Raw genomic sequence first — 57671 nt, 5'->3', positions numbered from 1 at the left:
ACTCCTTGAAAGTGAATGTCGAACGGCGGATGCGGTTTGGTCACCTTCACCGTTACTGCATTGATAACAGTATAAGTGTCCAGTACTGAGGATGCAATATATTCAGCCAAAGCTTCAATGAGTTTAAATGACTTTGTTTCGACAATTTTTTTGACAAGGAAATGCACTTCGGCATAATTCACAGTCAAGGTGAGATCATCATTAAGGCCAGCGCCCTGCAGATCAAGCTCCAGCTCCAGATCAATGTAAAATCGCTGACCGAGCTTGCGCTCCTCTTCAAACACTCCATGATAGCCGTAGTATTCCATGCGGTGCAGTGTCATTTTATCCATAGGGGTTACCTGCTTTCTTATCCAAATAATCTATAGTTGATCGTATATTAGCCACGTGCCAGCGTCCCCGCAGCGTAAAGCATGGCATCGCACATCTGCACCGTACGCTTGATTCTGGATACATCGTGTACCCGCACGATCTGGCAGCCTTGGGCAATTCCGAATGCTACAGTGGCCGCAGTGCCTTCTACCACATCATCTGCAGGGAGATCCAGCACAGTCCGAATGAATTTTTTGCGGGAAGTGGCCAACAGTACCGGATATCCAAGCTCGCTCAGCCGGTCCAGATTCATCATGGCCTGAAGATTCTCTGTATAATCCTTAGCAAATCCAATCCCGGGATCAATAATAATGTTCTCCGGCCTCACTCCTGCGGCCAACGCCAGATTTATGCTTTCCGCAAGGTCGGCAGACATATCACGAGCCAGATCCTGATAATTCCGGTCATTGCGGTTATGCATGAGAATGATGGGACAGCCGCTTTCCGCAGCTACTGCCGCCATATTGGGGTCAGCCTTAGCGCCCCAGACATCATTAATGATATGGGCGCCCGCCCGAATGGCCTTGCGGGCCACTTCGGCCTTGTAGGTGTCAATCGACAAAGGCAGTTGGGGAGCCGCACGGTGAATGCTCTCAATGACAGGTAATATGCGGGCCAGTTCTTCTTCCTGACTTACGGGTTGATGGCCAGGCCGTGTCGACTCGCCGCCAATATCAATAATATCGGCGCCCTCCGCCGCCATTTGCAGCGCATGCTCTACCGCCCGATCCGGCTCGTCCCACAAGCCTCCATCGGAAAAGGAATCCGGGGTAACATTCAGGATGCCCATAATCAACGTTCGTTCACCCAGTGTCAGTTCCGCTGCACCTATACGGTAATTCCGCTTATATATCACGGGTCTCATTTCAGTAATCCAGTCCTCTCTCTGTACAACTCCAGCAATAATGCTGTAATTCTCCCGCAGCGCCCGCCACTTACCGTCTGTCGCCCATTTGTACACCACAGCGTTGTAACCGGAATGATCTCCTGTACCGAATTGGTTAAAAAAATCTCATCCGCTTCTGCAATCTGCTCCCACCTATACAAGCCTTCTTCAGTCTGCAGTCCAGCATCGAGCGCCAGTTCTAATACCATTTCCCGGGTAATTCCCGGCAGGATGCCGGTGGCTACGCTCGGTGTGTAGAGCACGTTATTGGTAACGAAAAAAACATTGCTGACGATGCCCTCGGCAATCTCGCCCTGTGCAGTCAGCATCAATCCCTCTGCACCGGTTGCAGCTGAAGCATATCCTGCCAGTTCACGCTTCGCGAGGATATTGTTCATATAATGCAGCGACTTAAAGCGCACCGGGCCCTCCGGCGTATTACGCGGCAGGTTCAATACTTGCAGGCCTTTGCCTTCCAGGTAGAGAGTGTCAGGGAACTTCGGCAGTTCTTTGATGTAGAGCAAATGATTGGGCTGACTGTAGTCGCCCGCAGGCAAACCCAGAATATCTTCACCGGCTGTTACAGTGTAACGAATATAGGCATCCTGTAGTTCATTTTTGCCCATTACACGCTGAATCCAGTCCCGGAGCTCAGCAATATCTCCCTCAAAGGGAATTCCGAGCTGTCTGCAGCCATCCGCCAGTCTGTCGATGTGCCGCTGCAGCAAAAAGGGTTCGCCCCCGTATGTCCGAAAAGTCTCAAAAAGGCCCATGCCATACAAAAATCCGTGATCCAGAGCGGAAATCACGGCATCTTTGGAATCAACGACCCTGTTGTTCAATCCAATATAATTCATACCGGTTCTCCGGCTCTCCGTTTCAGGAAATTGCGTAGTATGGTGTGCCCATGATCGGTAATAATCGATTCAGGATGGAACTGTACACCCTCTATCGGGTATTCTTTGTGGCGCAAGGCCATAATTTCACCTTCCGCTGTTTCCGCCGTAATCTCCAAACAGTCAGGCAAACTATCGCGTTCCACGATCAGTGAATGATAGCGGGTTGCAGTGAATGGAGATTCCAGTCCCTCAAATACCGAGGTTCCGTTGTGGTGGATGGGCGAGGTTTTGCCATGCATCAGGCGCTCCGCCCGAATAACATTGCCGCCAAAAGCCTGCCCGATCGCCTGATGGCCCAGACAGACACCGAAGATCGGAATTATTCCTTTGAAATGCTGCAGTAGCTCAAGGCTAATGCCCGCTTCATTCGGTGTACACGGCCCCGGAGAAATCAGGATATGGTCCGGTGCGAGCACCTCAATCTCCTGAATGGTAATCTCATCATTGCGGGATACCTTCACTTCTTCCCCAAGCTCTCCTAGATACTGCACCAGGTTGTACGTAAAGGAATCATAATTATCGATAACCAAAATCATTATATTGCTCCTCCTTCGGCGCCGCCGGTCGTCCGTGATTCCTGCTGATACTCGCTGCAGAGAACCGCCTTCACTATGGCTTTGGCTTTATTATGGCATTCCCGGTATTCCCGATACGGGTCAGAGTCGATCACAATACCCGCACCTGTCTGGATGTAACCTACTCCGTCCTTAACCGCCAGTGTCCGTATAATAATATTTAATTCCATATTACCGTTATAGTCAATCCAGCCCATCGACCCCGTATATGGACCACGCCGAACGGGCTCCAGCTCCTCGATGATCTCCATCGTGCGCACCTTGGGTGCGCCGGTGATCGTGCCGCCGGGGAACAAGGCGGCCGTGACATCGTAAGCGCCTTTACCGGGCGCGACAGTGCCCTCCACCTGCGAGACGAGATGCATCACATGCGAGTATCGCTCCACGGTCAGCAGCTCCGGCACGCTGACCGTTCCATATGCAGCGACACGGCCGATGTCGCTCCTCTCCAGATCGACAAGCATAATATGCTCGGCGATCTCCTTCTCGCTCCCGCGCAGCTCCGCCTCCATGGCGGCGTCCTCCGCGGGAGTGAGGCCCCGGCGCCGGGTACCGGCTATGGGGCGTGCACTGACCTTGTCCCCGTGCAGCTTGACGAGCAGCTCGGGCGAAGCGCTGGCAAGGGCAAAGCCGGGCGAGCGCAGCAGCCCCATGTACGGGGACGGATTGAGCTTGCGCAGCCATTCATACACATCCTCCGGCGAGGATTTCAGCTGCGCTTCTTGACGCAGCGACAGATTCACCTGGAATACATCCCCTTGCCGGATGTATTCCTGAACCTCCTGAACTGCCTGCTGAAACTGCTCGGGCGAGAAGGCTGAAGTCATGGCCGGCCACTCACCGGAAACATGGGTATGGGCTTCAAGGATGGCAGCCTCGACAGCTTCTTCAGCACTGCATTCTGAAACCCCTGGGGTGGCTGAGATCAGCCGCCATTGCTCCAGCATCTGCTCTGCCCGCCGGAGAGCGTCTTGATACAGATCTTTTAGTTCACCAGGGCCAGACAGGTTCCCAGTAACAACCGGAACATGCACTGTGCAGTACAGCATGTCCTCCTGATGATCATAAATCCACAGCTCCTCCAGCCTCATAAAGAGGTAATCGGGAAAGCCCGGATCGTCCTTAGCCAAGACAGGTAGTTTCTCCAGGGAACGGGCCACATCATAGCTGAGAAATCCAATGCAGCCGCCTATAAAGGGAGGCAGTGCAGAGAGCTGGACGCACGGTGAAGTGAAATCCTTCATCCAGCCCTCCAGCACCTCCAATGGTTGACCACTTATGACAGATTGGAGCCTGGGCTCATTTGTATTAGCCGCATCTGGAGAGAAGCTGCGTACTTCAGCCGAGCTTTCTTTGCCTTGCAGCACAGAAACCGGATTTAAGCCAAGGTATGTATAACGGCCTCCTTTCCCGCTCTCCAGTACCACTGAATACGGGGAGGCCGTCTCCCAGGCTTTCTTCCAGGAGGCGGGCAATCCTCCCTTGTCCTGAGGCGATTGTATAATAAGGGGGAGAAGGCTCCACTCTGCCTGCGCCCATAGCTCCCAGTCCTGCCATGCTGTTATGATTTCCAATGCCATCCCCCTAAAAGTTTTGTGCAGCATACGCTTCTTGTGAATTTACTTCGCAACAAAACTTGCTACGGAAACATCTGCTTAGTTTTGTGCAGCATACGCTTCCTGTGAATTCACTCTGTACACAACCCGCCCTAAGCAATCTTCACGGTTAATCCATTCCCTTATCCTTTGGTTTATTGCCTGTCAGTATACTGTACTTTGGACTGTTTTGAAAAGCCTGATTGATTGATTTTCCGAAAAAAGAGCCTTCACATCCCTATGACAACGGATGGAAGGCTCTATGGACGATATGCAAATCAGCAATTACACTTCGAAATTGTAAAGTGGAGTACTCAGGTAACGTTCGCCGTTACTTGGAATAATCACAACGATCTTTTTGCCTGCTCCCAGCTCTTTGGCTACTTTGAGGGCAGCGAAGACGGCTGCACCGGAAGAAATACCAGACAGAACGCCTTCTTCCTTCGCTACACGGCGCGCGGTTTCGAATGCTTCGTCATTCTCTACATGGATAATCTCATCATAGATCTTCTGATTCAGGATGTCGGGAATGAAGTTCGCGCCGATCCCTTGGATCTTATGCGGGCCTGGCTTACCACCAGCCAGAATTGGTGATGCCGCTGGTTCAACAGCATAGATCTTCACATCTGGGTATTTGTCCTTCAGAATCTCGCCAGCCCCTGTGATTGTTCCACCCGTACCTACTCCGGCAATGAAAGCATCCAGTGGTCCACCGATGGACTCAATGGCTTCAACAATCTCAGGACCGGTAGTTTCGCGGTGAATCTTCACGTTCGCCTTATTCTTAAACTGCTCAGCCAAGAAGAAGTCAGGATTCTCGCTAAGGATTTGTTCAGCCTTCTTAACTGCACCGTTCATACCTTCTGATCCTGGAGTAAGGACAAGCTCCGCACCGTAAGCACGCAGCAGATTGCGCCGTTCAAGGCTCATTGTTTCCGGCATAACAATAACCGCCTTGTAGCCTTTGGCTGCAGCAACAAGTGCCAGGCCAATACCAGTGTTACCACTGGTAGCTTCTACAATGGTACCGCCTGGCTTCAGAAGCCCTTCCTTCTCAGCCTCTTCCACGATGCTGATCGCAATGCGGTCTTTCACGCTGGAGCCCGGGTTTTGATATTCAAGCTTCAGATAGATTTCAGCAGAACCTTCGGGGACCACCCGGTTGAGACGAACGAGCGGTGTGCCTCCGATCAAATCTGTTACACTGTTGACGACTTTAGCCATGAGTAAAGACCTCCTTGGAATGATAAATGAATGGGTGCGTAACTTGAGACAATAGTCTTCAGTATAAATTCCCGGGTGTATGAAAAAACGGCTAGGTCTGCACCAGGACATTCAACACCGCAGCGCCAAGTTATAGTGCTGGACAGCGGAATTGAACCGTCCGCCGTTTGTTATTTCCGACTAAATCAGTAGGTTTTACATTAAGTTCATATTATCAATCTTGCAGGCTGTTGTCAATATATATCGCTGTATCATATTTAGCGCGCAAATCACTTTCCACCTTCTGTAGCGGGGGGGCCTTCTCCAGCGCAAGCTCTTCCCGTACCTGCTGCCGGACTTCAGCTTGATCCTGCTTCCTGGGCACGATAGCTTGCTCCAGGCGAATTACCGCATAAGTTCCCCCTGTCTGCAGCGGACCTGCAATGTCACCCGCCTCCAGGCCAGCAGCAGTCTTCAAGAGATCCTCCGGCCAGAATGGGTCGTCCTCCTCCACCATACCAATGCTTCCTCCACGGAGGCGGCTTTCTTCATCGATGGACAGCTCCCTGGCCAGTTCTGCAAAATTCTCCCCCTGCTCCAGGCGGTCCATTACTTTTTCCGCCTCATCGTAAGTGGATACCTTGATCATGGAGAGCTGCATTTCCTTCTTGGGAGTGAACCGCTCGGCATTTTGCGCTAAATAATCATCAATTTCGCTCTCACTGATGTTAATTCCCGCTGTTGCTATTGCTTGCAGCGTAAGACGATAGACCGCCTCTTCCCGTACTTCTTCACGGGAGAGCCCCAACTCTGACTCCATCTGTTCGTAATATTGCTGTTCGGAGCTGTAACCAGCCATACTGCGCTGCAGTTCCTTCTCGACCTCATGATCGGTTACGGTAATCTTCAAGGCCTTGGCCTCTTTGCTGACTACAATATGATTTAGCAATCCAAGGAGCACTTCATCTCCATGCTTTTTTTTGAGCTCATCTATCCATTGCTGGTCTGTAACCGGCTGATCTCCCGCTCTTGCAATGTCCGAGGACTCCCCCTCTGCGACCTCTCCCTTGAGTATGGCCATAGCCCGCAGACTCCAGAACAATAAACCTCCGAGCATTAATGTTGCGATCGCCAGTAGAATAACGGCATTGCGCAGCACGCGCTCTTGTCTTGTCATCATCCCATAGCCCTACGATTTCGCTTGATTCAGGATAACCTGCAATTCATCCTTATGAAATACATAGGCCTCGTTACAAAAGTGGCATACCACTTCCGCCTGGTCATCTTCTTCGATTAACCGTTCCAGCTCATGCTGGCCCAGACTCACCAACGTTTGCTCCACACGCTCACGGGAGCATTGGCAGACAAAATTTATATCGAGTTCATCCATAATAATTACATCAGGAAGCAACCAGCGAAGCATCTCTTCCGGTTCGAGTCCCTGCTCCAGAACGGCGGTAACAGAAGGCAGTGCACCTACTGCCCGCTCAATTACCGTGATCTCATCATCGGTGAGGCCTGGAAGGAGCTGCACAATAAATCCACCGGCAACTTTCACAGAGTTATCCGTTTCAACAAGCACTCCAAGCCCTACCGCAGCCGGGGTTTGCTCGGATACCGCAAAATAATAGGTGAAATCCTCACCAAGCTCTCCCGAAACAATAGGAACGCTCCCCCGGTAAGGCTCCTTCATCCCCAGGTCCTTACTGATATCAATGAACCCTTCTGTTCCTACTGCTCCCGCTACATCCAGTTTGCCGAGACTGTTGCTAGGCAAATGAACATGCGGATTCTGTACATAACCACGAACTTCTCCAAGAGAATTAGATTCCGCAACAATCTGTCCAAGCGGTCCATTCCCCTTGACCATAATTGCCAGTTTTTCCTCACCCTTGAGCATGGCACCCATCATAGCAGCGGCTGTAACTGTACGGCCCAGTGCAGCTGTTGCTGTGGGATACGTATCATGTCTGCGCCGAAGCTCGTCGACAAGCTCAGTGGTACGGACTGCAAAAGCTCTTACTTTGCCGTTCATCGCCGTTCCCCGAACCAGCCGATCTTTTTTTTCATCCATTGGTTGCATACTCCTCCTGTCATTTACCCCATACGGGTTCTATATCTTTATTTGTTACGGTCATAAATAATTCTTAAGCCTTCCAGCGTCAGCATAGGATTAACTTCATCAATACATTCGGTTTCACCGGCAATCAGTGTCGCCAGGCCTCCAGTAGCAATTACTTTCAGCACCGGGGCATTCATCTCCAGCTTAATGCGTTTCACAATACCTTCAACCTGACCAGCGTAGCCAAAAATAATCCCAGCCTGCATGGCGTGTACGGTATTGCGTCCAATGACTTTCTTCGGCTTCTCAAGTTCAATCCGCGGCAGCTTGGATGCCCGCTGATACAATGCTTCGGTAGAAATGCCCAGTCCCGGTACAATCGCACCGCCAAGATAGTTTGCACCGGCATCAATGCAGTCAAACGTAGTCGCCGTTCCAAAATCAACGACGACTAGCGGACATTTATATTGTTCAATGGCGGCAACCGCATTTACAATCCGGTCAGCACCAACTTCACGTGGGTTCTCATACCGCAGATTAAGCCCGGTCTTAATGCCCGGGCCAACAAGCAGCGGTTCCTTGCCAATGTATTTCACGCACATTTCCACAATCACCTGTACAAGGGGTGGAACAACCGAGGAGATTATGACCCCTTCCACGTCTTTAAAAGATATATTCGACATATGAAACAAATTATGAATCAATACCCCGTATTCATCTGATGTCGATTGCCGAGCAGTGCTGAGCCTGAAATGATGGAGTAGTTCACGTCCCCGGTATACCCCAAGGACGATATTTGTATTACCGATATCTACAGCAAGCATCATGAGAGGTGCTCCTCCTTCTTCGCATTCAGATCCAGACTGATATCCAGACTGGAGAAGGAATAGGTGAGCCTTCCGACAGAAATCACATCAACTCCGGTCTCAGCAATGCGGCGGACTGTCTCTAAGGACACGTTGCCGGAGGCTTCGGTTTTGACATGAGGGGCTTTGGTTTTAACCCGTCTTACGGCTTCAGTCATCAGTTCAGGGAACATATTGTCCAGCATAATAATATCGGCCCCTGCCGCAATCGCTTCTTCAACCTGATCCAGGCTCTCCGTCTCCACTTCAATGGTCATCGTGTGCGGAATATTGGCCCGGGCCCGTCCAACAGCCTGACGAATTCCCCCGGCTCCCTTGATGTGGTTATCTTTAATCATTACGGCATCGTAGAGGCCGAACCGGTGATTAGCGCCACCGCCAATACGAACGGCGTATTTCTCCAGCATCCGGTGACCAGGAGTTGTTTTGCGTGTATCCACCAGCCGGGAAGGCAATCCCTCAAGCTTTTGTACAAAAGAGTGGGTACGGGAAGCCACACCCGATAAACGCTGCATTAAATTAAGTGCTAAACGTTCTCCGGTGAGAATCGAATGTGTACTGCCTTCTACCTCGGCAATGACAGTCCCTTTGGTTATAGCCTGACCTTCTTGTACCATGGCAGTGAACACAAGGGAAGGATCTACCACCTCAAAGACCAGCTCTGCTACAGGAACACCACAGATAATACCATCCTCTTTGGCGTGAATGATCCCCTTGGATTCGTGCCCTGCGGGAATCGTTGTGCGGCTTGTGATATCACCAGAGCCGACATCCTCATGCAGCCAGCCCTTAATCATTTGTACCAGTTCTTCATTGTAACCATTAAACATCATCACTTAATTCCTCCACTATTCCCAGTTCACGAATCTGAAGCAGATGCTTCTGCCACTGGGCATCATCACGCTGCGGATAATCCTCACGGTAATGCGCACCTCGGCTCTCATGACGTGCTAAGGCTGATTCGGTAATCAGCAGACAACAGGTCAGCATATTCGCGAACTCGTATTCTTCACGTTTGGTCAAAGCCGAATGGAAGATAGGCAGTTGACGCTTCAATTCATCTAATCCTTTGAGCAGCATCTCTTCATTCCGCCGCAGACCTGCATATCGCACCATTACCTTTTGTACCTTCAGACGGCGCTCTACAATAGCCTGGGTTGGGGATTCCACCCTTCCTTCATCGCATCCTGCTGCTATAACGCCACGCTCAAGCGGCGGCAGCTGACGGATACGTTCAATAATCCTCCGACCAAAAACAACAGCCTCGGACAGTGAATTACTGGCCAGCCGATTAGCTCCCTGCACTCCGGTTGAGGACACTTCCCCGCAGGCAAACAACCTTGAGATATTGCTCTCTCCATTAAGATCGGTCTTGATGCCCCCCATCATATAATGCGCAGCCGGAGCCACTGGAATCCAATCACTTGTAATATCCAGCCCATAACTCATACAGGTTTCATAAATAGTCGGAAAACGGTGTCTAACCATTTCTGCCGACTCGTGAGTAATATCCAGGTATACAAAAGTAGATTTGGTCAGCTCCATTTCACTGATGATGGCCCGTGCAACGATATCACGAGGCGCAAGCTCCAGCAGCTCATGATAGCGCTCCATGAAACGTTCACCATTGATATTGCGCAGCACGGCACCTTCACCGCGGACTGCCTCGGAGATCAGAAAACGCGGTGCCCCCGGATAACTGAGCGCTGTAGGGTGGAATTGAATAAATTCCATGTCGCGAATATGCGCGCCGGCCCGGTAAGCAATTGCCACACCATCTCCGGTTGCCACCTCAGGGTTCGTGGTATAACGGTACAACTGACCGGCTCCCCCGGAGCACAGTATGGTTGCAGCTGCCTGGAGAAACAAACGTCCGCCCCCAGGGCGTTGGACCAGGGCACCCACACATTCTCCTCCGTCAGTGATAAGATCGATCACAAAATGATCATCCCATACCTCAATATTTTCATGCTCCGCTACCTGCTCCCCCAAAGCGCGCACAATTTCATATCCCGTTGCATCCCCATTGGCATGCAGAATACGCCGGTGGCTGTGCGCACCTTCTTGGGTGAGCGCAATCACGCCGTTCTCTTTATCAAAAAGTGTGCCTAGACGGATTAACTCACGCACACCTTCAGGCCCTTCATTTACAAGAACATCAACAGCCGCTGATGAGTTAAGTCCCGCTCCCGCCATCAGTGTATCCTGACGGTGATAGGCTGGTGAATCATCATCGGCAAATACAGCAGCTATGCCACCCTGGGCATAACGGGTGTTGCTCTCCATCAGCGTTTTTTTGGTTATCATAATGACTTTCCGGTCTTCACTGGCTTTGATCGCTGTGAACAAACCGGCGATGCCTGAACCGATGACGATACAATCCGTTTGGACTGTTGGAAGCTCGCTAAGGTCGAAATCAACCAAATATTGTGGAATCATGACCGCTTTTCACCTGTTTCAACGAAAGAGTAGCGCATGCTACCGGACTTGTAGCATGCGCTCTAGGGATGTTCTGGCTTTGTCGGCGACAGCGGGCGGTACATAAATCTGCGGCTTCATCGTCTCCAGGCATTTGACCAGTTTTTTGAGATTATTTACTTTCATATTAGGGCAAACGAGAAATTTGGTGGCAAAATGAAACTCTTTATCCGGACTGTCTTTACGGAGCTGATAGCCGGTGCCATCTTCTGTTCCAACAATGAACTGCTTGCGGTCGGATTTTTTACAATAATCAATAATGGATGTAGTACTGCCTACATAATCGCCCATGGCCACTACCTCAGGACGGCATTCCGGATGAACTACAAATTCCGCTTCCGGATATTTTGCTCTCATTTCAATTACATCTTTGACGGTGAGCATGTCATGGGTATTACAGTAGCCTTCCCAGATGATCAGCTTCTTGCCGGTCTGATCCTGAACATATTGGCCCAGGTTCTTGTCAGGCACCCAAATAATTTCTTCGGCATCCAGCGATTCAATAACCTTCACCGCATTGGCAGATGTACAGCAAATATCCGTTTCCGCCTTGATTTCCGCTGACGAATTGATATAGGTAACGACTTTGGCATTAGGGTGCTGTGCCTTCAGCTTACGCAAACCATCCACATTCACCATGTCTGCCATCGGACAGCCAGCGCGCTCATCCGGAATAAGGACCGTTTTATTCGGAGCCAGAATTTTGGCACTCTCTCCCATGAAGTGGACACCGCAGAATACAATTACATCAGCATCAGTTTCGGCTGCCTTTTGAGCAAGTAAAAATGAGTCTCCCCGAAAATCTGCCACTTCCTGAATTTCATCACGCTGATAATAATGAGCCAAAATGATTGCGTTCCGTTCTTTCTTAAGCTGTTCGAGGCGCACACGAAGTTCACGATTCTGTTCCTGCTTGCGCTCAAGCGCCAGAGCTTCCACGGTCTGTTCTCCCCCTTATGTCTTCACGGCTTTTAGCCGGCACATACTTAGCAATCTCCCCGAAATTTACGGGTACGCAGCAGCCACCCAGCCCTGCGATTGATTCGTCATATATTATTTAATATTTAATCACTAATGTACACAACGTTCCACCCACTGTCAATGTAACCCGACTGGCAGAAGACGTTCATCTGGGCACTGAAAAGATAAAAAAATCCGGAGAACCTTAGGGTTCTCCGGATCTTATATCACTTACAATCTAGACGAGACTTCCGCCACCGTCTTTATTGCCGTCATCCGAGCCGTTTCCATGCTCTGTATCCGGGTTGTTCGGAATATCCTTGGACAAGTCCCCGATAGTAGTAGAGGTATCCTCAGCTTTACCTTGAATGCGGACACGCACATCACCAATGGAATCAATGACAGGCTCGCCTTCTTCGTGAGTAACGCCAGGTAATTCTACCGGTTTGCCGTCTTCGGTCAGATAACCCTGCTCGATCAATTCCTTGATCTGATCCAGCTCCAGCGTTTCTTTTTCAAGAAGCGTATTGGCAATCAGGTGCATCTCTTTGGAGTACTTGGTCAGCAGCTCTTTACAGCGTTCATAACTGCTGCGGATAAAGTTCTGCATCTCCTGATCGATTTCGTATGCAATGGAGTCACTGTAATTCTGCTCATGCCCGATATCACGGCCCAGGAAAACCTGGCCCTGAGAAGTACCGAACTGCATAGGTCCCAGCTTATCACTCATACCGTATTCCATAATCATGCTGCGCACAATTCGCGTAGCCTGCTGGAAGTCACTGTATGCGCCTGTACCGATCTCGCCAATGAATAGCTCTTCAGCGACACGCCCGCCAAGGAGTCCGGTTACCTTATCAAGCAATTCCTGCTTGGTAACAAGCATCCGGTCTTCTTTCGGAAGCATAATTACATATCCGCCTGCACGGCCACGCGGGATGATGGTCACCTTGTGAACCATATCCGCATGCTCCAGGAAATAACCGACAATCGTATGACCTGCTTCGTGGTAAGCCACAATACGCTTCTCGCGATCACTAATGACACGGCTGCGTTTCTCGGTACCTACGATTACCCGGTCAATAGCTTCATCCACTTCGTTCATGGAAATATCCTTACGGTTACGCCGTGCAGCGAGGAGGGCTGCCTCATTTAGCAGGTTCTCCAAATCCGCTCCAGTGAAACCGGTAGTACGCTTGGCGATAACGTCAAGTCTAACGTCCTTCGTCAATGGCTTATTGCGGGAATGAACCTTGAGTACAGCTTCGCGGCCTTTCACATCCGGACGATCCACTGTAATCTGACGGTCAAAGCGTCCTGGACGAAGCAGGGCCGGGTCAAGGATATCTGCACGGTTGGTAGCCGCAACGATAATTATTCCTTCATTACCGCCAAAGCCATCCATTTCAACGAGCAATTGGTTGAGGGTTTGTTCACGTTCGTCATGTCCGCCGCCAAGTCCTGCGCCACGCTGACGTCCAACCGCATCTATTTCATCGATAAAGATGATACAAGGTGCATTCTTCTTAGCGTTCTCGAACAAATCACGTACTCGGGAAGCGCCGACACCGACGAACATTTCGACGAAGTCGGAACCGGAGATGCTGAAGAAAGGAACCCCGGCTTCACCGGCTACCGCACGGGCCAACAGGGTTTTACCTGTACCTGGAGGGCCCACGAGAAGCACACCCTTAGGAATGCGGGCACCTACTGCGGCAAATTTACGCGGATCTTTGAGGAATTCCACAACTTCGACAAGCTCCTGCTTCTCTTCATCGGCCCCTGCAACATCCTCGAAACTAATTTTCTTCTTCTCTTCATTATATAACCGGGCCTTGCTCTTACCGAAATTCATTACCTTGCCGCCGCCACCCTGTGCCTGATTAAACAGGAAGAAGAACAGGATGAACATGATAACCAGCGGAATGATGGAAGAAAGGAACGTCAGCCAAATGCTGTCACCTTCCATCTTCTTCTGCGATAACTCTATGCCGTTATTATCACTGGCAGCTACGAGTTCATTAATGGCTTGATCTGTAGGAGGAACAAATGTGGAAAAGTTCTTCGATTTAGCACCTGAAGGCTGCTGTTTATATTCGCCGGTTACGGCAAAAGCATTGCCTTCGAACTGAATCGTCATGCTCTTCACATTGTTATTCTTGATCTCCTGTCTTAACTCATCATATCTAGGGAAATCGGCGGATTCATTTCCATTGCTTACAAACTGGACAATGCCCACCACGACTAAAAATAAAATCAAATAAAAACCAGAATTCCGGATGAACCGATTCATCCCCTACCTCCTCTCACAACACTCAAGTTATTGTACCATAGCCTGCCCAGACTCCTCAAATTTGACAGAAGCCAGGGAACGGATCCGTAGATCTAAGGCTGCGATTAGCTCATTTGGAATAAATTTCAGGCTTCAGTACACCGACGTAAGGGAGGTTCCGATACTGCTCGGCATAATCCAGTCCATACCCTACTACGAATTCGTCCGGAATTACAAATCCGGTATACGCGGCTTCCAGACTAACTGTGCGCCCTGCGGGTTTGTCGAACAAGGTGACCACAGTCACTGATGCAGCATTGCGCCCTTGAAGCATTTCAATCAAATAGCTAAGCGTAAGCCCGCTGTCAATAATGTCTTCCACAATCAGAACATCGCGTCCCTCAACGGAAGCGTCCAGATCCTTGATGATTTTGACTACGCCTGAGGATTTGGTGGATGCTCCATAGCTGGATACAGCCATGAAATCCATTTCAACAGGCACTGTAATGACTTTAACCAAATCTGCCATAAAGATAAACGCGCCTTTTAGCACACAGATGACGAGTGGCGTGCGTCCTGCATATTCCGTACTCAGCTGGGCGCCGAGTTCCCTGATTCTTTGTTGAATTTCCTCTTCGCTGATCAAGATTTCCTGAATATCGTTCTGCAACTTGCGAACCTCCTAAGTTATACTATGAAAGACTTACTTTGACCATTACGCCTCTTCGCTCTTCTCCATATCCTCCAGAGACAATAAAAGAACCGAGGCCGTGTGCCGCCCTACTGCGGCATGCATCGAGCGTCTAACGCCCGGAATCCAGACGATATTGCCCAGACCATCACAAACAAGGGGAATCGCAGAGCGTTCGGAAGAAGGTATTTTATCATCAATGTAAATATCTTTTACCTTTTTGCTTCCGTTTAATCCCATAACCCTTATGGTATCTCCAGGCAAACGGGAACGGATGGTGAGTGGCAGGACCAGCTCGCTGCTGTCAAACCACGCCAACATTTCCCCAAAGTCCTCCCCCAGTACAGAAAAATTTTCTCTCTCCAGCACCGACATCGTCAATACTTTTCCTATCTCCTTAATTTCAATACGGGGATGAGGCAAAGACAGCCGATATGTATAGCTTAATTGCTGCTTCGGAGGCTTGGACAAGAACACAATATTATCATATTGCCGCATGCAGGTCAGTCCGCTACCCAAATTCAAACTCCATACCGTGGGATGCTCCTGCAGCGTTCCCCGGCGTACTGCTTCAATCTTGGAAAAATCCAAGCTCGATGAATCCGCCGACAGATAATTTAATATTAGTTTAATCAAACGCCGTTGTAAAGCGGAGGGTACGGCCGCAAATGAGGTCCTCTTCAGAGAGCATTTTCCAGAATCGACCAGAACGAGCTCATCAAAACATTTTCCCGCTGCCGCTTCCATAAATTCATCTTCCGCCTGAACAATTTCAGACAATTGAAGTAGTGACTGCTTCACTCTGGGATTGTACTCTTCAAGCGTTGGAATCAGTTCCAGCCTTACTGCGTTGCGTCTATACTCCGTCTTTAAATTACTGGCATCCTCAGCATAGGAAAACCCCTCCTGCTGGCACAATTCGACAAGAGCTGTTTTGTTAATACGCAGGAAGGGCCGGATCAGTTCCACCTTTTTTTCGGTGCGTTTCCACCGCATCCCCCCAAGGCCTGAAGGACCGCTTCCCCGAAGCATACGCATCAGCACAGTTTCGGCCTGATCGTCTGCATGGTGAGCCAGCGCAACCGAACGGGCTCCATAGCGGTGCGCCGTATCGATGAGAAACTGATAGCGTTTCTGCCGTGCTGCTCCCTCCGGTCCAAGACCGCTCTCCTTGATGAGAGAGGGAATATCAAACTCTGCCATTTCAAAGGGAAGCCCGAGCTCACGAGCCATGGCACGGACAGATTCCGCTTCTTCTGCCGATTCTGCTCGAAAGCCATGATTCACATGCGCACAGATTAAGGTTAGCGGTATCCGGTTCAAGGCGATTTCATACAGAATATGCAAAAGAGCCACAGAGTCCGGCCCTCCGGAAACTGCGACTACAATGGTGTCATGGGGCGACCATAGCTGATGCTCGGCTGCAGACTCCAATACGGATTCCACCAGTTCTTTCATTTGCTCCATACGGCTCCCTTTCTCACCCGGTAACGGGCCGGAACTGGCATGAGATGCCAAGACCTCCCGATATTATGTATAATTTCAAAATCGAAATACGTAGTAAATCGTAAATACCAGCAAAAATAAGGATAGCGCGAATGCACTTTTTAACCAGCCGGGTGTCGCCATTGATTCTTTCCCCGGTTTTCTTGAATTGTAAATATGGGTCCTCCAGGCTTCTGTTGCCGCCTCCGTTCCCGGGAATCCGCCTTTAAGTGCCAGACACAGCCAAGCAGAGAGCTTCTTATCAGGCAAAGTTCTGGCCAGCTTCAGCAGCTCGTCGGCACTTCTAGTCTGCGGCAGCTGGGAGGCGGCTGTCTTCAGCCCTTCTTCATCCAGCAAACGCAGACATAGCACAGCAAAGGCAAACAGATCGTAATTCTCGTCACCCATACGGCTGCCCGCATTCCAGTACCCGCGGTCATGCCATTCGGTAAATTGCTTCACGCTGCGGCCCAGCGGGCTGGCACCGCCGTAATCAATCAGCTCTGCCTCTCCGTAATTGGACACCATTACGTTCTCTGGCTTCAAATCTCCAAACACAAAGCCGCACTCGTGCAGATTCCGTAGCTTCTCCAGCAGCTTGAGGCCAACCAGACCTAGCCAGGAGGCTCCGTTCTTGGCTAAAAAATGGTGCAGCGGCCGGCCCTCCACATAACGCATAACATAAAAAGGTACGCTGTCGGCGTCTTTAAAATCATCTGATTCGAGTAAATAGGAAGACAAGGGAGATTCACGGTGTGCACGATGCTCTTTTCGCTTCCTGCTGGATTGCAGGCTGGTCAGAACATTGATCTCGGATTGCAGCTCAAGGGTATCGTTACCGATCTTGAGGGCATAGTGCTCCCGTCTGCCTTCCCGCTGCACCAGATATACGGTTCCGTTCGCTCCTCTTCCCAGCATCCGCTCAACGACATAACGGTTCCCCCGCCATTTGCCGCTGATTACCGTGCCGGCAGGATAGGGCGGATTAGACGACATACCCACCAATCATCCCTTCTTTTTCATCGTAACCGTCATCTGTCGGACGTTCACGGTGTCCATCCAGTGTATCATAACGGTAATGCTCAAGCACCTTGAATATGGCCGGTCCGGTAGGCGTGGCCCCACGCATCTTAAGCTTGGAGAACAAGGAGCGGACCTCCGACACATTATGTGTCCAGTCCATATCCAGCACGGCATCCTCACTGCTGGAGCGTCCCGGAAAATGGAAAACGGCTAATTCGCTCTTACCCTCCCGCGCCTCCAGGCTAAGCGCCAGATCACGGATCGCATCTTCTACAGCACCCAGCTTAGGCTTCATGCTCGCACTGGCATCGATCAAAAGCGCAATACGCAGTGGTGAGGTTTCGGTCAACTCATCGACAACTGTAACCACCTGCGAACGCTGCAGCGGAGGCAGCTCTTCCAGTGAGCCTTCTCCGAGTATTTTTTTTACCTCTTTATTAACCGCCTGTTGAATCGTCTGAACCACTGTCTTGCGGGTCATCATCTGAATCGTCTGTGCCAGCTGCGGCGTTCCTACGATCCGGCTGATACCGCCGCCGGCCTTGGCAATATCCGCAATCTCTTGGCTGCCAAGCTCCCCGATGGTGCCATAATCGACTACACCGACCACATTAACGGTGATGCCTTCCTGACGCGCATGCGCCGCAGCCATCACCGGACTCTCCCCTACGTTCGAACAACCGTCAGTAATAAGCAGGATTTGCTTCATGACCGATCACTCCCTTCCTTGTATATGTTTCTAGCATATCCAAGGTAGAGAGATTTCAAACGCCGCTTAGCGGGGAAAAATGAATTAAATCATGCGTGAAAATGCGTCACTGCAAGGAAGTTTTGGGCTTCCGGTCGCTGTTGTCTTCTGATTTCTTGTTTGGAAACCGCCCTTTGCGGTTGAAATCAGAAGACAAAGGCGAAGGCGAACGCTAGCGCTTCTCCAGCTCCAAAATTCCTCTCCGATCCGTATCTGAGCCAGCGGTTATACTGCAAAAAACAGTATCAGTTAAATGATAGATTAGCTTACGGTGCGCGGACGCTCCATCCGGCCAATACCGGGCAAATGCAGGCTGGACCATTCCGGATGGAAGTGATCCAAGCGGCTGACTACAATCGTCATATCATCATGGATTTCATTACCTTGATACCGGATAACCTTTTCCAGCAGATCATCGGCCAGCACCTGGGGATCATCACCCTCAAGCTCCTGGATTAAGCGTTTCATCCATATTTCTTTATTAACGGCATATCCGGGCGCATCATAAATACCATCGGTCATCATTATTAAAATATCCCCTGGACGCAGCTGCATACTGACGAGATCAACCTCAATATCCTTGATGATTCCAATCGGCAGATTGCTGGCTGTAACAGGAATGACCTCACTTCCCCGCCGGATGAAGCTGGGGGCTGACGCGATTTTCATAAACGTAGTCTGTGCTGAATACTGGTCAATCAGTGCCATATCCACAGTCGCATAGAATTCGTCCGGAGAACGCAGGAGCAGAATAGAATTAACGGATTTGACCGCGAGTTTCTCGTCCATCCCCGACTGCAGCAGCTTTTCCAGCATCCCGAGCGCGGCGCTGCTCTCCATGCGGGCCCGCTCCCCGTTGCCCATACCATCACTGATGGAGACAGCAAAGGTTCCATTGCCCAGCTCTACAGTGCTAAAGCTGTCTCCCGATAGCATATCACCGCCTTTGGCTGCTCCTGCAACACCTGTATTTACCTCATAGGCTTTGGCCGATCCAAAGGTCACCATCGACAATCCCTCCCGGGGATGAACCGCCGTTTCATTTACGACTGCAATATTTTCCTCCAGAATGTCAGTGAGCAGCGGAGCAATCATCTTCCGGCATTCATCAAAGCCGCGGGTATAGGCATGCACGACTTCGATCTCTACCCGGCCCGGGTCCAGGCTCAGAATCTCAATGCTGTGGATGGACAAGCCGAGCTTCTCCAGTGCTTCACGAATCTGTCCTTCCTGACGGTACATGGCCTGCCCTTCACGTTTGATCTCTTTGGCCAGATCCTCCATCACCTGGGACACGCCTGACAGCTGCTCGGCAACAAATTGGCGGCTATCGTATATTTGTCTTTTCCAGCGCATATCATGCTGGTATAGATCATATTGACCTTTCATCACTTCTAATACCTCAGCAGTTTTGCCGCAGATCCGGCTCCATTCCGGCGGAAGCTGGGCAGCCGTAATGCCGGGGCACTCCTCTACCGTTGTCATCATATCGGTCATATAGCGGTAGGTCTGATAGAACTTGGTATCCCAGCAAAGGGAGCGGCGGATGCAGCCCGAGCAGGCCCCTTCGGTCACGGTATTCATGAAATCCTCCATTTCACGATCCGATTTACCGGCTTCCCCGGCACGGGGAATCTGACCAAAGCTGCTCGATAATTGGCGGAATACCTGGGAGAACTGGGTTACCCGATCGGCTGTAATATCCCTTACCCTTCTCGCATATTCATGTTGGGAACGGCTATGGTCTGGCGTGCCCGGTACATACTTGGCAATGGCAGAAATCATTCCTTTAGGTGTAAGAAGAAACAACACTACCGCTGCGCAGGTCTCCCAGGTAGAGGCCATCACATCACCCGGACCCAGGAAGTAGACGGACAGAATGGTTGAGCCGAGCAGCATCCCGATAGAGACCGCACCTTTGCGCCCGGATTGCATCATGCCTGCCAGCATCCCTGAGAAGGCAAGGAGACTCATCTGATAAATCGCCCCAATATCCGCCAGACTGAGGATCAGTCCGGTAACCAGACCGACGGCTGCACCAAGCGGGGCACCTCCAGCCAAGGCAAACAGCAGAATCAGAAAGCGGGATAGGATATGCTCAAGCGATAATCCGCCTACACTCCAGCCCACAAGGCCGGTCATCACTGAGGCCAGCAGTATAATCAGGCAGAGTACTTCCTCATTACGCAGCGCCCTGCTTTTTTGCTTATACGTAAAGATCGGAAGCGCCTGCAAGAATACCAGAGTAAGCACGAATCCGAGCAGAGCATTCAGTGTTGCCATCATCAGCGAATACCAGGTAATCGAGGGCCCAATGACGATTTGGAACAAACCCACCATAAACGAAGAGACGAAGACCATCAGCGGCGCATAGGAAAGCTCCACTTTTTGAAAGCTCTCCAAGCCTTTATAAATCAAGAGAAAGATAATTAGCTCTGCGGCTACTATTATGGCACCAGGGAATGGAGTAAAGAGGCTTCCAAGGATAATTGCGCCAGCTACAGGCAAGATGGAGTCTTTGCGCATAAATACAATAACGGCAAAGTAAGCTGCAGCAAAAGGGGACAGCTCGTCCAGTATCATCGCGCGGCCGAGCAGAAAACCCATAAGACTCAGAAGCAGCATCCACTTTTTCACTATGAAAAGCTGGATTACCGGCTGCTTCAGACTCCACGCCTTAGCCCGGTCCCCCCAGCTATCCCTCTGATCTTTGTCATTGCTTCCAGTTCTTGTCCACTCCGGCAAATTCACCACATTGCTTTTACCCATTCCTCTACACCACCCGTTTAAGAATTTATGAGTCTCATTATATAGCGGGGGTCTTTGGAAAGTTTGTCAGAAACGGAGGGCAGCCTGTAAGAAATTTCCGACAAAAAAGCCTGTGCCGACATTCTGTGGAGAAGCCTGCGCATCCCTTGCGGGACAGCCGGTTGGCGGAGATTATGGAAAGTCCTTCCACATTTTACATACCTGCGGCTGCAGTCATTCGTCAGCGATTGCTCTGGAGTTATGTGAGAATGGCAAGGATACTGTCGGGAATTTGTTTTCAGCCGACAAAATAGCCCTACCAGGTAGAGCTTGATTTCACAGTGTCTATTCCATTATTTTTAGTAGCGCAAGTCTTCTCATTCCCGGCATACAAAAAAACCGCAAAGGGCAATTATGCCCCCGGCGGTTATTAATGATGTACATGTATGAAACTATACGCGCTTGGCCCCACGGCCTCCACGCTTTCCTTCTGTGTTCTTCTTGATCGAAGATATCCGTTCTTCGCTGTCTTTCAGGAAGCGTGACATTTTATCCTCGAATGAAGGTTTACCGGCTGCAGGCTTGAATGGACGCCCTCCCCGTTCACGATTAAATCCACCGCCGCCTCCACCACTGCCGCCACCGCCGCCGAAACGGTCTCCACCGCTTGGACGTTCAGGTCTTGGAGCTCTGGGGGGACGTACTTCCGATGCCGGCTTATCTACGGCCTGCTTAATGGAAAGTCCGATCTTACCGTCCTTGTCAACGTTAATCACTTTGACGGTCACCACATCAGCAATCTTCAAATGATCATTAACATCTTTGACGTAATTATCGGCGATTTCCGAGATGTGAACGAGACCTGTGACACCTCCTGACAGATCCACAAATGCTCCGAAATGCGTGATGCCTGTCACCTTGCCCTCTAACTTGGTGCCCACTTCAATTGCCATAGAATAAAATGATCCTCCCTTAAAAATATACAGACGAATATAAAGTCCATCCTGTCTGCGGTGATTTGATTATACAGTAAAGAACAAATCAAGGCAACACAGCGAAAGCCCCTTTTGGCCTGCTTTATTTCCCTGATTGCTCTGTACGAATAGGTGTTTCGCCTTTAGGATACATATTGTACCATTTACGCGCCAATTGTCCGACATACTCATCATCATTCAGGCGGGATACTTCATATTTCAGTTGATTAAGGGAAGTGGTTACCGTCTCATTGCTCTCTTGCTTCTTGGCGAGCTGTTCACTCTTTTCTGCAATAGCCGCACTCTGGGCAAAGAAAATAAAACCGGCCCAGCCAAAAAACACAGCAACAACGAGCGTCCATATGAATTTCCTTCTCTTCGTGCCTGCGGCCGAAGCTTTATGGCTATTCCCCTTCTCTTCCGCAGAGAATCTGTTCATGCAGCGTTCCTCCAGTTCAAGTCAGTGTTTCCTTTTGGTGTGTATCCATGCTATGCATCTCGTGACCCAGCCGCTGTGGCGGAGCCGGGAAACATGTGGAGAGATCCACCTTACAGGAAATACCCAAACGGGTTTCGTTAGACGCAGCAGCAGCTTTAGAATAAATAACAGGATACGGCCCAGCAGCTGCAGTATGCCTCTCAAGAGGCGCCACAACAAGCGCAGCGGTACACCTATTAACACTTCTATAACTCTCCATAGCAGTCTGCACGTATACTGAACCAACTGAATTAACATTACCACAAAACGGCGCACCGTAACACTGAAGATTAAAAAATAGATCCATACGCCTAGAAACAGTCCCAAGAAGACATAAAACCTCAATTGTCCCTGATTTCCGGCATAAAGCATGCGAAAGACCAGCAGCGCCGCCCATAACCAATACAAGAGATCGAGAAGCGCATTCAGCCACTTGGGAAAGCTTAATTTCAGCGACAGCACCCGGTAGCTGTCATAGGCCAGTCCCATGGCTGTGCCGGCCAGCATCATATAGAACAGGGTCATCCACTGAACTGTGGGATTCATTTAAACAGCTTGCCGAGTAATCCTTTATTTTTGCCTTGCGCTCCGGGATCCAGATAAATCAGGGATTGCACATTGCCCTCCAGAGACAATATGCCATTCTCCAGACTTAAGTTTTTGATATGTAAATGATTTCCCCGAATGGTGAGATGGCCAAGTTCCGTACGCAGCAGAAACTCTTCGCTGTCGAAGCTTTCCACGTTCTGCACACCGGTAAGCTCCAGCTGTTTGCGGCTGTGCATGTGCAGATCGTGCTGTTTATTGACTTTTACTGGCTCGATCATAGCATGTACCCCTCCTTCTTGATTCTAATCTATGGGGGAAGGAGAGGTTATAGAACAGAAACGGCACAAGTGGAAACGGCTAATTTATTGCGTGAACCTCGAAACTCTTATATTTTCAAAAAAAGCGCATACTCCACAGAATGCAGAGCAGCGCTTTTCTAGAAACTTTACAAATCTGCTTACCAGTCGAGGCCGCTGCTTTTGGCAACAGGCTCTTCACGAAGCAGTGTATACATACCTGCGGCCTCGTCCTTGCGGGTCGTTTCGACCAGCTTTTCCACTTTGACCGTCACAAGTTTTTGACCGAATTGCACAGTGATCTCGTCGCCGATCTTCACTGTACTGCTCGGCTTGGATTCTTTCCCGTTGATCAGCACCCGGCCTTGTTCGGACACATCCTTGGCCACTGTGCGGCGCTTGATCAAGCGGGAGACTTTCAGGAATTTATCAAGACGCATTAGTTGACGGCTTCTTTGAGCTTGTTGCCAGCCTTGAAGGCCGGTACAGTCGATTCTGGAATTTCAATCGGTGTGCCCGTTTGCGGGTTGCGGCCGGAGCGGCCGGAACGTTTGCGGGTTTCAAAGGTACCGAATCCGATCAGCTGCACTTTATCGCCTTGTGCAAGGGCTTCGGTAATTTCGCCCAGTACCCCGTTCAATACAGCTTCTACATCTTTTTTTGCCAATCCGCTTTTTTCGGAAATGTTGTTAACCAAATCTGTCTTGTTCATAATTTGAAGTTCCTCCTAGGATACAAAAAAATAAATGAAACGCGATTGTGCGCCAGGATAAGCCGCAAACCGTCATTTCGTCTTTATGATATTCTTGATGCCAACCCGAATTCCTGCCACGAACCGCCAATTTTTTAAAAATATAAGTCTTAATATGCTGAGTGCTATAGAGTATCCTTCTATTTCCCGCCGAAAAATCCCGGGCTTATAGCACTATAACACTATAAACTACTCTTTGCATTTCAAATCAGAGATTTGGGCGCATTCACAGCATTGCCGCTTTATCGGAGGGCTATACCGGCTGTACGGGCAACTCTATAAAATTACAGCTTTCGTTCTTCCTTTTTTGCTTCCTGCCAGAGTGCTTCCATCTGTTCCAGGCTGCTCTCCTGAACGGTAGCTCCCTGGCTGCGCAACTGCTGCTCAATATAATGAAACCGAGAGACAAATTTGCGGTTGGTGCGGGTCAGCGCCTCTTCCGGGTCCGCATCGATAAAGCGGGCGGCATTGGCGGCTGCAAATAACAGATCCCCCAGCTCCAGCATCTGCTCCTCCGCTGAAGCACCGTTCTCGATAGCCTCCTGCAGTTCGTCTGCCTCCTCGCGGACTTTGGCCAGAACGTCATGAACGTTGTCCCAATCGAAGCCTACTCTGGAAGCTTTCTTCTGCAGCTTATAAGCTTTCATCAGTGCCGGAAGATCACGGGGAACTCCACTAAGCGCAGAGTCAGCTTCAGGTTTCAGGCCCTTGCGCCGTTTCTCCTCAGCCTTCATGCCCTCCCAGTTCTTCAGCGCCTCTTCGGCATTGCCCGCTTCGGTATCCCCGAATACATGCGGATGACGGAAAATCAGCTTGTCATTGAGGCCTTCAATCACATCATAGACATTAAAAGTTCCGAGCTCCTCTTCCATCTGGGCATGCAGCATAATCTGGAGCAGCAGGTCACCCAGCTCTTCCTTCATATGATCCGGATCATCCTCGTCAATAGTTTCGAGCACCTCGTAAGTTTCCTCAATCAGATTCTTACGCAGCGACTCATGAGTCTGTTCCCGGTCCCAGGGACAGCCCTCCGGACTGCGCAGAATATCAACGATCTCATGCAGACGGGCAAAGCTGCGCCGTCTTGCTGTCTCTTCTCGGTTCGCCGGCACATAGACTAGCGAGAGATTGCCAAAGCCTGTAAGGCGGTCAAGCTCATAGAGCGGTACGCGGTCTATCTGCTCTTCACCTTCCACTCCGAGTGCATGCCCTACAATGATCTCATACTCCGGCGGATACAGCTCCATAAGGCAAAGCTTGGTCTCGGAGGCCGTAAAGCTGTCGTACACCTGGCCGATCAGTGTATGCAGCTCAGGCTGAAGCTGGGAGCTGCGGATGCCCGAGGCATCCAAAAGCTGAAAGCCCTCAATCGGATCAAAACCCAGACGCACAAAAGCCTCGTCCAGGAAGCTTTCCCCGCCTAGAATATCCAACTTGATTCCCGCTTGCGGGCAGCGCTCCCGCAGCAAAGAAACAGCCGACTCGGCAACCATCGGATGTCCCGGAACGGCATAGACTATTTCTGTACCCGACGGCGCCGAACCCGCTTCCTCGATTAATTTCGCCGTAATCGCTTCATATACTTCAGGAAAAGAAGACAACGATTCATACAGGCTGTCAAACGACTGTGAAGCAATCCCAAGCTCAGCCAGAGCCGCCATGACCGGATGATCTGCAGTCCGAACGTAAACGATAGATGCCGCCTTCAGCTTCTTGATAATGCCCAGCGTCAGCCGGTCCGGATTCCCCGATCCAAGCCCAACCACTGTTAGTGTTGCACTCATGCGATTCTACTCCTTCCAGGCGGCCGCTGCCCTTAATAGCATGTGACCGCTCTATGTAGTGCTGGTAATTCAATCCGTACCGCATTTCAGCAGGACTGCTAGCGTTGATTTATGACCGGCCAGACCCTTTACGGAAAAACCGGAGGGACTAGCCTAATCCAAGCCAGAGTTTCCGGCTTTAGGGAAACAGGCGCAGCTTCTTCAGCTTGTCCGCCAGCCTCGGGCCGAAGCCCGGCAGCTGGCGCAGTTCACTTTCGCTCAGCAGGCGAAGGACTACCGTGCCGATGGCGAAGACAGCGCAGCCTGCGAGCACGCCGAGCAGGCTCTGCGCCAGGGCCGCGGTGCGGCTGCCGCCAAGGCCCGCGGCTTCTGCCGCAGCGCCGGTAGCGTAGCTCACGGCGCTAGCGGCCAGAGCCAGGCCCGCCAGCAGCAGCGCGGGCCGCAGCAGGGCATCTGCCAGGCGCAGCCGCAGATGGCCCTGGCGGTGCAGCAGCAGCACGTTCAGCGCTGCTGCGAACCCATGCGCGGCCACGCTGGCGATGGCCGCGCCGGTAATGCCCTGCTGCGGCACGAGCAGCAGGTTCAGGGCCGCCTTGAGCAGCGCGGCGGCCAGGAGGTGCAGCGCCGGCGCGCGCACGGCGCCAAGGCCCTGCAGCAGCGCGGCCGAGATGATGCTGACCGTACCGCCAGCGGCGGTGAAGGCCAGCCAGGTCATCGTGCTGCTGCCGGAAGCGTCGCCGTACAGTGCCACATTGATCGGCTCCGCAAGCACCGCCAGGCCTGCGGAGGCGGCCAGGCCCAGCAGCCAGAACCAACGCAGCGACAAGCTGACGCGGGTCTGGATTAGCCCCAGATCGCCCCGGTACTTGGCTTCTGCGAGTGCCGGGATGAAGACCACAGACAGCGAAGTAGCGAGCATCGTGACGATCTGCACCAGCGGCAGGCCGCGGTTGTAGATCCCGAACTGCGCCATCGCAGACGCTTCGCTCCCGCCAGAGGACAGCAGGCGGGGAACAGTGAATACATCTACCAGCCCGATGAGCGGCACGGCCAGTGCCCCCAGCATAACTGGAAGGCCATAGGCCAGCAACTGCAGGGTGCGTGTACTTGACTTCGGACTGGCGGGAGCTGCCGTTCTCTGCTCTTGTGTCCATGAAGTCTCAGCCATCACTTCCGATGTGGCAGCAAGCCCCGGCTCCGCTTGACGGCGGTGGTGCCCCCGCAGATACAGCAGCATGATGAGCAGACCGGCTACACCTCCTCCGGCTGAGCCCAGTAGCGCCCCGGCGGCAATGCCTGACGCCTCTGCATGAATCGAAGTCAGATACAGCAGCAGTGCGATCATAACAGCAACGCGCACCGACTGCTCGGCCACCTGGGAGACGGCAGTAGGGACCATATTATGAAGGCCCTGAAAATAGCCCCGCAGCGCAGCCATTAGCGGAACAACGGCCAGCCCCCACGCACTGGCCCGCAGTGCAGGGGTAATATGCGAATTGCCGACCCATGCCGAGAGGAGTGGCGCACCTGCGTAGACCAGAATTCCAATTACCACCCCGCTCACACCGGTAAGGACAGCAGAGAGCCTCAGTATCCGGCGTCCTTCCTGCTCTTCCCTACCCGCAGAAGCTTCTGCCACGAATTTGGAAACAGCTGACGGCAGGCCCAGCATCGCCACTGTTACCAGCATGGTGTACAGTGGATATACCGTGTTATAAATACCGAATACAGCATCTCCGCCCAGATTTTGCAGCGGGATTTTCTGCAGGGTGCCAATCAGCTTCGATAGGATGGCTGCTGCACTAAGAATGAATGCCCCTTGCAGCAGTTTCGAGCCTTGCGACTTAAGTTTCATACATATACCTGCTTCTACAGCTATAACTGCTATGATGGGATGAATTTCTATATTATAACGCATAGGGACACCCCACGACAAAAACCCCGCCACCCGCTTGGCTTATTTCGCCAAAGGGGAAGCGGGGCTTCCATGCCACAGAAGTTACTGCTCCATTTGTTTGCCCAGGAAGGCAGCCGCGGTTTCGGCCATTTTCACTTCCATCTGCGCCATTTTTACCGAGTCATCCTTATTCAGCAGGACGACACAGCCGATGGGGTCTCCACCGGAAATGATGGGTGCAGCCACATACGAAGAGACGGATTCCGGATGGTCTTTACCAATGTCATAGCTGCCTGCATTCGTTTCAAGTACAGTCTTCCGGCTCTCCATTACTTTCTCAAGCAACACCCCAACCTGTTTCTCTAGATAATCTTTTTTTGAACCTCCAGCCAAAGCGATAAAAGTGTCGCGGTCGGTGATCATGGTAATATGGCCTGTTCCTTCAAAGAGTGATTCTGCATACTCCTTGGCAAAATCGCCCAATTCCCCAATCGGAGAATACTTTTTCAGTATGACTTCACCGTCACGGTCGACGAAGATTTCCAGTGGATCACCTTCACGGATACGCAAAGTACGTCTAATTTCTTTGGGGATAACAACTCGGCCGAGGTCATCAATACGGCGAACAATTCCAGTAGCTTTCATTTCACATGTTGCCCCGCTTTCTTAAGAAGTATGGTCCAACTACTGTTCATTATGGGAATGGATAATCCCAGTGATTTATCGAAATATCTGACCATAGTATTCATCTCTTCCCAGTTCCTTATACATCGATCCCGCATGTATTATATAAACGGAGACGGCCCCCTCACATTATGCGAGGGGGCCGTCTTATTGATATCTGTCGTATATTATTGGGCCGCTTCCGTTGCAGCCGGAGCCTTAGCGCTTGGTGCGGCTGTAGGCTTAGTTCCGCCATTTGCTGCTCCCGCAGCTGCAGAGCTCTTCGGCAAATTAATTTTGACATCGAGTGATTTCAGATCCTTCTCAAGGTACGATTCCAGAGCCTGGGACGCGAGTGACCCCTTGATGGTTTCCTTCTGTTCATCGGTCAGCTTATCAAAAGGGGTCTCTGTTCGGGATTCCACTTCCATCACGTGATAACCGTAAACGGTCTTGACCGGATCACTAATCGTATTCAGCGGCAGCGTCTGGGCAGCCTTCTTGAATTCCTCCACATATCCGCCCAGGGCCTTGTCCTTAATTTCACCGCCGCTTTCCTTGGACCCGGTATCATCCGAGTATTCTTTGGCTGTCGCAGCAAAGTCCGCCCCGCCATCCAGCTTAGCCTTCACTTCCTTGGCCAGCTTCAGCGCATCTGCATCGGTGCGTTCCTTACCTGCAGCATCCTTAAGACCGATCAACACATGGCGTAGCGTAGCTACCGTGAAGTCGCCTTTGGTTTTTTCAAACTCAGCTTTTACCTGGTCGTCTGTAACTTTCAACAGCATGTCCTGATATACAGTCAGTACACGCAGCATGTAGGAATGAATATCTTTTTCTGTCAGATTCGCTTCCTTCAGCGTACTTTCATAGGTTTCCCCTAAGCCTGTCTTAATGGAGTTTACTTGTTCGTCTGCTTGCTTCTCCGCTTCTTTCTTCGCGGCATCCGTAGCCTTGCCAGACAGATATTCAAATGCAACTTCCTGCTTCAGGATGGATTCCTTGAAGGCATCAATTTCCAGGTACTGCGCCTGCTGTGGCGACAAAAGTTTCATAACACGGGTATCCATTTCAAATTCTTTTTCGGTAATTTTACCGCCTTTGTACGTAGCTACCGCAGCGCTGTTATCTTCAGCCGTATTACTGTTATTATTGCTGCTGCAAGCTGCCAGCATAGAGAAAGAAATGGCCGCCGCAAGTGAAACTAGCAGCACTTTCCAGGATTTTGTTTTATTTGATGACATCATGTAATTCTCCCTTCGATTTTAAAGACTGTTTGGCCGCCGCCAGGAACTGTTCCAGCAAATCAAGCAGTTCCTTGTCCCCCAGATCCTTTGATTTCACACGGATGGTTGACTTGGCGTCCCTATCAAATTGTACACGTCTTTCAAAGTTATTTCCAACCTTAGCGAGCTTTGCCGTGTCAAAAGCGCCCGTGCTGCCTTCATGGAAGTTAAGCGAGACCTCATCGCCCCGCCGGACCATCGATTCCATTCCGTAGAGCTTGCCATATACCTTCAGGCGGGCTACAGATAACAGGTTGACAACAGCCTCAGGCAGCTCACCGAAACGGTCTAGTAGCTCGTCTTCAAGTTCTGCGGCATCTTCAAGGGCAGCCACCGCAGCAACTTTCTTATATATCTCTATTTTTTGAATACTGTCATAGATATACTCGGATGGCAGATAAGCATCAATCGACAAGTCAATCACCGTATTTCCTTGCTTAAGTGAGGTATCCTCTTCACCCAGCACGCTGACTTTGCGTTTGCGGATCTCTTCTGCAAGCATCTGCGAGTAGAGATCAAAACCGACAGACGCAATGAATCCGTGCTGTTCAGCACCAAGCAAATTGCCCGCTCCGCGAATGGAAAGGTCACGCATGGCGATTTTGAAGCCGGAGCCAAGCTCCGTAAATTCCTTAATCGACTGCAGCCGCTTCTCGGCTACCTCAGTAAGCACTTTATCCCGCTGGTACGTGAAATAGGCATAAGCAATCCGGTTGGAGCGGCCTACCCGCCCGCGAAGCTGATACAGCTGGGACAGCCCCATTTTGTCAGCGTCATGCACAATCAGCGTGTTGACGTTCGGAATATCTACCCCTGTCTCGATGATGCTTGTGCTGACCAGTACATCGTATTCCCCGTCCAGAAAGTCAAGAATGGTCTTCTCCAGCTCTGACTCTGACATTTGGCCATGACCAATGCCGACCCGGGCTTCCGGAACGAGCATGGAGATTTGCGCAGCCATTTCCTGAATACCCTGAACACGGTTGTACAGATAATAGACCTGACCGCCCCGGGCCAGCTCACGCTCTACAGCCTCACGGGTAAGCGTCTGGCTGTGCTCTACCACGTACGTCTGTACAGGAAAGCGGTTCTCCGGCGGTGTCTCAATGACTGACAAGTCCCGCACACCGAGCATGGACATATGCAGGGTCCGGGGAATAGGTGTCGCCGTAAGAGTAAGTACATCGACATTGGTCTTCAGTTTTTTGAGTTTTTCCTTATGTGTAACCCCGAAACGCTGCTCCTCATCCACGATCAAAAGACCCAGATCCTTAAAGACCATATCCTGCGACAACAGCCGGTGCGTGCCAATAACCACATCTACGGTTCCCTGCCGTACACCCTTGATTGTCTCATTCTGCTCCTTGCGGCTGCGGAACCGGCTGAGCACCTGGATGTTAAGCGGATAATTGGCAAAACGCTCGCGGAAGGTCTCGTAGTGCTGCTGGGCCAGAATCGTCGTTGGTACCAGCACCGCAACCTGCTTGCCTTCAATCGCAGATTTAAACGCGGCACGAATGGCTACCTCCGTCTTGCCATAGCCTACGTCACCGCACAGCAACCGGTCCATCGGACGGTTCTGCTCCATATCTTTCTTGATTTCTTCAATGGCCCGCAGCTGATCGCGTGTCTCTTCATAAGGGAACATCTCTTCGAATTCGTGCTGCTCCTGGGTATCCTTCTCAAAGCCATAGCCCAGGGCACTCTGACGTTCAGCATAGAGCTTAATCAGATCATCGGCAATATCCTGTACCGAAGACCGCACCTTACTTGTAACTCTCGTCCATTCATTACCGCCAAGCTTATAAACCTTCGGCTCCTTATCTTCCGAGCCCACGTACTTCTGAATCAGATCAATTTGTTCAATCGGTACGGAGAGTTTATCTCCTCCGGCATACATAATATGCATATAGTCCCGGTGAATTCCGCTGACCTCCAGCGTCCCGATTCCCATATACTTCCCGATCCCGTGATTTTGATGAACAACATAATCACCAATCTTCAGTTCGGTGTAGCTTTTGATCCGTTCAGCATTATCGATGCCTTTGGATACCTTGCGCGCCTTGCGCTGCTTCTGGGAGAATATTTCTCCTTCGGTAATCACCGCAAGATGAATGGAAGGCAGTTCAAAACCGGAACCCAAATTGCCTTGAAGAATGGTAGGCTCCTCAATGCCATAGTCGTACAGAACCCTGCGGACACGCTCCATCCGTTCTTCACCATTCGCTAGCATAATCACTTTCACGCCGGATTTGTGCCACCGCTCCATCTCCGATTTCAGCACATTCATCTGGCCATGGAAGTCCTGCATTCCGCGGCTGATAAAGCCCAAAATATTTTGCGGCTGAATATGGGGAACCTGGCGCAGGAAAATCGACATGAACAGGCTTTGGAACGGCCGCTGATACATGACGACATCACTCTCCACAGAAAGCTGCAGATCAGGCAGTGTCTTTCCGTTTTGCAGCAGGTGCAGGTTCCATTCCGATTCATCCCGTTCAAGCTGCTTCGCTGTTTCCAGCAATCTCGCTGGTTCATCCAGCACCAGAATCGTATCCTTCGCCATGTAATCGTACAGATGGGTACGCTCAGGATATAAGAGACTAATATATTTATAGATTTCCGGAAAATAAGTGCCTTCGCGGAGCATTTCCAGCTCCCGGCCCATTTCCTCGCGCAGACGCAGCTTCGCCTGGCGGTCAGCCATCTTTTCGAGCTGCCGTTCCAGCATTGCCGCTGCTTCTGTAGAAGCCGTATCCTGACGCAGCTGATCAGCAATAATTTCCTTGGCAGGTGTGATCTTCACGCTGTTCACCTTGTCGATCGAACGCTGGTCCTGCGGATCAAAGGTTCGGATGGAATCGACCTCATCATCAAACAGCTCCACCCGGTAGGCCAGGGGGGAAGTCATCGGATAGAAATCAATAATACCGCCCCGGACACTGAGCTCGCCGCGGTTCTCTACCCGCTCCACCCGTTCATAGCCCATCTCAATCATGGACATCAGGAACTCATCAAGAACAAGCGTCCCATCCTGGGAGATCGTTACCTCTGCGTCTGCCATCACATTTGGCGAAGGAAGCAGGCGGCGTACACCGGAATAGGGAACAACAACAACGCCACGGAAGCCCTGGGCGCATCTCGTTAACACATCAATCCGCTGGGCAAGTGTCTCAGGGCTTGAGACTGCCGCCTCGGCGGCAACCAGCTCATTGGCAGGGTAGAGCAGAACGCGATCCGGAGAAAGCGCTTCCTGCAAATCCTCAGCCATCTTCTGGGCAGAAAACATATTATGAGTAACTACAAGCAGCGGACGTGAAGTTTCTTCATGCAGCGCCGCCAGCATGATTTGTCTGGCCGAACCAGACAAACCCGATATGAGCTGCTCCTTCATGCCTGCAGCTACACCTCGGGTAACGGACTGAAAATCGGGATCTTTGGAAAATGCTTCTATAAGACCTTGTAACAACAGGCGCACCTCTCTTACTAAACAGGCTGGCACTGCCCTGACGGGCAGATGCCACCTATTATAATTAGAATCGAAAACAAGCCTTAGCATAAGGCCAAGGCTTGCGGATGACGATAGAGACAGCCGCTGCCACTTACTGAAGCGGACTGGCCAGCAGACTGAGCTCGGGGTTATTGTCCAAGGCTTCCTTGCAGTAGTCGCAAGTCACCTTTACCGTAATCTCGCCTTCTGAATCATACGCTATGATATCTCTGCGCTCCGCAGGGGTCAAGGAATGTAGGCCCAACTGCATTTCTGTAATATCACTTCTCTGGATGCTTCCCAGAAATGTCCGGCAGTGCCTGCATACATAGTTTATTGCCATCTATATGCCTCCTGAAGGTAGTATATTACCTTCAGTATGCCCCGCCTGATTAAGCTTTAGCCTTAGGGGGAATTATCGCCTCTAGGCAATCAGCCATTAAATTTAGCCATAGTCTGCTCAAAAGTATGCTTCATACTGAACTCCAGAGCGGCACAGGTGTCCTGAATCATCGTTTCCAACTTATCCCCATCCTTCTTAGGGAAGGTAGATAGAACATAGTCGACAATAGCAAATCCAGGCTCAGGCCGGGATATCCCCATCCGCACACGGTTGAAGGTTTGGGTTCCGGTATGCTGTATGATGGACTTAATCCCGTTATGGCCGCCGGCGCTTCCCTGGTAGCGCAGCCGGACTTTACCCATTTCCGTATCCAGATCATCATACACAACAATCATATCTTCAAGCTGTACTTTGTAATAATCCATATAGGCACGAACCGCTTCCCCGGAGAGATTCATAAAAGTCATTGGTTTGATCAGAACGGTTTTGATACCGTCAATCACACCTTCACCAATAACGGACTTACATTTGTTCTGATTAAAAACTATGCCATATTTAGCCGCCAGTTCGTCCAAAGCCATAAAGCCGACATTATGCTTCGTTTTGGCGTACTGCGGTCCGGGATTTCCGAGTCCAACTATCCATTTCATGATGCGGCTATCCTTTCCTTCTAGACACCTCTCGGCAGAGGCGTTCCGTTTTTGGTACAATAGGCGTATATTCCAAAGACAGGTGATGAAACATGCTACATCAAGGCGATATCTTAACGCTTCAGCGCCATTTCCAGTACCACATCCAACATGCTGTGCCTGTCGAGGTATATAGAGGCAACGTGCACGTTGACATCGGGATGGTGACAGCTGTGGATGAAGGTTTTGTGGAGCTTCAGGGGACCCTTTATAACCGTACCCTGTTCACCTTCGTCTCTCGTCCGGGATACTAGAGACAGCTTCTGCATTACGCCGACAAGGGTTACATCTTCCTCGCGAAAGGTGTAACCCTTTTTCTATACCCTGGGCAATCTATTCTATTTCAAACAATTTACTGATCGACAGCTCTTCATGAACGCGGATAATAGCCTCGCCCATCAGTGGAGCCACGGACAGAACCTTTAGCTTCGAGGTCGGATTGTCGCTGCGAATTGGAATGGTATCCGTCACGATAATTTCTTTGATTGGAGAGTTTTCCAAACGTTCATGTGCAGGACCTGATAATACGGGATGGGTGCAGCACGCATATACTTCCTTCACACCGCCTTCCATCAGAGCATTGGCTCCCAATACAATGGTTCCGGCTGTGTCGATGATGTCATCGATCAGAATCGCTGTTTTGCCCTCGATATTACCGATGATGTTCATAACCTCACTCACATTTGGCTCTGGACGGCGTTTGTCGATAATTGCCAGCGGCGCGTTCAAGAAATCAGCAAGCTTTCTTGCCCGCACAACACCGCCATGGTCAGGAGACACTACAACAGGATTCTGAATCTGCTTGGAGCGGAAATACTGGGCAAGAATGGGAACACCCAGGAGATGATCCACAGGAATATCGAAGAAGCCTTGAATTTGCATCGCGTGAAGGTCCATGGTAATGACGCGGTGTGCCCCTGCTTTTTCAATCAGGTTCGCTACCAGCTTGGCCGTTATCGGATCGCGGGAACGGGCTTTACGGTCTTGACGTGCGTAGCCATAGTACGGAATAACCACATTGATACTCTTCGCGGAGGCGCGCTTGAGGGCGTCGACCATAACCAGAAGCTCCATAAGATTATCATTAACCGGACCACATGTGGACTGTACGATATATACGTGACAGCCACGAACGCTCTCTGACAGCTTAACCTGAATCTCTCCGTCGCTGAAGCTGGTCGTGTGGGATTCTCCCATGGGTATGCCGATGTAGTCGGCAATTTGACTGGCCAGCTTAGGATTGGAATTGCAGGTAAAAATCTTTAGTTTGGAATCGCAATAAGTCATAAAATATAAACCCTCCGTGACGGAATTTAACTTCCAAGTGAGCGCCGGCGCGGATTTGCGGGTCCGACCGGCGCCTTGGCTTCTAGCGCTCTACGATGGACTCGGACTGGCCTTTCTTGGCTTTGGCCCGGGCACGGATCTTCTCGGCATACCCTGGCTTGTTCTCCTGCCTTACTCTGGCAATAGCCAGATCATTCTCTGAAACTGAACGGGTAATGGTCGACCCGGCAACGACAAATGCACCTTTACCCACAGTAACCGGAGCTACAAGGTTCACATTACTCCCGATAAAGGCATCATCGCCAATCTCGGTTCTGGATTTATTGTAGCCGTCATAGTTAACGGTAATTGCACCGCAGCCCACATTTACATTCTTGCCAACCGTCGCATCGCCGATATAGCTTAAATGTGAGACTTTCGAGCCATCCCCAATACTGGCATTCTTAATTTCCACAAAATCACCGATTTTAACCTCTTCCCCAAGCACAGCACCTGGCCGCAAATAGGCAAAAGGCCCAACAGAGGTTCTTGCTCCGACCTGGGCCTGATTCAGCACGGAGTGCTTCACTTCAGCACCATCCATCACCACGCAGTCCTCAATCTCACTGGAAGGCCCGATGATACAGTCCTCCCCGATGACCGTCTTCCCTTTCAGGGTAGTTCCCGGATAGAGTGTGGTATCTGCTCCGATGATCACATCGGCTGCGATATAGGTGGAAGCAGGATCAATAATGGTTACCCCGTTCAGCATGTGCTGACGGTTGATGCGCTGGCGCATCAGACCTTCTGCTTCCGACAAGGCCAAACGGTCATTAACGCCAATAGACTCCGCAGCATCATGAGCCTGATATCCCAGTACGATATCCCCCTGTGCCCGGAGTATGCCGATAACATCGGTTAAATAATATTCCTGCTGGTTATTGCTGTTCGTAACCTTCTCCAAAGCTGCAAACAGCTTCGTGTTATCAAAACAATAAGTCCCCGTGTTGATCTCATTTACAGCAGCTTCCTCCGGAGAGCAATCCTTCTGCTCCACGATCTTCAGTACGCCGCCATCCTTACCTCGAATAATCCTTCCATAGCCTGCAGGCTGCTCCATGACAGCTGTAAGTACGGTTGCAGCCGCATTCTGGCCCTCATGCAGAGCCATAAGCCCCTCCAGCGTTTCCGCTGTCACGAGCGGTGTATCTCCGCAGATTACAACTGTTGTGCCTGTTTCACCGCCGAGAAGGTCTTTAGCCTGCTTCACGGCATGGCCTGTACCCAGCTGCGTTTCCTGAAGAACATATTCCGCATTCTGGCCTACATAGGCTTTTACCTTCTCCGCACCGTGTCCGACAACTACAACGGTGCGCTGGCATCCGGTCGCTTTTACTGTATCAAGTACATGCCCTACCATCGGTTTGCCGCAGACGGGGTGCAGCACTTTGTATAATTTAGATTTCATGCGCTTGCCTTGACCTGCAGCAAGTACAACAGCCATTCTTTTCAAGAATGCCAACCCCCTACTTCTTTAGCTCACTACTGAATATATCTCATTCCGGGCAAAAAGAAAAGAGAACCATGAAGGCATGGTTCCCTTTTCTTCGAACCCCAATAAAAAAACGGCATGGCCTTAAGCCGCCCAAGTAAGGGCAGCCGTCCTTCAGAGTAAGCGACTGGCTTATGCTCCCTCTTCAATGACCTCTTCTTCTTCAGTAGCGGCGCGATCATACTCGGCCAGAACCGCGGATTGAATCTTCTCGCGTGTTCCCGAAGAAATCGGGTGTGCGATATCGCGGAATTCCCCATCCGGTGTACGCTTGCTGGGCATTGCAACGAACATCCCGTTATTACCGTCGATGACGCGAATGTCATGAACAACAAACTCGTTATCGATTGTAATGGATGCGATTGCTTTCATTCTCCCCTCAGAGTTAACGCGGCGGAGTCTGACATCCGTAATTTGCATGTGTGTGTTCACCACCTTTTTCCATCAGAGACTTGGTGTATAATTCCACACAGCAATGCGAATTCCTTCTTTTGGATTCCATAAAATGTCTGATGAAGAAGATTATTTTTGCCATACCATCGTTTTCGACACATTTCGTGAAGTTCTCTGTGTTTTCCTCACGGATTCGACATTTTAGCCAGTCTTATAGATATTAGGTTTACTCTGCCAATCAAGCGAAAAAATAATTCCCCGGATGTGCAGAGATCCGCCGTTCCTTAGAATCCACTTCACTTAACTTCACCAGGGATACATAGTCATGGAGCAGGCGCTCCTCGGTTTCAACAGCTCCAGATTCAACCAGCACACCTACACCGGCAACCTCAGCATTGAATTCACCCAGAAGATCGACCATGCCGCGTACGGTTCCACCCGCCTTCATGAAGTCATCCACAATCAGCACCCTCGACTTCTCCCTCAGCGCCCGTCTGGACAGCGACATCGTATGTATGCTTTTATGCGATCCCGAGACATAATTGATGCTTACTGCAGAGCCCTCCGTCACCTGATGGTCGCGGCGTACCAGCACTACCGGAAGTCCCAGCTGCGCGGCCGTGGCATAAGCCAGGGGAATACCTTTGGTCTCTACTGTCATTACCACGTCAATCTCTACACCATAGAAGGCTGTGGCGATAATCTTGCCGGCCTGCTCCATCAGAGACGGAAGCCCAAGCAGATCAGACATATACAAATATCCGCCAGGCAGTATACGGTCACTTTGTTCAAGCTGGCTGCATAGGCCGTCTACGAAGGCTAGCGCTATGTCTGTAGGCATCCTCGGAATATAGCGCACACCACCCGCCGCACCAGCGAGTGTCTGCAATTCCCCCATGCCTTCTCCTTCAAATACCTCTTTTATAATAGCCAAATCTTCACTTACAGATGACTTCGCCGCTCCGTACCGGTCAGCAAATGTTGATAGCGGAAGAAGAACATGCGGTTTTTCAAGCAAAAATTGGGTCATGTCTACCAAACGTTGGCTTCTTTTAAGTTTTTTCACGGAATGCTCCTCGCCAAAACCGAATATTATTAAAAATAATATCACTTTTGTACGGATTTACACAAGCATGGGGATCCATTCGACCACCGTCAGACAGTGTTTACTTAGTTCAGCGAACGCACAGCGTATACTTCCTTGCAAAATCCGCGCAGCCCATTGTAAATTCTGGCTACCTTCGATTGTTTTGACACCAGTCCAAATACCGTTGGCCCGCTGCCAGACATAAGTACGCCATCTGCACCCAGCTTCACCATAGCGTCCTTCAACTGCTGCACTTCCGGATGCAGCTTCAGCGTGACATCCTCCAGTACGTTACCGAGCCCCGCGCAGACGGCTGCGAAATCGCCTGCGGCGATCGCCTCCTGCATCCGGGAAGCGGATGGATGCACAGCGATGTTGTTCGCGCGCACGCGTCCGTACACCTCAGCCGTCGATACATTAATCGGCGGCTTGGCCAGGACGACCCAGCACTGCGGCGGACTTGGAATGGGAGTCAGCCGCTCGCCTCTGCCCGTTGCCAGGGCAGTGCCGCCTGTGACGCAGAACGGGACGTCCGAGCCCAACTCGGCGCCCAGTTCCTGCAGCTCCTGCGCCGGAATGCCGAGGCGCCAGAGCCGGTTCAAGCCGCGCAGCGTTGCCGCGGCGTCACTGCTGCCCCCGGCGAGGCCTGCAGCCACAGGGATTCTTTTGTCCAAATGGATGTGCACACCGCTTCTCACGTTATAGCGGTCTTTAATAAGCCTCGCCGCCTGGAAGGCCAGGTTCTTCTCGTCCAGCGGAATATATCCGGCCTGGCTCGAGATAATAATAGAATCCCGTTTCAGCTCAGACAGCTCCAAGCGGTCCGCCAAATCGACCATAGTCATAATCATTTCAACTTCATGAAAGCCATCCGCGCGTTTATGCAGCACATCCAGCATCAGATTGATTTTTGCTGGCGCTTTTTCATACATTTTCAAGGCGTTCACCCACCCTCAGCTTTTCCCGTAAAAACAACTTAACATATTATATGAGAAACTCGTAACGAAGTCCATCCAGTAGAAAAGGTTTGTCGTCCTTTTTTTACATTTTATCAAAAGTTCAGTACATACCGAAAAGGCACTGCCGTCGTGGCAGCACCCCTCGCTGAGTTGTTCCTGCAAGTCCTAATACGATTTGCGTGCGGCCTCCTCAGCCAGCTGAATGGCTCTTTTAACCATATTCCCGGCATCTTTCGCCCGAATTCCGCCCCAGCCATCACGTTCTACCGTCTCATAAAAACCCAGTTCCTTGGCCAGCTCCGTCTTCAACTCCTCTGACATCATGCCCCGTTTTCTGCGGCTCATTAACGAAATCCCTCCTTAAAATGATGGATGACGAGATTGTTGCTGCTTTAGTATGCTGCCAAGACCGGATGGCCATTCAGCCAAAAACAACAAAAAGCAGCCTCCCCTGCGGGAGACTGCCCATAAACCGTTAAGCTTTAATATACATAATCCGCATCTGCCCATCATCTTCACAAACTGTGATTTCCACAGATTCAGTGAGGATATCGGCATAGCTGTAGGAGACTCGCTTGAAGGTTTGCTGCTCCTGATCCAGTTTGACAATAAATACAGAAGGGTACGTTTCTTCCAGGACACCGGTGCGTTCAACGGTTTTACGACGGCCACCGTTTGCACGCAACGTGATCTTATGACCGACGTGAGCTTCGAGACTGCGTTTAATTTCCAACAGCGCGTTATTAGCCATTGCCTGACGACCACCTCTTTCCTTGTCCATTATACAACTTTCCACCTTCATTGTCAAATCAAATAAATAATTATAGATGATGGTAAAAATGTTGTCAACGGAATTTTTTTAGCGTAGAGCAACGCTGACATTAAATCCTTGTTAGCTGTAATATCAGAGTCTAATATTCAATAAGCAAAAAACACCGTAAACAAAAAAACCCCACAAAAGTGGGGCTTAAGTGAGGATTTCTGAAATGTCTGTTCACATATCCTGCGGCTACATCATCACCGATGGTGCTACCTTTAGAGTAGACAGATTCTGCAGGCGCGGCATTCCGATACGGAAGCTGCCGCGGGTCTCGATTCCGCCCATGCCCTGGCTACCGCTGATGGTATTATTCAGCACATCCCCCAGACTGACGGAATCCCGGATGGAAGTAAAAGATGCCTTTGCCGCTATATAGACCGGATCCAAAGCATGAATCAGAATTCTTCCGGGCGAGCTGGCAAAGTTGGCCCCCGCACCTAGCAGTGCCTCGAAATGGGACTGGCAGGCTCCTGCCACAATAGTCAGCGTATCAAAATTCCGCTCATATTCCCTCGCAACCCTAATGGCCGCTACGAAGTTCTGCGAATTTTTGTAACTATTCAGGCTGTAGAGATCATAAGTATGCTGCTGTTTGAGTACTCCGTCATGACCGGTAATGACAACAATATCCGGACGTACATGCGGCAACAGCCGGTACAGCGTTTCGGCCATCTTTGATTCATGAATATGATGACCTTCAGCGGGGATCCGCAGCTGCTCGTATAGATTAAGGCTCTTCTTCAAATACAGTGCATCACCATCCAGGTGCAGCACCTTTCCCGGCACCTCGAAGTAGGCCAGCTCCTTGGGAGACTGGGGCCATACTCCGGAGATACTCTCTCCGCTGCGCTGGCTCTGCTCCTGCCGGTCTTTACGCAGCCGGGTCAGGGATTCAGTAGCTTTAATCTGCGCCTGTTGTCCCCGCTCGGTAATACGGGTAGGAGGCACCTGCACCAAGTCTTCCAAAGGCGCATCCGCCAGCAGGCGAAATTCGGTACCTTTGATGACGGCCCCGTTCTGCACGATATTCTCCACCCGGAACGTTACATCGCCACCATAAGATTTGCGAACGACCAAGTCTCCTAAATTCATTTCAAACACCACCTCTACCCCATCGTATGGGCAAAGACCCTGGTTGGTTCTTAATCAGCGGTGATTTGAAACATAAGAAAGGCATCAGGCTGTTTTTTCATGCTTAAACGATTCCAGCAGCAAGCAGTACGGCGCTTAGCCGGGCATACTCCTCCAGGCTGAGTGTTTCTCCGCGGCGGCTTGGCTCGATTCCAGCCTCAGCCAGCAGAGACTCCAGACGTTCACGCCCCTCTTCAGGAAAGAACCGGGCTTTGAGATTATTGGCAATGGTTTTGCGCCGCTGGGTGAAGGAAGCTTGTACAACCTCAAAGAAATGCTTCTCGTCTGCAACCTCTACCGGGGGACGCTCTCTCACCTTGAGACGGATCACGGCGGATTCCACGTTCGGTTGAGGAATGAATACCGTACGCGGCACTATGCAGACCAGTTCGGGTTCACTATAATACTGAACAGCGATGCTAAGGCTGCCATATTCCTTCCCGCCAGGTGAAGCTGCCATACGTTCGGCAACCTCCTTTTGAATCATCACCACGATATTATCAAGCGGCAGTTTTTCTTCAAGCAGCTTCATGAGAATTGGAGTGGTTACATAGTACGGCAAATTGGCAACTACACTAACTCTTTCCACAGCCGCAAAATCCTCAGCGAATAATTCCTGCAAATTCACTTTCAACACATCATCGTTCCGGATTTTGACATGCGGGTAAGAGGCAAGAACATCCCGAAGTATCGGGATCAGCCGCCGGTCAATCTCTACGGCTGTCACCACTCCAGTGGACATCGCCAGCCTCTCGGTCAAAGCGCCAATGCCTGGTCCAATCTCTAGTGCACCTGCTGCCTGATCCAGGCCTGCAGCATCTACAATCTTGTCCAGTATATTCTGGTCAATCAGAAAGTTCTGGCCCAAGCTTTTCTTAAACGAGAACCCGTAACGCTGGATAATTTCCTTAGTGCGTACCGGGGATGAGATATGATTGTTGCCACTCATGAGGTAATGCCTCCCTGATCAATTTGCGCGAGAGCATTTACAAATTCCTCTCGTGATATTCCAAACATCGCCAGCCGCTTGTATAGCTGCTTGCCGTTACAGTAGCCGATCCCCAGCAAATTGCCCAACTCCATTCTCCGCTCCGCTGCCCGGGGATGCACCATCATCCCTGCAGCCATCAGATCCTCCAACCCAATCAGGGCCGGGGCGCCTTCAAAGGAAGTATGAACATGCTCAAGCGCGTGACGAATAGCCTCCGGAGAAGCATTTTCAACTCCGATGTCACCTTTGCGGGTAGCATCTTTTTCAGGAATGAACGCATGCTTGCAGCCTGGCACCTTGGAAGACACAATCTTCCGGATCCGTTCCCCGGCGTGATCAGGATCAGTTAGAATAATGACCCCTCTGCGCTCCATGGCCAGCGCAATCCTGGCGATCACTTTGCGGTCAACTGCTGAACCGCCTGTTTCAATGGTATCCGCATCTACAGCACGCTTAACCGCAACTGTATCGCTTTTACCTTCCACAACGATTAATTCCTTGATCATTTTACAAAACTCCTTACTCTGCAACGCAAAAAGAAGAGGATTCGCTCCCCTTCTTATTGGCTAAAGAATGTATAAGTGATGAGCGGCAGCTCTGTAATTCCGTAACAGTCTTAAGTGCTACCCTCACTATATCTTATAAAACGCTAATTTGCAAAAATCTGCTGCTTAATTCAGCTCTGGCTTCACAGGTCCAATCACATAAATCGTACGCGATTTACGGCCGAAGTTACGGGCATGGCTCAGTGAATCATAATAGACATCTACCTTGTTGCCTTTAATGGCACCGCCGGTATCCTCTGCACGGCGAAACCCAAGTCCCTCAATATACACCCACCAGCCAATAGGTATTACGTCTGGATCTACAGCGATAGTCCTACCTTCCGTTACGCGTGTGCCGGAAGCCGTACGGGTTCCAATACCAGGCTCTTCAGATGAATAAGCTGTCATGGATACATTTTTAATTACTTTTTTGTACTCGAAATCCATACCTGCCTTGCTGGCAACATTGTTGCTGTTCGCACTGACTTTAGATGATTTAGTGGTAGTGGTTGAATTGGAAGTTGCAGTAGTAGCTACAGCAGCCTTGGGAAGTGCTTTGGTACCAATAGCAATGATCTTGTCTTTGGTAACCGCCTGTACTTCCTTGCCCACCATACGCATAGATGCCAGCTCGCCATCTTGATAGATTTTCTCAATATGCTGGACCATTACGCCGGGTTTGCCTGCTTGTGCAACTCTTACAGTTCCCTTGGTCAGGGAGGGGTCTGCGGTCTTAATTACTCGGAAAGGCAAATTCGTTGTCCGCTGTACCACTTGCTTGTTGATTCGGACAATTTTGATTTCCATGTCGGCAGAAACTGCAGTGTTGAGCGAAGGATAAATCTTATCGTAGCTTTCCAGGCTGACGCCCAGTTTGTCAATCGCCTGACCGATGGTATCCTCGGTCGTGTACAGCGTTTGGGTTGTTCCATCCGCAGTAAGCTTAAGGGCCTGCGCACGGTTGATTACGACGCGGTCGCCGTCTTTTATTTCATCACTAAGGCCAATGGATAAAGCATCATGCGGCTGAAGCGAAATTTGTTCCTTTGCCAGCACATCGCTGAGCAGCGCATCCCGCGTCTCCAGCGTTTGTACCTTTCCGTCTATTACTAAAGTTATTTCTTTAATGCTTTGACCGTGTACGTACAGCAGAATTACCAGCGCGATAACAATTGATGCCGCGCCTGCAAGCGAAAGTACGCGAGGATTCACTTGCTTCCACCGTAATGCGAAAGACCTGCTGGATGATTGCGAATCATGGGATACTTCTGGTTGGAATACGCCCATTCTCTCCATCCTCCTTACATAGCCCCGTCGTCCAAGTTGTATAGCAAAGGTGACTTTATCACTTCTGACGAAACTAGGTTTGAGATTGCACAGGATACGCCCGCATTGCTTTAGCGTTTCCTGCTCATGGATCGCCTGCTCGGCATAGCTACTCCAGACATCTGTTATATAACAGTATGCTGGGAACATCCGCATTATTCAAAAAACAAAAAAAGCCCAAAAGAGTTCACAGAGGACTCTTTCGTGGCTCTCCGGGTGTCAGAATACGCGGGAATGTTTATGCACGAGGTTTCCTCTCTTACTTGCGCTTACGGGGTTAGCTGTCGGGTTCGGGCATAAGAGAGACGCCCTATCTCAGGTCACCCGCTCACGGCGGTTGCCCTCAAATTCACCCCAAAGACCACGTGAAGAAATCAAATAAAGTCTGCGGCATTTCTATGTTGTACTCTATGTACGGACATGCGGCAGATCATTATTGGTTCCCCCGTTCTCCATACGGAGACTCAGCGAGACGATCCATGAAATTGTGACTGTCACAGTAACAACAGCTCACTTCACTGAAAAGATGATATCCTGTTTTGATGCATGTTGTAAAGCACGATTCAACCACGTTTACGTAAAAAAATCATTAAAATATTGTAATAATCAGCCGTTTCTTTATTAAAAAAGTTTAATATATCGGCTATACTTCTTTTTTCACCTGTTTTTCTCCCGTTTTCAGACAATTCCAAATCGTTCCAGCGCGTTCGCATACGTAATTTCAGCCAATTCCTGTAAATCAATCCCTTTTATTTCCGCTGCTGCCTCGGCGACAAGCTTCACATGAGCACTCTCATTTCGCTTCCCGCGGAAGGGGTGAGGCGTCAGATATGGGGAGTCGGTTTCGATCAAAAGCCGGTCCATTGGAGTCTGAGCAAGCACCTCTTTAGGCACCCTGGCATTCTTGAAAGTCACAGGCCCGCCGAAGGATAAATGAAAGCCTAGATCAAGACACATTTTGGCCGTTTCCCAACTCCCGGAAAAGGAGTGCATGACACCGCCAATTTCACTTGCCTTCTCCTCCCGCAAAATTCGTACCACATCCTCATGGGCATCACGATTATGAATACAGATAGGCATTTTTAGTTCCCGTGCCATACCAATCTGTTTGCGGAATACCTCATGCTGTACCTCTTTGGGTGAGGTATCCCAGTAGTAATCAAGTCCAATTTCTCCGATAGCCACCACCTTTTTATGGCTGCACAGAGAGGCGATCCAGTCCATATCCTCCTCTTTCATGTCAATGGCGTCCACGGGGTGCCAGCCAACTGCTGCATAAATATAATCATACGATTCTGCCAATTTCATTGTCGTTGGAATCGTTTCCCGGTTAAATCCGATGTTAATCATCTTGCTGACACCAGCCTCTAACGCGCGGGCAATAACCTGCTCACGGTCCTCGTCGAATTGCGGTGCATCCAGATGAGTATGTGTGTCGAATAAGCGCATGCTGTATCGTCCTTTCGGTCTTGTTTTCTATGATGAATTCCAGAAATTTTTGTATTATTTTGCAAAGATCTCAGCGATAGAGTCCGGCAGCTGTGTAAGCACATTTTGCAGCTTGTCCTGTGGAAAATAAAGGTGATACCGTCCGCGGTGAATGCCGCTGATTGAGCGGACTATATCCGATACTTCAGAGATTTCCCGCAATTTGTCATGCCGGTCCAGCAGCAAAATTTGTTTGCTGTCAAAGCCCTGTCCCGGACGGAAAACATCATAGGGGAGATCTGTCGGATAATCAATTTCCAGGTCGTAATCAGGAAGCAGCCCGGCACCGGCAAAACTGCGGCGGATTTCGTCAATCGTCTCCGAATCGAGATGGTCCATCTCCACATATTTATACAGTTTACGATGAATAAATCGGCTGCACAAGTCAGCTAACGTTTCATCGGATTCCAGCGTCCACTGCATAAAGGCAGTCTGGACCAAGGCTTCATCCAGCAGTAAATACTGTTCTACATTAATCTCTCCACAAAATAAATCACGGAGTGGATTGATCATAAAGCGGAAGGAGTAACCCTCCTGGAGAAGCTCTTTCGCCCTGCGGAAAATCTGGCGCAAAATAATCTCCGAACTGCGCGTAACCGGGTGAAAGTATACCTGCCAATACATCTGGTACCGTGACATCAGATAATCCTCAATGGCATGCATGCCTGATTCCTTTACGACAACCCTCCCATTATAAGGACGCAGCATTCTTAGAATACGGTCAATATCGATGGTTCCATAGTTCACTCCGGTGTAGTAAGCATCCCGCAACAAATAATCCATGCGATCCGCATCCAGAGGACCGGACACCAGGTTGACCACGATTTCATGCTCATATGTTTTGGCAATTACAGAGGCAACCTTGCGCGGGAAATCCTCACTCACATCCCGCAGTATAGCAGTGATTTCCGTATTCTCCTGTATTATTCTGCAGGTCCAATCCTCGTGGTTCATTTCAAAAGCTTCTTCTATTGAATGGGAGAACGGCCCATGTCCCAAATCATGTAAGAGCGCTGCACATAATGTGAGCAGACTCTCCTCCGGCATCCAATCCTTGTACCCGCTTCGTTCAAACTGGGAGATGATTCGCCGTGTAATTTCATAAACGCCCAGGGAGTGGGAAAAACGGCTATGCTCTGCTCCGTGGAAGGTTAGATAAGAGGTACCAAGCTGGCGAATGCGACGCAAACGCTGAAATTCGCTGGTATTAATCAATCGCCAGATGATCGTATCCTGAACATGAATATAGTTGTGTACCGGGTCTTTAAAAACCTTCTCTTCTGTCAGCGGTTGCTTCATAAGTTCAACTCCTTTGAATAATAATAATAGAAATCAGTTGAAACAAAGGTTATAATAGTAGATAATGTCGCACTTTGTCGAACCGTGACGTTTTATAGATTTACAAATCGACAAACTAATTTTTAGCAATTTTCATACGATTTGCGTTATTTATAAGCGTCACAAAAGTTTTTATCAAAATACCCTTGAAATCACCCGTAAAAAAGGTTGACTGTTTTGGGAATGGTTGGTATTATAAATATCATAAAACGGTGAACATTGTCGAATAATGACGCTTTTGAACATTGAGAGGAGCAACGATTGCAATGATGAAATCAACAGGTATAGTTAGAAAAGTAGATGAGCTAGGACGGGTTGTTATTCCAATTGAATTGCGCCGTACACTGGGCATCGGAGAAAAGGATGCGCTCGAAATTTACGTGGACGGTGAGCGGATCATGCTTAAGAAATATGAGCCTGCTTGCATATTCTGTGGCAATGCTGAAAACGTAACCTATTTCAAAGGAAAAATTGTTTGTCACGAATGCATTTCTGCCATCCCTACCCCTGTGACAAATTAAAACAAATAGGTTATAATAAGAACTAATCAAATTGTTAATTCTAACCTTTTTTATATCTCCTTGGCCTCCCGTTATGCGGGAGGTATTTTTTTGCTCTTTTCCCTTCCTAAGGTTTACCCTCCAAACACTCCCTACAGGGAGGGCCCCAAGGGCCCCGGCCCTCTGGACACCCGGAAAGTTGTCTGATCGTGTGGCTGCGCGTAAAAGAGTATCGGTTGAGGGTAGACCGGCCTCTTTCGGGCAAGCCCTCGGGGCCTTGTCATGCGAAGGGTTTCGCCATAGGCTACGCTCCTATAGCGGCTGCGCAAGGCGCTCCCGGGTAACGTGCGGTGCTGCAAGCCGCTCTCCCTGCGGGAATTGCTTGGCTACACTATACCCATATATATACTCCAAATTCCCCCGTTACCATATATATAAATGTTGAAACTACATTTACAACTAATATAAGGAATTCCTCATCAATATTTCCTTACTCTCTTTCCAGTAGAGCATTATAAATATCCCGCTTGGCCAACCCACGATCTGATGCTGCTTTTTTCATAGCGTCCTTACGTGTCAGACCGGAAGTTTCATAGTGGGTTACATGCTCCTCAATGCTGAGTTCACGCCACCAGGAAGATTCGGCGAGCTTGGCCTCCTCTTTGCTCTCCCCCTCCAGCACAATTACGTACTCACCCAGTGGTGGATGATCTGACAACCAAACCACACATTCTTCAATAGTTCCGCGCAGGAACTCCTCATATCTTTTTGTCAATTCACGGGCGAGTACAACCTGGCGGTTACCGAAGGCCTCCTGCAGGTGAGTCAATGTTTTTGCTACACGGTGCGGTGATTCATAGAACAACAAGGTGCCTTGCGCTGAACGGAGTGCTGACAGCACGGTGCGAATGTCCTTACGCTCCCTTGGCAGGAATCCGATGAAGGTGAAGCTGTTAGTAGGCAAGCCTGAAGCAATCAAAGCAGACAGCGCCGCATTTGCTCCGGGGATCGGAATCACGGGAATCCCGTGGCTGACCGCAAGCGCTACGAGATCGGCTCCAGGGTCGGAAATGGCCGGCAGACCGGCGTCGCTGACCAGTGCCAGATTTTTACCTTCTATTATATAGCGGATAAGCTCTGGTCCACTGGCCGCCTTATTATGCTCATGATAACTGAACAGCATCGAAGGTGTGATTTCGAAGTGGCTTAGCAATTTGCGGGTCTGTCTCGTATCCTCGGCGGCGATAATATCGCATTCCTGCAGCGTACGCACAGCACGATACGTCATATCCTCCAAGTTGCCAATGGGAGTCGCTACCAGATACAGGGAGCCCGTTCCTTTTTGCTGATCTATATTCCTGTTTTGAAAGCTGCTTTGACACGAGATCGTCATGATTTTCCCTCTTTAGCTCCGTAGTAGATATCCAGAATTTCCGGACAATATTGATTGTCCTCATTATATACGATCAATGGGGGTTGTAAACGTACCTCAGGCTTACCATCCCGCGCCGCCTCGATTAATACCATATTAGCCTCCAGATGGGCACGCGGATGAACAAAACGGATCAGCTTCGGTTCCAGCCGGTATTGTCTCATCAGACTGATGATATCCACCAGACGCTGTGGCTTATGAACCATGCTTACCTTTCCACCGGTGCGGACAAGCCGTACACAGGCCTGAACGACCTCCTCAAGAGTGCAGCCCAGCTCGTGGCGGGCCATAGCCTGATGAGTATTCAGTTTAAGGTCACTCCCGTTCAGCGGCATATAGGGCGGGTTAACGGTTATCGCATCATACACGCCGTATCCTGCCGTATGGTGCAGCTCACGTAAATCCCCCTCATGTATAATTACCCGATCCTCCAGCCCGTTCATCGCTACGCTTCGACGAGCCATATCTGCCAGACGCGGCTGAATCTCAATACCTTCTATAGTGGCCTTGGTACGTGTTGAAAGAAGCATCGGGATCACGCCATTGCCTGTACACAGATCCAGTACCTTGCCACGCGGCGGTACACTGGCGAATCTTGCAAGCAACACTGCATCCATTGAAAAGCTGAACACCTCATCGCTCTGAATAATCTTTAAATCATGTGTCAGTAAATCATCTACCCGCTCTGCGCCATACAAAGGAACCGGCACATCGTTAAAAGAATTCGTCATAGTGTTCTCCTAAAAGTTTTGCTTAAGTATATACTTCATGAATTGTCTTCGAAACAAAATTTGCTTCGGAAGCATACACTCTGCTAAATTCAAAAAAAACCGTAGGCGTAAATCTCCTACGGCTGGATTTGCTCATTTATTAAGAAACGAAAGACAGAACAGGCAGTCACCCTCTGTACGTAAATGCCCGAAATAGACATTGCAGATATGAAAACCTTCATGATAGAGCCGTGCCAGATTGTCATAGCCTTCCCCGACAACCTCCTCTGCTCCCTCACTTGCGGCCAAAAGAGCCTCTGCTTCAGCAGAATGGGCAGCAGGGTCCAAAGGCGCCTCCCGCTTCAATATTTTACGAAGCTGTTCATTCTCCAGACTTAGCCTTTGATTGGCTTCCATTAATTCCTTAACCGTCTGCTTCCAATCTCCGAGACTTGCGCGCATGTTTTCCATCTGCGCTTCCATCTCCTGCATGTGTGCAAATATATTTATCTTCTCCAAGTTTCCACCCCGAAAGTAACCTTATATGGTTTACTTGACGACAACATCATCCATTGGAAGTTCTTTAACTTTGCCCACTTCGAACAACTGTACATGAACTGTACGGCTTCCGGCATTAATACCAACCACCTTACCGTCACCCAGTGAGGTTACGACTAGCTTGCCTACCGCTGGCATTTCTTCCTTCGTGCTTTCGTAATTATCATGCTCAAATTTCAAGCAACACATGAGTCTTCCACAAAGACCCGAGATCTTTGTTGGGTTTAGTGAGAGATTTTGGTCCTTAGCCATCTTTATGGATACAGGCTCGAAATCTCCAAGCCAGGAGGAGCAGCAAAGTACCCGACCACAAGGCCCTAACCCACCGAGCATCTTAGCCTCATCACGCACCCCGATCTGCCGCAGCTCAATGCGGGTACGGAAGATGCTTGCCAGATCCTTGACCAACTCACGAAAATCAACCCGGCCTTCAGCAGTAAAATAAAAAATAATCTTATTGCGGTCAAACGTAAATTCCACATCCACAAGCTTCATTTTGAGGCCATGATCGCGGATTTTATTTAAACAGGTGGTAAAAGCATCCTTTGCAGCACCTTTATTCTCTTCCACCACGCGTGCGTCCGTTTCTCCGGCAATCCGCATGACTTTTTTGAGAGGCAACACCACATCCGCTTCCTGCACCTCTTTTTTTCCAACGACAACTTTACCGTACTCGACACCTCTTGCTGTCTCCACAATCACACATTGATCCCGTTCAATCGGAAAATCGAGCGGATCAAAGTAATATATTTTACCCGCTTTTTTAAAGCGGACACCTACTACGCTGTACAAAAATTAACCCCCTTGTTTGCCGGTAAAAGGAACCCTTAAGCAAGTCCGCTCCCTGGTGATCCATGCTTGTCCTTCCTCATCCGTTAAACCCATACTTCCAGGCTGAAGCGTTGATCCGGAGGATATATCAAAACTAACCCATTAACTTTCCAATCGGATTAGGAACTGTTCCAGACACAACTGAGCATTGGCATTGGATCGCAGCTTACGCTTGCTCTCTGCAGCAAATTCCATATAGGCCACCCATTGTTCCGTACTCCGCTGACGGGCATGTCTGGAAATAAAGTCTAACTGATCTATGAAAACGATACTTTCGTGCTTTCGGTACAGGAAGTAAAGCATATCTTTGAACCATAAGTGGAACATGCTGAACAGGATATCCAAATGTTCACTGAGTCCGGTCTTGAACAGCTTCTGCCCGGCGGTTGCTACCGCGGAGCTGCCCTTGCCCAAAGACTCCTTCGCTAATTGTAACACTAGATTTCTCATTTCTGCAAACCAATTCTGTGCCAAAAGTTCCCTGCAACCATCAAGTCCCGAAGTCAGTGATACCGCACATCGTGCCAGTGGCACCGGAACCCCTTCACTGGACAGCGCCTGAAGCATAATATCCGGATGCAGAGGGCTAAATGGAATGCGCTGCGTTCTTGACTGGATTGTCGGCAGCAGGGAACTGCTGTTGTCGGAAATCAGAATGCCCACCGCAGGTGCCGGGGGCTCCTCTAAAAACTTAAGCAGACTGTTTGCGGCCTGAACCGTCATTTTGTCCGCTCCTTCTATAATATACACCTTAGGGTTAACACCCTCTGAGCGGTATGAGAACATGCGCTGCAGCTCGCGGATCTGATCAATTTTGATGCTTGCCCCATCAGGCTTAAGCAGAGATAAATCCGGATGGTTGCCATGTTCTACCTTACGGCATTCCAGACATTCTCCGCACGCATCATCTTTACTGGTGGTACAAAATATAGCTTGGGCGAACATCAACGCCGTCTTCATTTGACCACTTCCGGGTGATCCTGTGAACAAATAGGCATGGCTTACTGCATCCTTGCGTAATGCATTTTGAAGCAGGCGTTTGGCATCCTCCTGGCCTAATATATCATGAAAAGACATACATTCCTCCAAGTCTTTTAAAAAGAAAGGTTGATCAGCAAACCTCGAATTTCTCCGACACGCCCCAGCAAATCTATACGGCCCTGCTCACTCTCCAGCAGTTCATCAGCCATATTTAGCAGAGCGGCATCTATTTCCTCCAGCAGTTTATAACGTTTCCCCCGCCCTCGGCGGTCCCAGCCCTTGGTTTCCTTTAGAATAACGCCCCTTCGGGCGGTTTCTTCCAGGAACTTTTTGATCATATTCCGATATATGGCAAGTTCCCGAACCGTCATGGATTTGGCAAGCCGGTCTCCCTGCTGCTGAATATCCTTGATCTTTTGGTTCAGCTCATCTATTGTTTTTTGTTCACCTTGCTGCTGAAATATATCGGTAAAGGTTTTCTGCTGAACGGGCCTCCCCGCTCCAGCTGTCGGCAGCTCACTTTTTAAGGGCCTGTAGCCGGGATTGATTTTCAAAGGTTCCACCGCCCCTTTACGGAGAATTTATTTATACTATGCTCAATAATGCTCAAAACGATCGACAGGAAGTACAAATACGGTAGCCCCGCCAACTTGAACCTCTACGGGAAGCGGTAAATAGGAATCTGTCGTACCGCTCATTGGAGTCACTGGGGTGACAAGCTGTTCACGTACCTTGCAACTGTTACGAATAACAGTTAATACAGCTTCCACCTGAGAGTCGTCAACGCCAATCATAAATGTAGTGTTGCCTGCCCGTAGAAATCCGCCTGTACTGGCCAGCTTCGTTGCACGAAAGTTTGCTTTGACTAGTTCACTCGACAACCGGTTGCTGTCTTTATCCTGGATAATTGCAATGATCAGATTCATCTTCGCTATCCCTCCTAAAAGTTTTGTGAGCTTGGCTTCATACATTTACTTCGTACGAATACCCGCTTCGATAGCATACGCTTAGTTTGGTACACTTCCTTTAATTAGACAAAACGTCCTAAAAATCCTTTAATATTCGTTCTTTCAGTATACGGACAATATCTTGCTCCACCATGTGAATGGGACGGTTGGCATCAAGCACCACGATCCGCTCAGGATCAGACTTTATGACTTGGCAATATCCATCCCTAACCCTTTGATGAAAAGCCAAACTCTCCAAGTCGAGACGGTTCACTTCCCGTTCCTCATTGGCAGCAATCCGTGACAACCCTACTTCCGGGTCCACATCAAGATAAAACGTGAGATCCGGGGTACGTCCGCTGGTCGCAAATTGATTAATTTTCCTTACCTCTTCGATACCCAATCCTCTGGCATAGCCCTGATAAACCAGACTGCTGTCAACAAAACGGTCACATAGCACGGTAAGTCCTTCTTTAAGCGCCGGCTCGACCACTTCCGCCAAATGCTGGCTTCGGGATGCTGCATATAGCAGCGCTTCCGTACGTGCATCCATCGCAGTATGCGCCGGATCGAGAATTATGGAACGGATTTTCTCAGCAATTTCAATGCCGCCGGGTTCGCGGGTAATCAGGTAAGGTATGGAATGATTCTGCAGGTAGGCCGCTACTCTGCCAAGTACTGTTGTTTTTCCAGAGCCATCGCCTCCCTCCAGAGTAATAAAGAAACCTTCTTGTACCACTTATGCGTCTCCGCCCTTCTTAATGTTGTAAACCAGAATTTGTTGTAAAACCGGATCCGCACAGGCCTGGAATTTGGCTCCCCCCTGGCTGAGGCCGATTAGCCGGTTGCAGATATCTTCGCTTATCTCTTCTCCTGGATATAGAAGTGGAATCCCAGGGGGATAGGGTATCACCATTTCCGCTGACATTCTACCCGTACTATATTCAAGCCCTATACTTTCGGTTTCCAATGGATTCACTGGTTTCATCGAAAATAACACAGGGCTGGAAATTATATCATTCGTAAAATTGTTCCACGTGGAATTTTTTGCGGAATCAGGAACCACCCCAGCCGCTGACTGGGCAGGCAGGCATTCCGTTGAAAATCCCTGCCTAGTTGTATCTTCATGCAGGTTTACCGTTGCATCTGCTGTCTCCTCGGCTATCTCCCGCAACGCAGCCAGCAGCAGCCCCGTATCCTCCGCCTTCGAGCCTAGGCTGAAGGCAAGCACCACGTGCCGGTCGTCACTCATCTCCGGCACGATACCCTTCGCTTCGAGCCTGCGCTGCAGCTCGAAGCCCCCCAGGACCCCGGCGGCGTCATATATGACCGCCTTGAAGGGGTCCTGGGTGCTGTATGCCGCCACGCTCTGCGGCGGCATATCAGCTGCGGCGCCAGTACCCGCGGCGCCGCAGCCGGGCTGCAGCGGCTCTGCCGGCTGCAGCAGCCCGTAGCGCGGCAGCGAAGCCAGGCCGCGCCGCAGTACATCCACGGCGGCGAGTCCCGCCGTGAAGGCCCCGGCCCGCTGGCTATGCACCAGCCGGCGGGCCAGATCGAGCGAAGCCATCACGGGGTATGATGGGCTGGAGCTCTGAACCATGGCGAGCCGCTGTCGCAGCAGCGCGCGGTCGAGCCATGGCCCTTGCACATGCAGCATGGCGCCCATGGTCAGCGCCGACAGCATCTTGTGCGTGGACTGCACCACACCGTCCGCGCCACACACCAGCGCCCCCGCTGGCAGCGCAGGGTGCTGTCCGTAATGCGCCCCGTGTGCTTCATCCACCAGCAGCGGAACACCGCTGTCGTGGCAGGCCTGTGCGAGGGGCGCAAGATCACTGCCCATGCCATAGTAATTTGGCATGGTGACCAGGACGGCAGCGGCCTCAGGGTAGGCTGCAAGGGCATTCTGAATCGTCTGAACCGCAGGAGTAACCATAAGGCCGCTGTGCCAATCCATCTGTGGCTCCACAAAAACAGCACGAACCCCAGCCAGCATCAAACCATGGATAACCGACTTGTGAACATTCCGCTGAAGGATAAGTGTCATTCCAGGCTCAGGGCATACCGTAAGGATCAACGCCAAATTACCGGCAGTACTGCCCCCAACCAGAAAAAAGCTCTCCTCGGCCCCAAAACAATCCGCCGCCAGCTCCTGTGCCTCCTGAATTACTCCTTCGGGATGATGAAGATCATCGGTTCCGGTAATCTCAGTTACATCGTACCTCATCACCTCTCTTAAGAAACCGGCACTTTCTTGCCCTCGATAGGCATCTCCGTTCTTATGTCCAGGTACATGATACGAGATATTACCCTTTACTCTATATTGTTCCAGCATTTCATATACAGGTGCCCTGCCAGGCTCTAGTCTGTCCATCTTTTCTTCCTTCCCTGGGGGTTACCTTCTATTTTAACGCAAATATGCCCATACGCCTATATTTCGACCAAAAAGCTTAATCACATAACAAAACAGCTCCTCCCGCCAAAAGATCAGGTGAAGCCGTTAGATTGGTAATTCTTAATGGTGCAGGTATTAATTCGGTCTATTATCTAATTCTCTACTATTCATCCAAGCCTACCACATACTTTGTTCACGCATTCTTTTGCAGATCGATCTTCTTCATCCGTCCTACGAAAAAGCGGTATTTGGCGTCTTCAGCCTCGGTGCGTACCATCTCAGCCTCACAATCCTCGCAAATGAAATGCGAGACAATCACGATTCCTTCTTCTTTCATCTGCCCGCAGATGATGCAGGCTTGCTCGGTTTGCTGTTCCATTACCATCCCACCTTGACTCTTTTAAGAACAGTATGATACACTTTCTATCATTTTAAACCTTTTCATAGATTTTTCCTATCCTGCATTGGCTTAAAATATATGTATTCATCAGCCGCCCAAACGGTGATTATGCCTAAGTGAGTTTAATAAAACGTCTTCACCCGCCGATATTAGTATCATAAGGACTTGTGAGGAGGTCAGCGCTTTCTTATGGAAGCAAACAACAAAGGCTCGGCTACATTCTACCAGTACAAACTAATCAAAAAAATCAATACTTCTGCCGCTTGGCTGCGTGTCTATATGGCGCTCCCCATTATCTGTGTGGTATTTGAGACCATTTTCCTCTCTTGGTGGAGCATCCTGTTTATGATCATAGCCGCACCCGTCGTTCTGTGGATTCAGTATGTAATCTCACGTTCTGTTCTGCTAATTTCTGGACATCCCATTGCTAAGCGGTGGAAAATGTCACTCCGCCTGCCATGGCCCGGATATATGCCCGACCAATACATCAACTACGGTATTTTTCGCAAAGTACAACTTCATAACTTCTGGATCGGCCTTTCCATCACCGCACTCTTTATCGTCTGGGCGCCTTTAGCCTTCACTGTGTCTTTGGCAGTATTTCATCTATGGGTACTCTTACCCCGGTTGTATATACTATTCCGCTTACACCGCGAACAAAAAGACGGTATGTTGAAGTTTACTCCAGCCGATGCCTCCTATTACTCGCAATAGAAATAACATTTATATATACATACGGCAAAGGCCAATACATTCGCAGCAAAAATAACCGCCATCCATAGCAGGATGGCGGTTATTTACTTTGTCTTTAGTCCTTTAATTGAGGCCTTCTTTTCCTTCGGAATCATGACAATGAAATAACCATTATGCACGGTTAAGTGTACAATCACTCCATCCTTCTGATAAACCCGGGAATTTGTCGAATCCTCTTCCTTTTGCTCTTCCCATCCCCAAGCTTCTATGGCCTTTCGGTAAGGTTCCGGTACACCTTCCTTCTCCTTAAGATCAGGCATAGAATACCGGACATAATCCATAGCTACATTACTAGTTGTCCGGTCCGTAGAGTTAGCTTCCTTAGGAACAGGAAAACCCTTTTCGTTAAGAGCCCCTTCAAAGGTGTCCCAGGCCGGCTCTTTTGTTCCACAACCAACCAGCATTACACCAACTATACAAAGAATGAATACTATCCATAATGGTCGGGTTCGCTTCATACCTAAATCCTCCTTACCACTGCCATGCATCTAAAGACATAAGAAAATTAAATGCTAGGATTTATCAGTAGTCCATTCGTATTAAGGAAGTGCTTAATATTTGCACTTTTCTATTATACTTGGAACAGAAAGTTCGTCGGTAACAAAAATGTCACTCAATTGAAAGCGTTTTATATATTTTTTTGTACTTAAACCACAACATCTTATATGGATAAAACAACAAAAAAGCCATTGTCGATGACTCAACAATGGCTTCATGTGCTTGGCGGCGTCCTACTCTCCCAGGACCCTTCGGTCCAAGTACCATCGGCGCTGGAGGGCTTAACGGTCGTGTTCGGGATGGGTACGCGTGGAACCCCTCCGCTATCGCCACCAAACGGGCATTTACAGCGTAAATGCTTCAGGAACCTTCATTCCTGAAAACTGAATACGAAACGAATCTGCGTTATATGATTTGGATAAGCCCTCGACCGATTAGTATTGGTCAGCTCCACACGTTGCCGTGCTTCCACCTCCAACCTATCTACCTCGTCGTCTTCAAGGGGTCTTACATACTGGGAAATCTCATCTTGAGGGGGGCTTCACGCTTAGATGCTTTCAGCGCTTATCCCGTCCGTACGTAGCTACTCAGCCATGCTCCTGGCGGAACAACTGATGCACCAGCGGTACGTCCATCCCGGTCCTCTCGTACTAAGGACAGCTCCTCTCAAATTTCCTGCGCCCACGACAGATAGGGACCGAACTGTC

General features: G+C 50.0%; 58 protein-coding genes, 2 rRNA genes and 1 riboswitch (1 of these 61 running past the window's edge). Of the genes, 3 read left to right on the top strand and 57 right to left on the bottom strand.

Going from position 1 to position 57671, the window contains the following annotated elements; all coding sequences use genetic code 11:
- From folB to pth, 31 genes are all read right to left on the bottom strand, one after another.
- Positions 1 to 332: the 5' portion of a dihydroneopterin aldolase gene (folB, locus tag A3848_RS21705; protein ID WP_074086947.1), read on the bottom strand. It extends 31 nt beyond the left edge of the window; the window shows 332 of its 363 coding nt (coding positions 1-332); its start codon is at positions 330 to 332; the stop codon falls past the left edge of the window.
- Between the two features lie 47 nt (positions 333 to 379).
- On the bottom strand, positions 380 to 1237 hold the full coding sequence (folP, locus tag A3848_RS21700; protein ID WP_074086946.1) for a dihydropteroate synthase: 858 nt from the start codon (positions 1235 to 1237) through the stop codon (positions 380 to 382).
- Complete coding sequence (locus A3848_RS21695) at positions 1234 to 2115, bottom strand: aminotransferase class IV (RefSeq protein ID WP_074086945.1); 882 nt, start codon at positions 2113 to 2115, stop codon at positions 1234 to 1236. Before A3848_RS21695 ends, folP begins: the two co-directional genes overlap by 4 nt.
- Positions 2112 to 2693 carry an aminodeoxychorismate/anthranilate synthase component II gene (gene pabA / locus A3848_RS21690; protein ID WP_074086944.1) on the bottom strand — a complete coding sequence of 194 codons (582 nt, stop codon included), beginning with the start codon at positions 2691 to 2693 and terminating at the stop codon, positions 2112 to 2114. Before pabA ends, A3848_RS21695 begins: the two co-directional genes overlap by 4 nt.
- The gene (locus A3848_RS21685) at positions 2693 to 4306 is read right to left on the bottom strand and encodes an anthranilate synthase component I family protein (RefSeq protein ID WP_256702515.1); all 1614 of its coding nucleotides are present in this window, start codon (positions 4304 to 4306) and stop codon (positions 2693 to 2695) included. Before A3848_RS21685 ends, pabA begins: the two co-directional genes overlap by 1 nt.
- Before the next feature lie 306 nt (positions 4307 to 4612).
- Positions 4613 to 5551, bottom strand: a complete 939-nt coding sequence (gene cysK / locus A3848_RS21680; RefSeq protein WP_074086942.1) for a cysteine synthase A — start codon at positions 5549 to 5551, stop codon at positions 4613 to 4615.
- Between the two features lie 214 nt (positions 5552 to 5765).
- Positions 5766 to 6710, bottom strand: coding sequence for a peptidylprolyl isomerase (locus A3848_RS21675; protein ID WP_083606946.1), 945 nt, complete (start codon positions 6708 to 6710; stop codon positions 5766 to 5768).
- A gap of 9 nt (positions 6711 to 6719) precedes the next feature.
- Positions 6720 to 7604 carry an Hsp33 family molecular chaperone HslO gene (gene hslO, locus A3848_RS21670; RefSeq protein ID WP_074086941.1) on the bottom strand — a complete coding sequence of 295 codons (885 nt, stop codon included), beginning with the start codon at positions 7602 to 7604 and terminating at the stop codon, positions 6720 to 6722.
- A 47-nt stretch (positions 7605 to 7651) separates the two neighbouring features.
- A complete protein-coding gene (locus tag A3848_RS21665) occupies positions 7652 to 8419 on the bottom strand; it encodes a type III pantothenate kinase (RefSeq protein ID WP_074086940.1) in 768 nt (255 codons plus the stop codon).
- Positions 8416 to 9291, bottom strand: a complete 876-nt coding sequence (gene nadC / locus A3848_RS21660; RefSeq protein ID WP_074086939.1) for a carboxylating nicotinate-nucleotide diphosphorylase — start codon at positions 9289 to 9291, stop codon at positions 8416 to 8418. The genes A3848_RS21665 and nadC overlap by 4 nt, the downstream gene beginning before the upstream one ends.
- A complete protein-coding gene (gene nadB / locus A3848_RS21655; RefSeq protein WP_074086938.1) occupies positions 9281 to 10897 on the bottom strand; it encodes an L-aspartate oxidase in 1617 nt (538 codons plus the stop codon). Before nadB ends, nadC begins: the two co-directional genes overlap by 11 nt.
- Positions 10898 to 10936: 39 nt before the next feature.
- Complete coding sequence (gene nadA, locus A3848_RS21650) at positions 10937 to 11875, bottom strand: quinolinate synthase NadA (protein WP_074086937.1); 939 nt, start codon at positions 11873 to 11875, stop codon at positions 10937 to 10939.
- A gap of 259 nt (positions 11876 to 12134) precedes the next feature.
- Positions 12135 to 14189: an ATP-dependent zinc metalloprotease FtsH gene (ftsH, locus tag A3848_RS21645; protein ID WP_074086936.1), complete on the bottom strand. Its 2055-nt coding sequence runs from the start codon at positions 14187 to 14189 to the stop codon at positions 12135 to 12137.
- Between the two features lie 109 nt (positions 14190 to 14298).
- The gene (gene hpt, locus A3848_RS21640; RefSeq protein ID WP_074086935.1) at positions 14299 to 14838 is read right to left on the bottom strand and encodes a hypoxanthine phosphoribosyltransferase; all 540 of its coding nucleotides are present in this window, start codon (positions 14836 to 14838) and stop codon (positions 14299 to 14301) included.
- Between the two features lie 45 nt (positions 14839 to 14883).
- Positions 14884 to 16326, bottom strand: a complete 1443-nt coding sequence (tilS, locus tag A3848_RS21635; protein ID WP_074086953.1) for a tRNA lysidine(34) synthetase TilS — start codon at positions 16324 to 16326, stop codon at positions 14884 to 14886.
- A 75-nt stretch (positions 16327 to 16401) separates the two neighbouring features.
- Entirely contained in the window at positions 16402 to 17340 is a 939-nt protein-coding gene (locus A3848_RS21630) for a serine/threonine protein kinase (protein WP_074086934.1), read from the bottom strand.
- Positions 17330 to 18076, bottom strand: a complete 747-nt coding sequence (locus A3848_RS21625; protein WP_074086933.1) for a vWA domain-containing protein — start codon at positions 18074 to 18076, stop codon at positions 17330 to 17332. The genes A3848_RS21630 and A3848_RS21625 overlap by 11 nt, the downstream gene beginning before the upstream one ends.
- 300 nt (positions 18077 to 18376) lie before the next feature.
- Entirely contained in the window at positions 18377 to 20884 is a 2508-nt protein-coding gene (spoIIE, locus tag A3848_RS21620; protein ID WP_074086932.1) for a stage II sporulation protein E, read from the bottom strand.
- 431 nt (positions 20885 to 21315) lie between these two features.
- The gene (locus A3848_RS21615) at positions 21316 to 21816 is read right to left on the bottom strand and encodes a S1 domain-containing RNA-binding protein (RefSeq protein WP_036696437.1); all 501 of its coding nucleotides are present in this window, start codon (positions 21814 to 21816) and stop codon (positions 21316 to 21318) included.
- A gap of 124 nt (positions 21817 to 21940) precedes the next feature.
- Positions 21941 to 22276, bottom strand: coding sequence for an FtsB family cell division protein (locus A3848_RS21610; RefSeq protein WP_074086931.1), 336 nt, complete (start codon positions 22274 to 22276; stop codon positions 21941 to 21943).
- 21 nt (positions 22277 to 22297) lie between these two features.
- Entirely contained in the window at positions 22298 to 22861 is a 564-nt protein-coding gene (gene yabQ / locus A3848_RS21605) for a spore cortex biosynthesis protein YabQ (protein ID WP_074086930.1), read from the bottom strand.
- Complete coding sequence (gene yabP / locus A3848_RS21600; protein ID WP_074086929.1) at positions 22858 to 23142, bottom strand: sporulation protein YabP; 285 nt, start codon at positions 23140 to 23142, stop codon at positions 22858 to 22860. The genes yabQ and yabP overlap by 4 nt, the downstream gene beginning before the upstream one ends.
- A gap of 179 nt (positions 23143 to 23321) precedes the next feature.
- Positions 23322 to 23600, bottom strand: coding sequence for an RNA-binding S4 domain-containing protein (locus tag A3848_RS21595; protein ID WP_038584395.1), 279 nt, complete (start codon positions 23598 to 23600; stop codon positions 23322 to 23324).
- Positions 23600 to 23872, bottom strand: coding sequence for an HU family DNA-binding protein (locus tag A3848_RS21590; protein ID WP_074086928.1), 273 nt, complete (start codon positions 23870 to 23872; stop codon positions 23600 to 23602). The genes A3848_RS21595 and A3848_RS21590 overlap by 1 nt, the downstream gene beginning before the upstream one ends.
- Before the next feature lie 323 nt (positions 23873 to 24195).
- Positions 24196 to 25695: a bifunctional methyltransferase/pyrophosphohydrolase YabN gene (yabN, locus tag A3848_RS21585; protein ID WP_074086927.1), complete on the bottom strand. Its 1500-nt coding sequence runs from the start codon at positions 25693 to 25695 to the stop codon at positions 24196 to 24198.
- Positions 25696 to 25873: 178 nt separating this feature from the next.
- Positions 25874 to 27550 (bottom strand): putative polysaccharide biosynthesis protein, encoded by a 1677-nt coding sequence (locus A3848_RS21580; protein ID WP_074086926.1) that lies wholly within the window; start codon positions 27548 to 27550, stop codon positions 25874 to 25876.
- 144 nt (positions 27551 to 27694) lie between these two features.
- Entirely contained in the window at positions 27695 to 28237 is a 543-nt protein-coding gene (spoVT, locus tag A3848_RS21575) for a stage V sporulation protein T (RefSeq protein WP_074086925.1), read from the bottom strand.
- Positions 28238 to 28443: 206 nt separating this feature from the next.
- A complete protein-coding gene (locus tag A3848_RS21570; protein ID WP_083612287.1) occupies positions 28444 to 29499 on the bottom strand; it encodes a peptidylprolyl isomerase in 1056 nt (351 codons plus the stop codon).
- The gene (gene mfd / locus A3848_RS21565; RefSeq protein ID WP_074086923.1) at positions 29486 to 33010 is read right to left on the bottom strand and encodes a transcription-repair coupling factor; all 3525 of its coding nucleotides are present in this window, start codon (positions 33008 to 33010) and stop codon (positions 29486 to 29488) included. Before mfd ends, A3848_RS21570 begins: the two co-directional genes overlap by 14 nt.
- Positions 33011 to 33143: 133 nt before the next feature.
- The gene (fin, locus tag A3848_RS21560) at positions 33144 to 33374 is read right to left on the bottom strand and encodes an anti-sigma-F factor Fin (RefSeq protein ID WP_074086922.1); all 231 of its coding nucleotides are present in this window, start codon (positions 33372 to 33374) and stop codon (positions 33144 to 33146) included.
- Between the two features lie 89 nt (positions 33375 to 33463).
- Positions 33464 to 34024 (bottom strand): aminoacyl-tRNA hydrolase, encoded by a 561-nt coding sequence (pth, locus tag A3848_RS21555; protein ID WP_074086921.1) that lies wholly within the window; start codon positions 34022 to 34024, stop codon positions 33464 to 33466.
- A gap of 92 nt (positions 34025 to 34116) precedes the next feature.
- On the opposite strand from pth, the gene A3848_RS21550 reads away from it, so the two are divergent.
- Positions 34117 to 34317 carry a hypothetical protein gene (locus A3848_RS21550; protein WP_074086920.1) on the top strand — a complete coding sequence of 67 codons (201 nt, stop codon included), beginning with the start codon at positions 34117 to 34119 and terminating at the stop codon, positions 34315 to 34317.
- A 79-nt stretch (positions 34318 to 34396) separates the two neighbouring features.
- On the opposite strand, the gene A3848_RS21545 is transcribed toward A3848_RS21550, so the two are convergent.
- From A3848_RS21545 to A3848_RS21485, 13 genes are all read right to left on the bottom strand, one after another.
- Positions 34397 to 35350, bottom strand: coding sequence for a ribose-phosphate diphosphokinase (locus A3848_RS21545; protein ID WP_054944031.1), 954 nt, complete (start codon positions 35348 to 35350; stop codon positions 34397 to 34399).
- Between the two features lie 82 nt (positions 35351 to 35432).
- A complete protein-coding gene (gene glmU / locus A3848_RS21540) occupies positions 35433 to 36842 on the bottom strand; it encodes a bifunctional UDP-N-acetylglucosamine diphosphorylase/glucosamine-1-phosphate N-acetyltransferase GlmU (RefSeq protein ID WP_074086919.1) in 1410 nt (469 codons plus the stop codon).
- Positions 36843 to 37013: 171 nt separating this feature from the next.
- Positions 37014 to 37301: a septation regulator SpoVG gene (gene spoVG / locus A3848_RS21535; RefSeq protein WP_020425826.1), complete on the bottom strand. Its 288-nt coding sequence runs from the start codon at positions 37299 to 37301 to the stop codon at positions 37014 to 37016.
- Positions 37302 to 37512: 211 nt separating this feature from the next.
- On the bottom strand, positions 37513 to 38340 hold the full coding sequence (purR, locus tag A3848_RS21530; protein WP_074086918.1) for a pur operon repressor: 828 nt from the start codon (positions 38338 to 38340) through the stop codon (positions 37513 to 37515).
- A 104-nt stretch (positions 38341 to 38444) separates the two neighbouring features.
- The gene (gene ispE / locus A3848_RS21525; RefSeq protein ID WP_074086917.1) at positions 38445 to 39299 is read right to left on the bottom strand and encodes a 4-(cytidine 5'-diphospho)-2-C-methyl-D-erythritol kinase; all 855 of its coding nucleotides are present in this window, start codon (positions 39297 to 39299) and stop codon (positions 38445 to 38447) included.
- 186 nt (positions 39300 to 39485) lie between these two features.
- Positions 39486 to 39665 carry a small, acid-soluble spore protein, alpha/beta type gene (locus A3848_RS21520; RefSeq protein WP_074086916.1) on the bottom strand — a complete coding sequence of 60 codons (180 nt, stop codon included), beginning with the start codon at positions 39663 to 39665 and terminating at the stop codon, positions 39486 to 39488.
- 130 nt (positions 39666 to 39795) lie between these two features.
- The gene (veg, locus tag A3848_RS21515) at positions 39796 to 40071 is read right to left on the bottom strand and encodes a biofilm formation stimulator Veg (protein WP_019914493.1); all 276 of its coding nucleotides are present in this window, start codon (positions 40069 to 40071) and stop codon (positions 39796 to 39798) included.
- Positions 40072 to 40329: 258 nt separating this feature from the next.
- Complete coding sequence (gene yabG / locus A3848_RS21510; protein ID WP_074086915.1) at positions 40330 to 41232, bottom strand: sporulation peptidase YabG; 903 nt, start codon at positions 41230 to 41232, stop codon at positions 40330 to 40332.
- 103 nt (positions 41233 to 41335) lie between these two features.
- Positions 41336 to 42220 (bottom strand): 16S rRNA (adenine(1518)-N(6)/adenine(1519)-N(6))-dimethyltransferase RsmA, encoded by an 885-nt coding sequence (gene rsmA / locus A3848_RS21505; RefSeq protein WP_074086914.1) that lies wholly within the window; start codon positions 42218 to 42220, stop codon positions 41336 to 41338.
- Positions 42217 to 42768: a ribonuclease M5 gene (gene rnmV / locus A3848_RS21500; protein ID WP_074086913.1), complete on the bottom strand. Its 552-nt coding sequence runs from the start codon at positions 42766 to 42768 to the stop codon at positions 42217 to 42219. The genes rsmA and rnmV overlap by 4 nt, the downstream gene beginning before the upstream one ends.
- A 165-nt stretch (positions 42769 to 42933) precedes the next feature.
- Entirely contained in the window at positions 42934 to 44094 is a 1161-nt protein-coding gene (locus A3848_RS21495; RefSeq protein WP_074086912.1) for a resuscitation-promoting factor, read from the bottom strand.
- A gap of 290 nt (positions 44095 to 44384) precedes the next feature.
- A riboswitch (cyclic di-AMP (ydaO/yuaA leader) is annotated at positions 44385 to 44613 on the bottom strand.
- 198 nt (positions 44614 to 44811) lie between these two features.
- A complete protein-coding gene (locus A3848_RS21490) occupies positions 44812 to 45582 on the bottom strand; it encodes a TatD family hydrolase (protein WP_074086911.1) in 771 nt (256 codons plus the stop codon).
- A gap of 54 nt (positions 45583 to 45636) precedes the next feature.
- Positions 45637 to 46920, bottom strand: a complete 1284-nt coding sequence (locus A3848_RS21485) for an HD domain-containing protein (protein ID WP_074086910.1) — start codon at positions 46918 to 46920, stop codon at positions 45637 to 45639.
- Between the two features lie 305 nt (positions 46921 to 47225).
- Between A3848_RS21485 and A3848_RS21480 the strand changes: the two genes are divergently transcribed.
- Positions 47226 to 47480 carry an AbrB/MazE/SpoVT family DNA-binding domain-containing protein gene (locus A3848_RS21480; RefSeq protein ID WP_019914502.1) on the top strand — a complete coding sequence of 85 codons (255 nt, stop codon included), beginning with the start codon at positions 47226 to 47228 and terminating at the stop codon, positions 47478 to 47480.
- A 469-nt stretch (positions 47481 to 47949) separates the two neighbouring features.
- Here A3848_RS21480 and rsmI read toward each other — a convergent pair whose 3' ends face one another.
- The 10 genes from rsmI to A3848_RS21430 all read right to left on the bottom strand — a co-directional run bounded on the left by rsmI (position 47950) and on the right by A3848_RS21430 (position 55692).
- On the bottom strand, positions 47950 to 48852 hold the full coding sequence (rsmI, locus tag A3848_RS21475) for a 16S rRNA (cytidine(1402)-2'-O)-methyltransferase (protein ID WP_074086909.1): 903 nt from the start codon (positions 48850 to 48852) through the stop codon (positions 47950 to 47952).
- Positions 48849 to 49622, bottom strand: a complete 774-nt coding sequence (locus tag A3848_RS21470; protein ID WP_074086908.1) for a tRNA1(Val) (adenine(37)-N6)-methyltransferase — start codon at positions 49620 to 49622, stop codon at positions 48849 to 48851. The genes rsmI and A3848_RS21470 overlap by 4 nt, the downstream gene beginning before the upstream one ends.
- 132 nt (positions 49623 to 49754) lie before the next feature.
- Positions 49755 to 50120, bottom strand: coding sequence for an initiation-control protein YabA (locus tag A3848_RS21465; protein WP_074086907.1), 366 nt, complete (start codon positions 50118 to 50120; stop codon positions 49755 to 49757).
- Positions 50121 to 50150: 30 nt separating this feature from the next.
- A complete protein-coding gene (locus A3848_RS21460; RefSeq protein ID WP_074086906.1) occupies positions 50151 to 50951 on the bottom strand; it encodes a PSP1 domain-containing protein in 801 nt (266 codons plus the stop codon).
- A gap of 141 nt (positions 50952 to 51092) precedes the next feature.
- Complete coding sequence (holB, locus tag A3848_RS21455) at positions 51093 to 52067, bottom strand: DNA polymerase III subunit delta' (RefSeq protein ID WP_074086905.1); 975 nt, start codon at positions 52065 to 52067, stop codon at positions 51093 to 51095.
- 17 nt (positions 52068 to 52084) lie between these two features.
- Positions 52085 to 52525 carry a YaaR family protein gene (locus tag A3848_RS21450; RefSeq protein WP_074086904.1) on the bottom strand — a complete coding sequence of 147 codons (441 nt, stop codon included), beginning with the start codon at positions 52523 to 52525 and terminating at the stop codon, positions 52085 to 52087.
- A 42-nt stretch (positions 52526 to 52567) separates the two neighbouring features.
- Positions 52568 to 52897, bottom strand: a complete 330-nt coding sequence (locus A3848_RS21445; protein ID WP_020427905.1) for a cyclic-di-AMP receptor — start codon at positions 52895 to 52897, stop codon at positions 52568 to 52570.
- A gap of 118 nt (positions 52898 to 53015) precedes the next feature.
- Positions 53016 to 53657 carry a dTMP kinase gene (tmk, locus tag A3848_RS21440; RefSeq protein ID WP_074086903.1) on the bottom strand — a complete coding sequence of 214 codons (642 nt, stop codon included), beginning with the start codon at positions 53655 to 53657 and terminating at the stop codon, positions 53016 to 53018.
- Positions 53658 to 55292, bottom strand: a complete 1635-nt coding sequence (locus tag A3848_RS21435) for an aminotransferase class I/II-fold pyridoxal phosphate-dependent enzyme (protein WP_074086902.1) — start codon at positions 55290 to 55292, stop codon at positions 53658 to 53660.
- Between the two features lie 214 nt (positions 55293 to 55506).
- Positions 55507 to 55692 carry a sigma factor G inhibitor Gin gene (locus A3848_RS21430; RefSeq protein ID WP_020427902.1) on the bottom strand — a complete coding sequence of 62 codons (186 nt, stop codon included), beginning with the start codon at positions 55690 to 55692 and terminating at the stop codon, positions 55507 to 55509.
- A 210-nt stretch (positions 55693 to 55902) separates the two neighbouring features.
- On the opposite strand from A3848_RS21430, the gene A3848_RS21425 reads away from it, so the two are divergent.
- On the top strand, positions 55903 to 56427 hold the full coding sequence (locus tag A3848_RS21425) for a hypothetical protein (protein WP_074086901.1): 525 nt from the start codon (positions 55903 to 55905) through the stop codon (positions 56425 to 56427).
- 83 nt (positions 56428 to 56510) lie between these two features.
- On the opposite strand, the gene A3848_RS21420 is transcribed toward A3848_RS21425, so the two are convergent.
- The 3 genes from A3848_RS21420 to A3848_RS21410 form a co-directional block, all read right to left on the bottom strand.
- Positions 56511 to 56924: a hypothetical protein gene (locus tag A3848_RS21420; RefSeq protein ID WP_074086900.1), complete on the bottom strand. Its 414-nt coding sequence runs from the start codon at positions 56922 to 56924 to the stop codon at positions 56511 to 56513.
- Positions 56925 to 57184: 260 nt separating this feature from the next.
- Positions 57185 to 57301: ribosomal RNA gene (rrf, locus tag A3848_RS21415) — 5S ribosomal RNA — on the bottom strand.
- Between the two features lie 77 nt (positions 57302 to 57378).
- Positions 57379 to 57671: ribosomal RNA gene (locus A3848_RS21410) — 23S ribosomal RNA — on the bottom strand; the annotation flags it as partial.

It is taken from the genome of Paenibacillus sp. P32E, assembly GCF_001909085.1.
In the GTDB taxonomy this organism is placed as follows: domain Bacteria; phylum Bacillota; class Bacilli; order Paenibacillales; family Paenibacillaceae; genus Paenibacillus_AQ; species Paenibacillus_AQ helianthi.
Note: the sequence above shows the minus strand (reverse complement) of the source record. Positions and strands in the feature narration are given on the sequence as shown.

Coding starts and splice junctions, on each gene's coding strand:
- spoVG (WP_020425826.1), bottom strand. CDS start 37,301: ATGCAAATTACGGATGTCAGACTCCGCCGCGTTAACTCTGAGGGGAGA.
- fin (WP_074086922.1), bottom strand. CDS start 33,374: ATGGCAATAAACTATGTATGCAGGCACTGCCGGACATTTCTGGGAAGC.
- holB (WP_074086905.1), bottom strand. CDS start 52,067: ATGTCTTTTCATGATATATTAGGCCAGGAGGATGCCAAACGCCTGCTT.
- A3848_RS21490 (WP_074086911.1), bottom strand. CDS start 45,582: ATGCGCTTATTCGACACACATACTCATCTGGATGCACCGCAATTCGAC.
- A3848_RS21675 (WP_083606946.1), bottom strand. CDS start 6,710: ATGATGACAAGACAAGAGCGCGTGCTGCGCAATGCCGTTATTCTACTG.
- hslO (WP_074086941.1), bottom strand. CDS start 7,604: ATGGATGAAAAAAAAGATCGGCTGGTTCGGGGAACGGCGATGAACGGC.
- spoIIE (WP_074086932.1), bottom strand. CDS start 20,884: ATGGGTAAAAGCAATGTGGTGAATTTGCCGGAGTGGACAAGAACTGGA.
- A3848_RS21665 (WP_074086940.1), bottom strand. CDS start 8,419: ATGATGCTTGCTGTAGATATCGGTAATACAAATATCGTCCTTGGGGTA.
- A3848_RS21625 (WP_074086933.1), bottom strand. CDS start 18,076: ATGAAGCAAATCCTGCTTATTACTGACGGTTGTTCGAACGTAGGGGAG.
- A3848_RS21580 (WP_074086926.1), bottom strand. CDS start 27,550: ATGAAACTTAAGTCGCAAGGCTCGAAACTGCTGCAAGGGGCATTCATT.
- A3848_RS21570 (WP_083612287.1), bottom strand. CDS start 29,499: ATGTCATCAAATAAAACAAAATCCTGGAAAGTGCTGCTAGTTTCACTT.
- yabQ (WP_074086930.1), bottom strand. CDS start 22,861: ATGAATCCCACAGTTCAGTGGATGACCCTGTTCTATATGATGCTGGCC.
- A3848_RS21630 (WP_074086934.1), bottom strand. CDS start 17,340: ATGTCGTCTAATCCGCCCTATCCTGCCGGCACGGTAATCAGCGGCAAA.
- A3848_RS21520 (WP_074086916.1), bottom strand. CDS start 39,665: ATGAGCCGCAGAAAACGGGGCATGATGTCAGAGGAGTTGAAGACGGAG.
- A3848_RS21595 (WP_038584395.1), bottom strand. CDS start 23,600: ATGCGTCTTGATAAATTCCTGAAAGTCTCCCGCTTGATCAAGCGCCGC.
- rnmV (WP_074086913.1), bottom strand. CDS start 42,768: ATGATCAAGGAATTAATCGTTGTGGAAGGTAAAAGCGATACAGTTGCG.
- yabG (WP_074086915.1), bottom strand. CDS start 41,232: ATGAATTTAGGAGACTTGGTCGTTCGCAAATCTTATGGTGGCGATGTA.
- A3848_RS21495 (WP_074086912.1), bottom strand. CDS start 44,094: ATGGGCGTATTCCAACCAGAAGTATCCCATGATTCGCAATCATCCAGC.
- yabP (WP_074086929.1), bottom strand. CDS start 23,142: ATGATCGAGCCAGTAAAAGTCAATAAACAGCACGATCTGCACATGCAC.
- folP (WP_074086946.1), bottom strand. CDS start 1,237: ATGAGACCCGTGATATATAAGCGGAATTACCGTATAGGTGCAGCGGAA.
- nadB (WP_074086938.1), bottom strand. CDS start 10,897: ATGATTCCACAATATTTGGTTGATTTCGACCTTAGCGAGCTTCCAACA.
- A3848_RS21550 (WP_074086920.1), top strand. CDS start 34,117: ATGCTACATCAAGGCGATATCTTAACGCTTCAGCGCCATTTCCAGTAC.
- yabN (WP_074086927.1), bottom strand. CDS start 25,695: ATGAGTGCAACACTAACAGTGGTTGGGCTTGGATCGGGGAATCCGGAC.
- A3848_RS21545 (WP_054944031.1), bottom strand. CDS start 35,350: ATGACTTATTGCGATTCCAAACTAAAGATTTTTACCTGCAATTCCAAT.
- veg (WP_019914493.1), bottom strand. CDS start 40,071: ATGGCTAATAACGCGCTGTTGGAAATTAAACGCAGTCTCGAAGCTCAC.
- A3848_RS21425 (WP_074086901.1), top strand. CDS start 55,903: ATGGAAGCAAACAACAAAGGCTCGGCTACATTCTACCAGTACAAACTA.
- A3848_RS21470 (WP_074086908.1), bottom strand. CDS start 49,622: ATGACGAATTCTTTTAACGATGTGCCGGTTCCTTTGTATGGCGCAGAG.
- A3848_RS21445 (WP_020427905.1), bottom strand. CDS start 52,897: ATGAATCTGATCATTGCAATTATCCAGGATAAAGACAGCAACCGGTTG.
- A3848_RS21615 (WP_036696437.1), bottom strand. CDS start 21,816: ATGGCAATTGAAGTGGGCACCAAGTTAGAGGGCAAGGTGACAGGCATC.
- A3848_RS21590 (WP_074086928.1), bottom strand. CDS start 23,872: ATGAACAAGACAGATTTGGTTAACAACATTTCCGAAAAAAGCGGATTG.
- spoVT (WP_074086925.1), bottom strand. CDS start 28,237: ATGAAAGCTACTGGAATTGTTCGCCGTATTGATGACCTCGGCCGAGTT.
- pth (WP_074086921.1), bottom strand. CDS start 34,024: ATGAAATGGATAGTTGGACTCGGAAATCCCGGACCGCAGTACGCCAAA.
- A3848_RS21485 (WP_074086910.1), bottom strand. CDS start 46,920: ATGAAGCAACCGCTGACAGAAGAGAAGGTTTTTAAAGACCCGGTACAC.
- nadC (WP_074086939.1), bottom strand. CDS start 9,291: ATGATGTTTAATGGTTACAATGAAGAACTGGTACAAATGATTAAGGGC.
- ftsH (WP_074086936.1), bottom strand. CDS start 14,189: ATGAATCGGTTCATCCGGAATTCTGGTTTTTATTTGATTTTATTTTTA.
- A3848_RS21480 (WP_019914502.1), top strand. CDS start 47,226: ATGATGAAATCAACAGGTATAGTTAGAAAAGTAGATGAGCTAGGACGG.
- cysK (WP_074086942.1), bottom strand. CDS start 5,551: ATGGCTAAAGTCGTCAACAGTGTAACAGATTTGATCGGAGGCACACCG.
- A3848_RS21695 (WP_074086945.1), bottom strand. CDS start 2,115: ATGAATTATATTGGATTGAACAACAGGGTCGTTGATTCCAAAGATGCC.
- A3848_RS21610 (WP_074086931.1), bottom strand. CDS start 22,276: ATGAACAGATTCTCTGCGGAAGAGAAGGGGAATAGCCATAAAGCTTCG.
- pabA (WP_074086944.1), bottom strand. CDS start 2,693: ATGATTTTGGTTATCGATAATTATGATTCCTTTACGTACAACCTGGTG.
- rsmI (WP_074086909.1), bottom strand. CDS start 48,852: ATGACGATCTCGTGTCAAAGCAGCTTTCAAAACAGGAATATAGATCAG.
- A3848_RS21435 (WP_074086902.1), bottom strand. CDS start 55,292: ATGGACAGACTAGAGCCTGGCAGGGCACCTGTATATGAAATGCTGGAA.
- rsmA (WP_074086914.1), bottom strand. CDS start 42,220: ATGAGTGGCAACAATCATATCTCATCCCCGGTACGCACTAAGGAAATT.
- A3848_RS21430 (WP_020427902.1), bottom strand. CDS start 55,692: ATGGAACAGCAAACCGAGCAAGCCTGCATCATCTGCGGGCAGATGAAA.
- tilS (WP_074086953.1), bottom strand. CDS start 16,326: ATGGAGCAAATGAAAGAACTGGTGGAATCCGTATTGGAGTCTGCAGCC.
- A3848_RS21420 (WP_074086900.1), bottom strand. CDS start 56,924: ATGAAGCGAACCCGACCATTATGGATAGTATTCATTCTTTGTATAGTT.